The sequence below is a fragment of the Massilia sp. YIM B02443 genome (assembly GCF_030411955.1).
In the GTDB taxonomy this organism is placed as follows: domain Bacteria; phylum Pseudomonadota; class Gammaproteobacteria; order Burkholderiales; family Burkholderiaceae_D; genus Telluria.
Genome location: NZ_JASNRA010000001.1, coordinates 514502 through 560316, shown reverse-complemented (window position 1 = coordinate 560316; position 45815 = coordinate 514502). Strand labels below are relative to the sequence as shown.

Sequence of the window (45815 nt, the reverse complement as noted above, 5' to 3'; positions counted from 1 at the left end):
CAAGATACAAGGGTTGGCGGCTCCGCCGCCGACGCGTTCAACCAGCGTGTGAACGGACGACCGGGCGCCTCAGTTCGCCCCGCGTCCCCCGCTCATATGCAGATCGACCACCTTCATGATCTCCAGCGTGAGATCGAGGTCGAACTCCCCCGACGCCAGCGCCGCAGCCAGTTGCTGTTGCGGCACGCCGACCGCCGCCGCCAGCGCCGGCAAGCCAGGCGCCTGCGCCACCGCGCTCAAGGCCGCGGCAACGACGTCGCCCTCGCCATCTTCGAAGGCATCGGCCAGGCAATCGGCGATCGCATCGAGCGAATCCAGGCTGGCAGGGTCGATCGAGGAATTCGGTTGGGTCATGGGATAACTCTTTCTAAACGCGCGCTCAGTGCTGCGCCGCGCCTTCCTTCTTCGGCGCCTTCACCGGCGGCACGGTCATCGATTCGACCGGCTGCTCGTCCTTGCGCAGCACCTGCACGAAGATTTCATTCTGCTTGATCATGCCCAGCTCGTAGCGGGCGCGCTCCTCGACCGCGCCGGTGCCTTCCTTCAGGTCGCGCACTTCGGAGTCGAGCTTGCCGTTGCGGGCAGTGAGCTGTTCGGTCTTGAGGCGGGTGGCCTCGACCTGGTCGCGCATGTCGGCCACGTTCAGCCAACCGCCCTTGCCGAGCCAGAGCGGATACTGGATCAGGACGAGCAGGAAAGCGAGGGCGATCGTGATGAGGCGCATGGCGTAACGGATAACGTCGACAAGCCGGCGGGCGGCGACGGAAACGGCCTGGCCGTCCGCCCCCGCCCGCCGGCCGGGTGATTACTTCAGGTTGTAGAAGGCGTCGCGGCCCGGGTAGCTGGCGATGTCGCCCAGGTCTTCCTCGATGCGCAGCAGCTGGTTGTACTTGGCCATGCGGTCCGAACGCGACATCGAGCCAGTCTTGATCTGCAGGGCGTTCAGGCCCACCGCGATGTCGGCGATGGTCGAGTCCTCGGTCTCGCCGGAACGGTGCGAGATGACGGCGGTGTAGCCGGCGCGCTTGGCCATCTCGATGGCGGCGAAGGTCTCGGTCAGGGTGCCGATCTGGTTGATCTTGATGAGGATCGAGTTGGCGATGTCCTTCTGGATGCCCTCTTTCAGGATCTTGGTGTTGGTGACGAACAGGTCGTCGCCGACCAGCTGCACTTTCTTGCCCAGCACCGAGGTCAGGTGCGCCCAGCCGGCCCAGTCGCCTTCGTGCATCGCGTCCTCGATCGAAATGATCGGGTACTTGTCGCACCAGGTGGCGAGCATGTTGGTGAAGTCTTCTGCGGACAGACGCAGGCCGCCCTCGCCTTCCAGCACGTAGGCGCCTTCCTTGTAGAACTCGCTCGCGGCACAGTCCAGGCCCAGGGCGATGTCCTGGCCCGGCACGTAGCCGGCCTGCTCGATCGCCTGCATGATCAGCTTGATCGCTTCTTCATGGTTCGCGACCGACGGAGCGAAGCCGCCTTCGTCGCCGACGGCGGTGTTCAGGCCCTTCGAATGCAGGATCTTTTTCAGGGTGTGGAACACCTCGGCGCCGTAGCGCATCGCTTCCTTGAACGACGGGGCGCCGATCGGGATGATCATGAATTCCTGGATGTCCAGGTTGTTGTCGGCGTGCGCGCCGCCGTTGATGACGTTCATCATCGGCACCGGCATCTGCATCGCGCCCGAACCGCCGAAGTAGCGGTACAGCGGCAGGCCGGCCTCTTCGGCGGCGGCCTTGGCCACGGCCATGGAGACTGCCAGCATGGCATTGGCGCCCAGGCGGCTCTTGTTTTCGGTGCCGTCGAGATCGATCAGGGTGCGGTCGAGGAAGGCTTGCTCATTGGCGTCCAGGCCCATGATCGCTTCGGAGATCTCGGTGTTGATATTCTCGCAGGCTTGCAGCACGCCCTTGCCGAAGTAACGCTTCGGGTCGCCGTCGCGCAGTTCGATCGCTTCGCGCGAACCGGTCGAGGCGCCCGACGGCACCGCGGCGCGGCCCATCACGCCCGATTCCAGCAGCACGTCGCATTCGACGGTCGGGTTACCGCGCGAGTCAATGATTTCGCGGCCGATGATATCAACGATAGCACTCATGTTTCTCAGTCTCCAGAAGGTGGGAAATCTTAAGCAGTTACGCTTATTTACGTGCGACGGGAGCGCCCAGCCGCAGGGCTGCTCCCGCAAATACTGATTACTTGAACTTGGTTTCCATGAAACCGGTCTTCTTGACGATGCGGTCGAGTTCGACCAGCGTCGTCAGGAGTTCCTTCATGTGACCCAGCGGCACCGCGTTCGGGCCGTCCGACATCGCATTCGCCGGATCCGGGTGGGTTTCCATGAACAGGCCGGCAATGCCCGCCGCCACGGCCGCGCGCGACAGCACCGGCACGTGTTCGCGCTGGCCGCCCGACGAGGTGCCCTGGCCGCCCGGCAGCTGCACCGAGTGGGTGGCGTCGAACACCACCGGGCAGTTCGATTCGCGCATGATGGCCAGGCCGCGCATGTCCGACACCAGGTTGTTGTAGCCGAACGAGGCGCCGCGTTCGCAGGCCATGAAGTTGTCCTCTTCCAGGCCCGCTTCGCGCGCGGCGGCGCGGGCCTTGTCGATCACGTTCTTCATGTCGCCAGGGGCCAGGAACTGGCCCTTCTTGATGTTGACCGGCTTGCCCGAACGCGCGCAGGCGTTGATGAAGTCGGTCTGGCGGCACAGGAAGGCCGGGGTCTGCAGCACGTCGACCACGCTGGCGACTTCCGGGATCATCTCTTCGTCATGCACGTCGGTCAGGACCGGCACGCCGATCTCGCGGCGCACGTCGGCCAGGATCTCCAGGCCCTTCTCGCGGCCCGGGCCGCGGAACGACTTGCCCGACGAGCGATTGGCCTTGTCGAACGACGATTTATAGATGAACGGGATGCCCAGCGCCGACGTGATTTCCTTCAGCGTGCCGGCGGTGTCCATCGCCATCTGGCGCGATTCGATCACGCAGGTGCCGGCGATCAGGAAGATCGGGTGCTCGAGGCCGACGTCGAATCCGGCGAGTTTCATGCTGCGTCTCCTTGGACGGCCACTGCATTAGCGGCGGTGTTGGTGTTCGATGCCTGGTGCGCCAGCGCTGCCCGGATGAACGAGGTGAACAGCGGGTGGCCGTTGCGCGGCGTCGACTTGAATTCCGGGTGGAACTGCACGCCCATGTACCACGGGTGCACGTCGCGTGGCAGCTCCATGATCTCGCACAGGTCTTCGTTCGGGGTACGCGCCGACACGGTCAGGCCTGCTGCTTCGACCTTCGGCAGGTAGTAATTGTTGCCTTCATAGCGGTGACGATGGCGCTCGGTCACGACGTTGCCGTAGATCTCGGCCGCCAGCGTGCCCGGATTCACGGCGCAGGTCTGGGCGCCCAGGCGCATGGTGCCGCCCAGGTCCGAGCTGACGTCGCGCTTCTCGACCTTGCCGTCGTGGTTCTGCCACTCGGTGATCAGGGCAACGACCGGCTGGTCGGTTTCCGGATCGAACTCGGTCGAATTGGCGTTCGGCAGGCCGGCCATATTGCGCGCGTATTCGATCAGCGCCACCTGCATGCCCAAGCAGATGCCCAGGTAGGGGATCTTGTTTTCGCGGGCGTAGCGCGCCGCTTGAATCTTGCCTTCCACGCCGCGCTTGCCGAAGCCGCCCGGCACCAGGATCGCGTCGTACTTGGCCAAGTGATCGCACCCTTTGGTTTCGATCTCCTCCGAATCCAGGTACTCGATGTTGACGCGGCTCTCGGTGTGGATGCCGGCGTGGCGCAACGCCTCGGTCAGCGATTTGTACGACTCGATCAGGTCGACGTACTTGCCGACCATGCCGATCGTCACTTCGTTCTTCGGGTTTTCCAGGGTGTGGATCAGGCGGGTCCACATCGACAGGTCGGCTTTCGGCGCTTCCAGGCCGAGGGCTTCCAGGATGATGTCGTCCAGGCCCTGGTCGCACAGCACTTGCGGCACTTTATAGATCGTGTCGACGTCCCACACCGAGATCACAGCCTGCTCTTCGACGTTGGCGAACAGCGAGATCTTGGCGCGTTCGTCGTCCGGGATGCGGCGGTCGGCGCGGCACAGCAGCGCGTTCGGCGAGATGCCGATCTCGCGCAGCTTCTGCACGCTGTGCTGGGTCGGCTTGGTTTTGAGTTCGCCGGCCGACGAGATGTAGGGCACCAGGGTCAGGTGCACGAAGGCGGCGCCCTTGCGGCCCTGGCGCAGCGACAGCTGGCGCGCGGCTTCCAGGAACGGCAGCGACTCGATGTCGCCCACCGTGCCGCCGATCTCGACCAGCGCCACGTCGACGCCTTCGGCGCCGCGGCGGATGTAGTCCTGGATCTCGTTGGTGATGTGCGGGATCACCTGCACGGTCTTGCCCAGGTACTCGCCGCGGCGTTCCTTGCGGATCACCGATTCATAGATCTGGCCGGTGGTGAAGTTGTTCACCTTCTTCATGCGGGTGCTGATGAAGCGCTCGTAGTGGCCCAGGTCGAGGTCGGTCTCGGCGCCATCGTCGGTGACGAACACTTCGCCGTGCTGCGTCGGGCTCATGGTGCCCGGATCGACGTTGATGTACGGGTCGAGCTTGAGCATGGTGACTTTGAGGCCGCGGCTTTCGAGGATTGCGGCGAGGGAAGCGGCCGCGATCCCTTTGCCCAGGGAAGACACGACGCCGCCAGTGACGAATACGAATTTGGTCATTGTGCTGATGGTGCCGAACGGCACGCGCGGGAAATAGAAATTATACCCTAATCCTGCAAATACTTCCTCATACCAAGCTGATAACACCCGGCCCCACAGTGTCGTCAACCGATCACAAACGCACTATTTCAGGTGCATTTTTGTTTCAGCTAGGCAATAATTGTGACCGTTCGCGTAGCTCTACGTGTAACTAAATCACCACGGCGGGGACAGTTTTAGTGTCGAGGCATTGAAACGCCGTGCATTCCCACTTCTACCAAATAATTCATGGGTAACTTCATCAAACTCAACATCGGGATGCGCCTGGCCGCCGGCTTTGCGCTGACTCTCCTGATGACCGTCATCATCGCTGCGGTCGGTACCTGGCGCCTCAACCAGGTTGCGCAGGAAACGCACGACATCCTGGCAGCACCGCTGGCCAAGGAGCGCATGATTGCCGAGTGGTACACGCAGATCTTCGCCGCGGTGCGCCGCACCGCCGCCATCGTCAAGAGCAGCGACGGTTCGCTGACCGCCTACTTCAAGGAAGATTCGGCGGCCACCGGCAAGCTGTCGGCCGACCTGCTCAAGCAGATCGAGCCCCTGATCAGCGGCGCCGATGAAGAAGCCCTGTTCAAGTCGGTGATGGAACACCGCAAGGCCTACAGCGCCGGCCGCGACAATGCGGTCAAGGCCAAGGCCGAAGGCAATACCGAGCTGGCCGACGAGATCCTCGAAAAGCAGTTCACCCCGGCCGCCAAGGCCTACCAGGAACGCGTCAAGGAACTGCTCGACCTGCAGCACAAGCGCATCGACGCCAGCGCCGCCGCCATCGACGCCGCCGCCAGCCGCGGCAACACCATGATCGGCCTGCTGGCCGCCGGCGCCCTGCTGCTGGGCGCGGCCTTCGCCTGGCTGCTGACGCGCTCGATCACCCACCCGCTGCGCCAGGCCGTGCAGGCCGCCGAGCAGGTCGCCGCCGGCGACCTGACGGTGCGCGTCGACAGCAAAGCGACGGACGAAACCGGCGCCCTGCTGCGCGCGCTGGGCAATATGAACGACAGCCTGGCCCGCATCGTCAACGAAGTGCGCAGCGGCACCCAGACCATCACCGGCGCCTCGGGCGAGATCGCGGCCGGCAGTTTCGATCTGTCCAGCCGCACCGAGCAGCAAGCGGCGGCGCTGGAAGAAACCGCGGCCTCGATGGAAGAACTGACCGGCACCGTGCGCCAGAACGCCGACAACGCGCGCCAGGCCAACCAGCTGGCCATCGCCGCCTCGAGCGTCGCCAGCCAGGCCGGCAGCGCGGTCGACCAGGTGGTCGCCACCATGGGTTCGATCAACGAATCGTCGCGCAAGATCGTGNGCCTCGAGCGTCGCCAGCCAGGCCGGCAGCGCGGTCGACCAGGTGGTCGCCACCATGGGTTCGATCAACGAATCGTCGCGCAAGATCGTGGACATCATCAGCGTCATCGACGGCATCGCCTTCCAGACCAACATCCTGGCGCTGAACGCCGCCGTGGAAGCGGCGCGCGCCGGCGAACAGGGCCGCGGCTTCGCGGTCGTCGCTTCCGAAGTGCGCACCCTGGCCCAGCGCTCGGCCGGCGCGGCCAAGGAAAGCAAGCAGCTGATCGGCGACTCGGTCGACAAGGTCGACGCCGGCACCAGGCTGGTCGACCACACCGGCGCCACCATGCGCGAAGTGGTCGATTCGATCCAGCGCGTGACCGACATCATGGGCGAGATCTCGTCGGCCAGCCAGGAACAGATCACCGGCATCGACCAGGTCAACCAGGCCATGGGCTCGATGGACAACGCCACCCAGCAGAACGCCGCGCTGGTCGAGGAAGCCACTGCCGCCACCGCCGCGCTGCAAGAGCAAGCGCAGCGCCTGGCGCAGGTGGTCGATGTGTTCAAGCTCGATGCGCGCCATGCGGGCGCGGCGGCCGCAGTCAAGGCGCCGCCGCTGGCCAAGGCTGCGCCTGCTCCGGTGCGCAAGGCACTGGCCGCCAGCGCCAGGCCGGCTGCGAAAGCGGCGCCGGGCGCCGCCGTCAAGCCGGCTGCCGCTGCCAGCACCAAGCCGGCCGCATCGGCGAAGGTCTCCGAAACGGAGTGGGAAGAGTTCTGATGTTCCGACCGGGGCGCACGCCCCGGCTTGACGGATCAAGCGCCGCCGCCCCGGATACCGGGCACGGCGGCGTTTTTCATTCCTTATTTTTGTTTTCGGCAATTCAAATTTAATCGTCTATTTTGGCTCTCACCTGTCTGGGCATCATGATCACGAATAATAGAAAAAAACGAAACTTCATTATCGAAAAATTCCGTGGAACGATCGAGCAACGTGCGTCGTGGTTATGGCTCTTGTGTGATGAGGCTGAAAAGAAAGGCCTGGCGTGGGAAGATTTTGCGCCGGCGGCAGTCAGACGCTATGGCGAAAGGCAGGGCCACGAGCTGGTCAAGCAGGCGTGGAATTCGAAAAGTCTTCTGGGATTACGATTTTTGCTCTTCACACTCCCGGCCCGTATGATTTTTGATATCAAAATCAAAAAGACTAGCAGCAAGGAATTCAACCTGGAATTCAGCTATTGCCCTTTGGTGAATGCTTGGCAAAAAGAGGGTTGCAGCGACAGCCAAATCGCACGTCTGTGCGACATCGCCATGTGCGGCGATCATGGCATTGCCAAAGCCTATGATGCCGAACTGATCATCACCGAGCGGATTTCGCGCGGCGATGGTGTATGCAAAATGCATTACATCAAGAAAATAAACTGAAGATGCATTTCGCGTCTCGCACGTTCGATGCGGACGCTGATCCCACCGACCGTCGCAGCCGGCAGCATGCCCGCGGCGGAAGGTGCTGATCGCCACCAGAAGCCGGCATTTTCAAAGTCCGACGGCGCATCGCCAGGAAGTCGACCGCCAGGCGGCCGTGCCGGATGATCTGCACGAAGCATCACCACCACCTTGCACTGCACCCATCGGTTACGATTCCTCGGTCGTAGCCTGAGCATCGGAAACTCAACCGGAAAGCGCGCCGTCGACGCCGCTGTCCGCTGTTGACATTCGCCCTTGCCACTCGCATACTTGACGCCGATGTTAGCGTTATCATACAAGGCCGGATGACATCGATCCCTGCCGCCACATAAAAAATATTTTGGAGACAAGCCATGCTCAAGCGCGCGCCTGAAGCCCTGGTTCCCGAAGCAAGCGCGAACGAACGCCTGGGCCTGCGCGAAAAGCTCAGCTATGGCGTGGCCGACATGGGCTTCAATTTTTATTGGGCCAACATCGCCACCTTCCTGCTGATCTTCTACACCGACACCTTCGGCATCACGGCCGCGCAGGCGGCCACCCTGCTCGCGTCGATCAAGCTGATCAACGCCTTCACCGACCCGCTGATCGGCGCCGCCGCCGACCGCACCAACACCCGCTTCGGCAAATTCCGCCCCTACCTGGTGTGGATGTCGATCCCGCTCGGCGCCGCCGCCGTGCTCACCTACACCACGCCCGACCTCGACGCCGACGGCAGGCTGATCTGGGCCTATGGCAGCTACCTGGCGATGATGGTGTGCTACACCTGCGTCAACATCCCCTACAACGCCCTGTCCGGCGTGATGTCGTCCGACCCGCAGGAGCGCTCCACCATCAACGGCCTGCGCTTCATCTTCGCCTTCGGCGGCAGCACCCTGGTCACGGCCGCCACGCCGGCAATGGTGACCTGGCTCGGCGCCGGCAACGAGGCGCGCGGCTGGCAGCTGACCATGCTGGCCTGGAGCGTGGCGGCCTCGCTGATGTTCCTGGTCACCTTCTTCAATACGCGCGAACGGGTGGCGCCGCCGTCGGGCCAGAAGAGCGACGTGCTGCGCGACGTGCGCGACCTGGCCGCGAACCGCCCGTGGGTGGTGCTGTTCGTGCTGGCGCTGGTGATCATGGTGACCATCACCCTGCGCACCACGACGTCGGCCTACTATTTCAAGTACGTGGTCGAACGGCCCGACCTGATGGCGAGCTTCGTGCCGACCTATATGGTGTTCGCCGCCATCGGCGCCGCCTGCACGCCGCTGCTGACGCGCTTCGTCGACAAGAAGCTGCTCATGATGATCCTGATGAGCGCCACCGCCCTGCTCTCCAGCGCCTTCTTCCTGATTCCGCCCGAGCGCATCGACCTGATGTTCGTGCTGCAGGCCGGCCTCGGCCTGGTGCTGGGACCGAAGTCGCCGCTGGCGTTCTCGATGTACGCCGACACCGCCGACTACAACGAATGGACCACCGGCCGCCGCGCCACCGCCATGACCTTCGCCGCCGCCACCTTCTCGCAAAAGCTCGGCACCGCGGTCGCGGTGAGCGTGATCGGCGCGGTCTTTACCTCGCTCGGCTACGTGCCCAACGCCGCGCAGACCACGGGTTCGCAGGCCGGCATCGTGTGGCTGATGTCGTTCGTGCCGGCCGCGTTTGCGCTGCTGGCGGTGCTGGTCATGTTCTTCTATAACCTCGACGCCAGGCTGCTGGCGCGCATCCAGCTCGACCTCACGGCGCGCAAGGCGGCGCCATGACATCAACAACGGAGACACCTTCCATGCTGCACCCGCAAGACGACCGCTATGTGCTGACCAGCCCCACCGCCATGCCGCAGGCCGGCGGCTTCCTGTGGAACCGCCACATGATGATCCAGGTGACCTGCCGCGGCTACGCCACCGCCCAGTTCATGCAGCCGGAGCCGGCCAAGTATTCGCACGCGCCGAACCTGGAAGCCAAGTCCTTCATGCAGCCGGAGCAGGCGTATTACGCGCACCACCCGGGCCGCTTCTTCTACGTCAAGGACGAAGAAACGGGCGAACTGTTCTCGGCGCCGTACGAGCCGGTGCGCGGCGGGGTCGAGCGCTTCGAGTTCTCGGTCGGCCATCAAGACCTGCGCTGGACGGTGGAGAAGTTCGGCGTGCGCATCGAACTCACGCTCACGTTGCCGCTGGAGGACGTGGCCGAGCTGTGGACGTTCAACGTCACCAACCTGTCGGATCGCCCGCGCAAGATCAGCGTCTACCCCTACTTCACGATCGGCTACATGTCGTGGATGAACCAGTCGGCCGAGTACCGCCACGACCTCGGCGGCATCGTGGCGTCGAGCGTGACGCCCTACCAGAAGCTGGAAGACTATTTCAAGAACCGCCTGTTCAAGGACCGCACGGTGCTGCTGTGCGAGACCGCGCCGGACGCCTGGGAAGTCAACCAGGCCGCGTTCGAAGGCGAAGGCGGCCTGCATGCGCCCTCGGCCGTGGATGGAGAACGCCTGGCCTGCGGCGATGCGCGCTACGAAACGCCGGTCGGCGTGGTGCAGTACCGCGTCAAACTGGCGCCAGGCGCGAACGAGCAGCGCCGCCTGCTGTTCGGCCCCGCCTTCGACGACGCCAAGATCGCGCAGCTGCGCGCGCGCCACCTGAGCGAATCGGGTTTCGTGCTTGCAGCGCGCGACCAAGAGGCCTACCAGCGGGAAGGCGCCGGCGTGCTGTCGATCGCCACGCCGGACCAGGAACTCGACAACTTCGTCAACCGCTGGCTGGCGCGCCAGGTCTATTACCACGGCGACGTCAACCGCCTCTCGACCGACCCGCAGACCCGCAACTACCTGCAGGACAATATGGGCATGGCCTACGTCAAGCCGGCGTCGAGCCGCGCGGCCTTCCTGCACGCACTGACGCAGCAGGAAGCGAGCGGCGCGATGCCGGACGGGATCCTGCTGTTCGAAGGCGCGCAACTGAAGTACATCAACCAGATCCCGCACACCGACCACTGCGTGTGGCTGCCGGTATGCCTGCGCGCCTACCTCGACGAAACCGGCGACGACGCGATTCTCGACGAGCCGGTCACGAGCCACGACGGCAGCGTGAAAAGCGCCTTCGAGCGCATCACGCTGGCGATGGACTGGCTGCTGCACAAGCGCGACGCGCGTGGCCTGAGCTACATCGAGCAGGGCGACTGGTGCGACCCGATGAACATGGTCGGCTACAAGGGCCGCGGCGTGTCGGGCTGGCTGACGGTGGCCGCCGGCTATGCGCTGGCGCTGTGGGCCGAGGTCTGCGAGCGGCGCGGCGACGCGGCGCTGGCGGCGCGCATGCGCGCCGGCGTGGAAGACCTGAACCGCGCCGCCAACACCCACTTGTGGGACGGCAACTGGTACGCGCGCGGCATCACCGACGACGACGTCAAGTTCGGCGTCGCGCAGGACGTCGAAGGCCGCATCTACCTCAATCCGCAAAGCTGGAGCTTCCTGTCCGGCGCGGCGAACAGCGAGCAGCGCTCCCGGATGCTGGCCCAGATCGACGCGCAGCTGGCGACGCCCTACGGCGTGCAGATGTTCGCCCCGCCCTACAGCAAGATGCGCGAGGACGTCGGCCGCGTGACGCAAAAGCATCCGGGGTCGGCCGAGAACGGCGCCGTGTACAACCACGCGGCCGTGTTCTACATCTACAGCCTGTACGCGATCGGCGAATCGGGCCGCGCCTTTGACGCCCTGCGCAAGATGATTCCCGGTCCGGACACCGACGACTACCTGCGCCGCGGCCAGCTGCCGGTGTTCATCCCCAACTACTACCGCGGCGCGTACAAGGAATATCCGCGCACGGCGGGCCGTTCGAGCCAGCTGTTCAACACCGGCACCGTGGCCTGGGTCTACCGCTGCGTGATCGAAGGCCTGTGCGGCTTGAAGGGCGACGGCAACGGCCTGGCGGTGAACCCGCAGTTGCCGCCGCACTGGCCGGGCATGTCCGCTACGCGCCGCTTCCGCGGCGCCGTGTTCGAGGTCGAGATCAAGCGCGGGCCGGTCGACCAGGTCACGGTGCGCTGCAATGGCACGATGCTGTCGGCGGCCCGCATCGATAATATCGAAGCGGGCCGCACTTACCGGCTCGAGGTCACGATACCGTAGGATTACTGCATCGTATAGGTCTGCTGCGTCGTGTCCACCGCGAAGTTACGCTGCGCGTCCCAGTAGGTGAACCAGTAGCGCACCACGTCGCCACTCTTCAAGCCGCCCGCCGTGTACGTGTTGGTGCTGCCATTGAGCTGCATCCGCACGTTCTGCTGGGCCCCGTTGTTGACCGTGTAGTGCACGTCGGCCCAGCCGCCGGTGGTGGTCGCAAACTGCAGCATGGTGCTCGAGGTCTGCGTCGCCGAGGTCGGGCCTGAGGTCACCGGCGGCGGCGTGGTGGTGCCGCCACCGCCCGATTCCCACACGATGTCGTCGATCGCGAACTGGAAGGCGCTGCCCGGCAGACTGCCGTCGATGCTCGAGATCATGAAGATGTCGCTCAGCGACTGCGCCGCCACCAGCGGTCCGAGCAGGGTCGACACCGGGATCGAGGCCTGCGCCCACTGCCCGTTGCGGCTCAAGCCATAGGCGGTGGTATTGGCCGGGAAGTTGACCCAGTTCTGGTTGGTGTAGGTGTCGCCCACGCCGATGCGGAAGCCCACGTTGGCCGGGATCTTGATGCGGAACCTGACCGTGCCGTTGGCGCGGTAGTTGCTCAGGTCACGCGCCTGGCGCGCCTGGATGCCGCCGCCGAACCACTGGCCGGGGGTGTTGTAGCTCCACGCGATCACATTCGATCCTTCGTACGGCGCGGTGTTGCCGGCGCCGCTGGACGCGGTATTCCACAGGAAGATGTCGGAACTGGTGCCGGCCACCAGCTTCGCGTTGACGGCGGTGTTATCGGTGAACACGCCGAACTTGCCGCTTACCTCGGGCACGGTCTGGTTGCCCAGCTTGACCTGGCCCTTGCCGTCGAGCTGATAGACGCGCACGTAGTCGACGTACATGGTGCCCGGCAGCGGCGCCGTCACCTGGCCCGGGCTGGCGGCGTCGGTGAAGTTGCCGCCCACCGCCATGTTCAGCAGCAGGTAGAACGGCGCCTGCAGCGCGCTCGAGTTCACCGGCAGCGGCGCATCGTACATATTGCGCTCGACGCCGTTGTCCACGGTGGTAAAGCGCATCTGGCTCTCGTCCCAATAGAAGCGGTAGGTGACGAAGCGGTTGGCCAGCGAGTTGGCGGGCACGTACCAGTTCTTGGTCTGCCACGCGGTCGACGCGGCGCAGCTCTCGTTGCCCGGCACGCAGGCGGCCTGCTGCCAGGTGATCACGTTGGAGCCGACGAAGTGGTTCGACGACGGCGCATTGCCCTTGGCCCGTTCGACCGCCTTGTGGCCCATCTCCATCACGTCGATCTCGCCGTTGCGCGGCCAGGTCTGCGAACTGGTGCCGAGCAGCCAGGCCGCCGGCCACAAGCCGGTGCCCAGGTTCGGCGTGGCGATGCGGAACTCGATCATCCCGTACTGCACCTGCACCTTGCCGCGCGTGTCCAGCCGCGCCGAGGTGAACACGTTGCTGCCGACGCTCTGGCTGCGCGCCTGGATCGCCAGCGCGCGCGTGCCCGACTCGAACGGCACGTTGACGATCGAGGCGTTGTTCGGGCTGTAGTACTGCAGCTCGGCGTTGCCATAGCCGCACAGGCCGATCTGGCAGCCGTTGCCGTCCTGCAGGTTCCAGGTGCCGGTGTTGACGCCGTTGCCGTTGAATTCCTCGGACCACAGCAGCTGGCCGATCTGCGGGTTGGTGACGCTGGCCGGGGCCTGCGCGCTGGCGGCGAGCAGCAGGCCGGCGGCCAGCAGTTGGATCGGTGTGCGCTTCGAGCGCTGCGTCGAATGATGGTGGTTCACTTTGGCTCCTCTTTTTCTCACTTCAAAGAAATGTGGCAAATGCCACGTTGCGCCAACTTGGCGGTTGGTCTCGAATGAATCGTGCGAAAACTGGAGTTGGAAACCTTTCCAATCATTGATGAAAAATATAGTCCGATTTGACGAAGGCGTCAAACGGACGAGAACGGCGTGTGGCGTTACCCCACCTGCATGAATCCGGCAAAAGCAGGCGTGCCGGCGCCTTGCAGCGCAAATGAACCGGTCAGCGCGTCGCGGCCAGGATGCGTTCGACCAGTTGCTCCGGCGTCTCGCGGATATCGAGCGTCACGCCCGCCTCGTCCGCCTCCAGCGGCTCGAGCGTGGCCAGCTGGCTGTCGAGCAGCGACACCGGCATGTAGTGGCCGGGCCGGTTGTGCATGCGCTCGGCCAGCAGCGCGCGGCTGCCGGCCAGGTGGGCGAAGCGCACCTCGCCGCCGCCGCTGCGCAGAACGTCGCGATAGGCGCGCTTGAGCGACGAGCAGCCCAGCACCACGCCGCCCGCCGCATGCGCCGCGATCTGGTCGCGCAGCGCCAGCAGCCAGTCGCGCCGGTCATCGTCGGTGAGCGGGATCCCGGCCGCCATCTTGTCGACATTCGCCGCACTGTGAAAGGCGTCGCCTTCGATGAAGGGCACCCCGAGCCGGGCCGCCAGGCGCGCGCCGATCTGGCTCTTGCCGCAACCGCTGACGCCCATCACCACCCAGGTGACGGCGGCATGTGAATCGTGCTGATCCGTTGCCATGATGTATTCCTGCCTGATAGCGCTAACAAAACCATCGATTGTAGCGCCTTGGGCGTGAATGTAAAGCGCAAGCGGACGTGTTCCCGGGGGCAGGAACGGGAGGGAGGGCGAAGAAACGCCGCTCAGGCGCTCTCGCGCTCCTGCAGCGAGAAGCCGAGGTCGATGCGGCGCTGTTCCGGCTCCTTGCCCTTGATCAGCTGCAGCAGCAGCGAGGCCGCTTCGAAGCCGATCCGGTAGCGCGGCGTGCCGATCGTGGTCAGCGAGGGCATCATCCAGGCCGACGCCGGCAAGTCGTTGAAGCCGCACACGGCCACGTCCTGCGGGATGCGGATGGCGTGGCGCTGGCAGTGATAGACCGCGCCGTGCGCCAGGTCGTCGTTGCAGCAGAATACGGCGTCGCAGTCGGGCGCCTGCTCCATCATGCGTTTCATGAGGTCGGCGCCGAGGGCGATGGTCGACGGATCGGGCACCATCAGTTCCAGCGCGGCGTCGTACAGGCCGGCCTCGCGCATCGCCTGGCGGTAGCCGTCGGCGCGGCGCAGCGTGCGTTCGTCGAGCTGGGCGCCGATGAAACCGATGCGGCGGTAGCCGCGCTTGACCAGGTGGCGCGTCATGGCCATGCCGGCGTCGAGCTGCGAGAAGCCGACCGACAGCACGCCGGGGTCGTCCGACAGGTCCATCATCGACACCGCCGGCACGTTCGACGCCGCCAGCATCGCCGTCACGGCCGGGCTGTGCGCCAGGCTCGAGAGCAGGATGCCGTCCGGGTTCGATTGCAGGTAGGTGCGCAGCAGCTTTTCTTCTTCGGCTTCCGAATAATGGGTGTTGCCGATCAGGAGCTGGTACTGGCCCGGCCCCACCGCATCGTGGATGCCCTCCAGCACCGCGGTGAACACGGCGTTCGACAGCGACGGCACCAGCACCGCGATCACGTGCGACTGGCTCGAGGCCAGCGCGCGCGCCGCGCGGTTCGGCACGTAACCCAGCTGCGCCACGGCCTGCTCGACCTTGGCGCGGGTGGCGTCCGACACCATCTGCGGCTGGCTCAGCGCGCGCGATGCGGTCATGATCGACACGCCGGCCAGTCCCGCCACTTCCTCGAGCGTCGCGCGTCCCGTTCCCCTGCCCCTGCTTCTGCCCCCGCTATTGCCCTGGCCCCGGCTGCCCTTGTCCATCATTCTCCTGTTCCGATCGATTACCCTGCGCTTGCCGTTGCGGCAAGCCGATGCACAGCATACCACCGGCCGCGCCGCCGCTGAAGGCGCGCTTGGGCTTCGGCTGCGCGACGCCGTGCACCGCGGCGGTGCGCTATGCTTGACGCGTAACGGGCCCTGCGGCAGAGTGCCGTCATTACCTTTAGTCAACGCGTCCATGTTCGTCGATTTCCAGCAGCCTCCCGCCAGCACCACTGTGCAGCAAGCCGACGCCGGCATCTCGTTCGACGCCGCCTATGCGCGCGCGCGCGAACACGCCAACGGCGGCCAGCCCGAACTGGCGCTGGCCGAATACGGCGCGCTGCTGGCGCGCTCGCCCGGCAATGCCGACGTGCTGCTGGGACGCGGCGTCGTGTTCTCGCGCCTGGAACGCTGGCCCGAGGCCGAAGCCGACCTGACTGCGGCGGCGCGGGCCGCGCCCGACTATCCGGACGTCTGGGCCGCGCTGGCGGACCTGTATCGCTGGAGCGGACGTCCGGAGCAGGCGCTCGCCGCCTACGACCGCCTGATCGCGCTGCAGCCGGACGAACCGGCGCATCGCGCGGCGCGGGCCGCCGTGCAAGGCGAGAAAACAGACGACGCGCCACTGATAGAGCCAACGCCGGCGCCGCGCGCCGCCAGCCCGGACGCCACCATCGCCGCCGGCTACAGCTGGCTGGCCAGCCTGTCTTCGAACTGGCTCGACGTCGGCGACACCCCGCGCTGGAACGAGCAAACGCTCGCCGTGCGCCACTACATGCGCGGCGGCTCGCTCGCCTTCGAGACCCTGCGCGCGCACCGCTTCGAGCGCACCGGCCACGCCTGGGCGCTGGACGCCTACGTCGACCTGTGGCGCGGCGCCTACGCCAACCTGCGCTACCAGAAGGCGCCCGGCGCGCGCCTGTTCCCGGCCAATGCCGGCCGCGTCGATCTGTACCAGGCGCTGGGACGCGGCTGGGAACTCTCGCTCAGCGACGACGTGCTCGGCTTCGACGGGCGCGTGAACATCTACGGCGTCGGCCTGGCGCGCTACGTCGGCAACTTCTACGTGCAGCTGCGCCACCAGAACATCGTGTCCGAGGGTTCGCACGCCTCGGGCGACCGGCTGCTGGGCCGCTGGTACTACCGCGGCGACGCCGACAGCTACGCCGAGCTGCGCATCAACCGCGGCCGCAGCGACGACGCGCTGTCGCTGAGCGGCGGACGCACCCGCTCGGGCGGCGGCGGCATCGAGGTGCAGCACTACTTCACGCGCGACTGGGGCGCGCGCCTTGGCGCCAGCTTCACGCGCGAAGGCAGCGCTGGAGCACGCGAACGCGGCGTGTCGTTGGCGCTGTATCGCCGGTGGTGAAGGGCGTCATGCGCCGTGTCGGCGACGCAATGGCACATGCCCTGGCGGCGCTGCCGGCGCTGGTCGCCGCCTGGCTATGCCTGCGCGGCGCCGAAAGCCTGCACGCCGCCGACATCGGCCTGCCGCAATCGACGCTGTTCGGCGCCGCCATCGGCAACGATGCGCTGGCGCTGCTGCGCTACGCCTTCCTGATCCTGCTGACGGCGCTGCCGCTGGCCTTGACCACGTCGCGCCGCGTGCGCACCGTGCTGCTCGGCCTGTGCTGGAGCGCGCTGCTGTGCGCGCACGCGGCGCTGCTGCACTACCACTGGAGCGCCGGCGTGCCGCTCGGCGCCGACCTGTTCGCGTATTCGTTCGCCGAGATCGACACCACGGTGGCCGGCGCCACGGCGCCCGGATTCCTGCTCGCGGGCGCACTGGTGCTGGCCCTGATCGTGCTGTGGACCCTGCTGCTGCTGATCGAACGTCTCGGCTGGCCGCGCGCCGGCCGGCGCGGCGTGCTGGCGGCGCTGCCGGCCAGCGTGCTCGCCTTCGCCCTGCTGCCGGGGCACTTCGCGCCAGCCGTGGTGCGCAGCGACGCCGAGCGCGACTTCATCGTCAACAAGAGCGCCTGGTTCGCCGACCGCAGTGCGCACTGGCTGGCCGGCGCCGGGGTCAACGCCACGCAGGCGGCGCAGGCCTCGGGCCGCGCGCCGTGGCAAGGCCGCGATCCACGCTACCCTTTCCTGCGCCCCGAGCGCACGCCCGACACGCTCGGTCCACTGTTCCAGCCCGGCGCCGGCACGCGTCCGAAGCTGGTGTTCATCATCGTCGAAGGCCTGGGCCGCACCTTCTCCGGTCCCGGCGCGCGCCTGGGCAGCTTCACGCCCTTCCTCGACGAGCTGGCCGGACGCAGCCTGTACTTCGAGAACTTCCTGGCGCCGCAAGGGCGCACCTTCGGCGTGCTGACTTCGGTGTTCGGCTCGCTGCCGTTCGGAGAAAACGGCCTGGCCGCGCTGGGCGAGCGCATTCCGCGCCACGCCGCGCTGCCCTCGGTATTGAAGGCGCAGGGCTACGCCACGCGTTTCTACAGCGGCTCGAACGTGGAGTTCGACAACGAAGCCCAGGCGCTGCGCGCGATGGGCGTGGACAGCATCGTCGGCGAGCGCGATTTCGGCGCGCCGTACGAACGCGCCAATGAGTGGGGCTACGGCGACCGCGACCTGATGCGCCTGGTGCTCGAACGCGAACGCGGGCTTGGCGCCGGCCCATCGCTCACCATCGTGCAGACCAGCGGCATGCACAATCCGTTCACCTTCCCCGGCCTGCCCGCCTACCGCGCGCGGGTCGAGCGGCGCGCGGCCGAACTGGGACTGGGGCTGGGACTGGGACTGGCGCCGGTCTACCGCGAGCAGCGCGACATCTTCGCCAGCATCCTGTACCTGGACGACGCCCTGCGCATGTTCTTCGAGCAGGCCAGCTCGCTGCCCGGCTACGCCGACACCATCTTCGTCATCACGGGCGACCACCGCCTGCCCGAGCTGCCGATGCAGACCCGCCTCGAGCGTTATCACGTGCCGCTGATCATGTACTCGCCGCGCCTGAAGGCGCCGCGCGCGATCAAGTCGGTGTCGTCGCAGTTCGACCTGGCGCCGTCGCTGCTGGCCTACCTGGCCAACCATCACGGCGTCAAGACCCCGGCCCAGGTGACCTGGCTCGGCGCCGGCCTGGATACCGAGCCGTCGTTCCGCAACCTGCACGCGCTGCCGCTCAAGCAGACCAAGACGGAGCTGAGCGACTTCGTGTCCGGCACCGCCTACCTGGCCCAGGACCGGCTGTACACGATCGGCGACGGCATGGCGGTCGACCGCATGCAGGATGATGATGGCGCGCTGCTGGACAAGACGCGCGCCCAGTTCGCGTCCTTCCTGCGCGCCAACGCGCAGGCGGCAACGGCGCCGGCGTTGACGCCGGACGGCATCGCGCTGGCGCCGTACGGCGGCGAACGCACACTACGCGGCGCGCAGCTGGTGGCCGAAGTCGGCGCCGTCGCCGTCAACGGCGTGCGCGTGCGCCCGGGCACGGGACGGCTGACGATCGAGGCCACGCTGACCAACCATGCAGCGGCAACCTCGCGTCCCGTTGCGCCGCTGCTGGTGATCAGCGACGAACGCGGCGCGGAGCTCGGCGAAACCGTCCTGCCGGCGCGCGTCCTCGGCGCCGGCGAGTCGGCATCCATCGCACTGCAGCCGGCCGCGCCGCTCGCAGCGGGCGTCTACTACGTGTCGGTGATTCCCTCGCATCCCGAGAGCGGACGCGCGGCCGGCGCCGGCCAGTATCACGTGCGGATACGGCTGGACTGACGATCCCCGGCCTTATCACCTTGGCAAGCTTGCGTTGTATTTCTGCTGAGTTTGCCGAGTTATCGGGTCAAAATCGTTTCCTGTTCGCAACACTGTCGTTATACTGCGCCAGAACCTGTTCCGGTTCCTTTCGTACGCCTGGCGCCGCTGTCGGTCCTGGCGTGCCGCCCCGCCTGCAACCCTGTTCGTCCGCGACGAAAGGAACCCGATGCGCCTCAACACTCCCGTCACCGCCAACGAAGTCCTGCTCGCCGAGGGCAAGACCATCGTTTCGACCACCGATTTGCAGGGCAATATCCGCTACGCGAATCCCTACTTCGTGCAGATCAGCGGCTTCAGCGAAGAAGAACTGCGCGGCGCGCCGCAGAACATCGTGCGCCATCCGGACATGCCGGTGGAGGCCTTCGCCGACATGTGGCAGTCGATCCGCGCCGGCTTGCCGTGGAGCGGCATGGTCAAGAACCGCTGCAAGAACGGCGACCATTACTGGGTGTACGCCAACGTCACGCCGGTGATCGAGGACGGGCGCCCGGCCGGCTTCATGTCGGTGCGCACGCGGCCGACGCGCGAGCAGGTGCGCGAGGCGGCGGCGCTGTACGCCGAATTCAAGGCCGGCAATCCGCGCGGCCTGGTGTTGCGCAACGGCCGCGTCGAGCGTGGCGGCCTGGCCGGGCGCGTGGCCGCGCTGCGGCGCCTGCCGCTGCGGGCACAAATCAATGGCGGCATGGGCGCGACCAGCGCGCTGCTGGCGGCGGTGACGCTGGCCTGCTGGCAGGCCGGCCTGCCAGCATGGACCCAGCTGTCGCTGCTCGCCTGTCTGGCGCTGGTGCTGGCCTTGTGGTCCAGCCTGCGCCGCAACGTGCTGGCGCCACTCGCCGAAGCGAGTGTGTTCGCGCGCCGCCTGGCCGGCGGCGACCTGACCTGCCGCATCGTGCCGCGGCGCGACGACGAGATGGGCCAGCTGGTGGCCGCGCTGCGCCAGTCGGCGGTGAACCTGTTCAGCGTGATCGGCGACGTGCGCGCCAATTTCGACGAGATCCGCCACGCCACCGGCGAGATCGCAAGCGGCAACCTGGACCTGTCGGGCCGCACCGAGTCCCAGGCGTCCAGCCTGCAGGAGACTGCGGCCAGCATGGAGCAGCTCACCCGCAACGTCGGCCATAGTGCCGACAGCGTCGGCTCGGCCAGTGCGCTGGCGGCGCGCGCGGCGACGGTGGCCGGCAGCGGCCAGCGCCGGGTAGCGGAAGTGGTGAGCACGATGGACGCGATCAGCGCCTCGTCGCACAAGGTGCTCGACATCGTCGGCATGATCGACGGCATCGCCTTCCAGACCAATATCCTGGCCCTGAACGCGGCGGTGGAAGCGGCGCGCGCCGGCGAACAGGGACGCGGCTTCGCGGTGGTGGCGGGCGAGGTGCGCACCCTGGCCCAGCGCAGCGCGGCGGCGGCGAAAGAGATCAAGACCCTGATCGACGCCTCGATCGCCAACGTCGACAGCGGCAGCCGCCTGAGCGCCGCCGCCGGCGCCGCGATCGGCGAAGTGGTGGGCGCGGTGGGCGACGTCACCCGCGTGATGGGCGAGATCGCGACCGCCACGCGCGAGCAGTCGGGCGGCCTGGGCCAGGTCAACGGCGCCGTGAACCAGCTCGACGCGATCACCCAGCAGAACGCGGCGCTGGTCGAAGAAGCCGCCGCGGCGGCCGCCACGCTGGCGCGCCAGGCCGACGACGTGGCGCAGGCGCTGGCGGTGTTCCAGCTCGAAGCGCGCACCGTGCGTAGCGACGCGATGCGGCTGGCCGCGTAGGGTGGACGGCAGAGCCGTCCACCCTACTTTCAGCAAAAATCGCGGCTGCGCGCATCCAGCCCACCCAGCAGGTGCGACAGATCGACCAGCCGCTTGGCCACCAGGTGCCGCACCTCGCCCTCCTTCTGCCACACCCCGTACACCCCGAGCAGCGGCGCATTGAGCACCTCGCGCCGCTGCTGCTCCACCAGCGTCGGCCATACGATCACGTTGACGTTGCCGGTCTCGTCTTCCAGCGTCATGAACAGCACGCCCTTGGCGGTGCCGGGCCGCTGGCGCACGGTGACCAGGCCGCAGGCGCGCGCCAGCTGGCCGTTCTGGAAGGTCATCAGGTCGGATGCCGGAATGAAGCGCTGTTTGTGCAGCCGTTCGCGCAGCAGCGCCAGCGGATGGCGGCCCAGCGTCAGCCCTTGCGCGCGATAGTCGCCCACGATCTCCTCGCCCTCGCTCGGCGCCGCCAGGCTTGGCGTCTCTTCGCGCGGCACGGTCGGCCGCAGCAGGTCCTTGTCGGGCGCCGCGCCGGAGGCCTGCCACAGCGCTTCGCGCCGGTGCCCGGCCAGTGAATGCAAGGCGTTGGCCGCGGCCAGCACCTGCAGGTCGCCCCGATCCAGCCCCGCGCGGCGCGCCAGGTCGGCCACGCTGTCGAACGGCCGCACCGCGCGCGCCTGCTCGATGCGTTCGGCCGCCTGCGCGTTCATGCCGCGCTGCAGCGACAGGCCGAGGCGCACCGCCGGCTGGCGCGAACGGTCCACGGGATCGAATTCTTCCAGCGTCGAATCCCAGCCGCTGATGGTCACGTCCACCGGCCGCACCTCGATGCCGTGGCGGCGCGCGTCCTGCACCAGCTGCGAGGGACTATAAAAACCCATCGGCTGGCTGTTGAGCAGCGCGCACAAAAACGCCGCCGGCTCGTGGCACTTGAGCCAGGAGCTGGCATACGCCAGCAGCGCAAAGCTGGCCGCGTGCGATTCGGGGAAACCGTATTCGCCGAATCCCTGGATCTGGCTGAAGATGGCCTCGGCGAATTCCTGGGTATAGCCACGTTCGAGCATGCCGCCGACGATGCGGTTGTAATACTGTTCCAGCCCGCCCTTGCGCTTCCAGGCCGCCATCGCGCGCCGCAGCTGGTCGGCCTCGCCCGGCGTGAAGCCGGCGCCCAGGATCGCCACCTGCATCACCTGCTCCTGGAAGATCGGCACGCCCAGCGTGCGCTCGAGCGCGATGCGCATCTCGTCGCTCGGGTAATGGATCGGCTCCAGTCCCTGCCGCCGGCGCAAATAAGGATGGACCATGCCGCCCTGGATCGGGCCGGGGCGCACCACCGCCACCTCGATCACCAGGTCGTAGAACTGGCGCGGCCGCATGCGCGGCAACATGCTCATCTGCGCGCGCGACTCGATCTGGAACACGCCCACCGTGTCGGCATGGCAGATCATGTCGTAGGTGGCTGTATCGTCGGCCGGGATGTCCTGCATCTCGAACACCTCGCCGTGGCGCTGGCCGACCAGTTCCAGGCCGCGCCGCATCATCGACAGCATGCCCAGCGCCAGCACGTCGACCTTCATCAGGCCCAGCTCTTCGAGGTCGTTCTTGTCCCACTGGATCACGCTGCGCTCCGCCATCGCCGCGTTCTCGATCGGCACCAGGCGCGAGAGTTTTCCGCGCGCGATCACGAAGCCGCCCGGGTGCTGCGACAGGTGGCGCGGAAAGTTCAGCAGTGATTGCGCCAGGGTCGCCCACTGGCGCGACAGCGGCGCCTCGGGATCGAGCCCGCTCTCGGCCAGGCGTCCCAGCAGGTCGGCGCGGCTGTCGAACCAGTGGTGGGTCTTGGCCACCTTCTCGACGATGGCGAGGTCGATGCCGAGCGCGCGCCCACTGTCGCGCAAGGCGCTCTTGGGCCGGTAGCTGATCACCACCGCCGCCAGCGCCGCGCGCTCGCGCCCGTACTTGCGGTAGATGTACTGGATGACTTCTTCGCGCCGCTGGTGCTCGAAGTCGACGTCGATGTCGGGCGGCTCGTTACGCTCCTTCGAGATGAAGCGCTCGAACAGCAGGCTGGCGCGCGCCGGATCGACCTCGGTGATGCCAAGGCAGTAGCACACTGCCGAGTTGGCGGCCGAGCCGCGGCCCTGGCACAGGATGTCCTGCGAACGGGCGAAGCGCACGATGTCGTACACGGTCAAAAAGTAGTGCTCGTAGCGCATCTCGCCGATCAGCGCCAGCTCGTGCTCGATCTGGGCCTGCACCTTGGCCGGGATGCCTTCGCTGAACCGGCGGTGCGCGCCGATCCAGGTTTCGCTGCGCAGATAGCTGCTGGCGTCGTGCCCGGGCGGCACCACCTCGTCGGGATATTCGTAACGCAGCTCGTCGAGCGAGAAGGTGCACAGGCGCGCGATGCGCACCGTCTCTTCCAGCGCCTCGCGCGAATAGATATTGGCCAGGCGCAGGCGCGCGCGCAGGTGCTGTTCGGCGTTCTGCGCCAGGCCGTAGCCGCACTGCGCCACCGGCTTGCCCAGGCGCGTGGCGCTGAGTGTGTCCTGCAAGGGTTTGCGCGACCTGACGTGCATGCACACGTGGCCGAGCGCCACGATCGGCAGGCCGTGCTGCCAGCCCACCTCTTCCACCGTGGCCCGATGGGCGTCGTCGAAGGCGCGGTGCAGCAGGTTCAGGCCGATCCAGGCGCGCCCCGGAAAGGTGGAGGCGATCCACGCGGCCTGCGCGTGCAGGCGGTCGACGTCCTTCGCCTCGTGGCCCGGGTACGGCGGTAGCAGGATCGCCAGGCAATCGGGCAAGTGCTGCAGGTGGCGGTTGGCCGGTGCCGGGTCGGCCAGGTCGCTTGGCGTCAGGTAATACGTGCCCTTCTCGCTGCGGGTGCGCCCGAGCGTGATCAGTTCGGACAGGTTGCCGTAGCCGTTGCGGTTCTGCGCCAGCAGGATCAGGGACGGCGCCGGGCCGCCGCCCGAGTCCTTGAGGTGGAAGTGGGCGCCGATGATCAGGGGCAGCCCGGTCTTTTTGGCCTCGGCATGGGCGCGCACCACGCCGGCCAGCGAGCATTCGTCGGTGAGCGCCAGCGCGAAGTAGCCCAGCTGCGCCGCGCGCGCCACCAGTTCCTCGGCATGCGAGGCGCCCTGCAGGAAGGAGAAGTTCGACAGGCAGAACAACTCGGCATACGGCGGCAGTATTTGCGGTGACTGCGGCGGCGCTGGCGGCTGGAATTCAGGCATGGGCTACAATGCTGATAGAACAGCAAATACTGTATAAAAACACAGTATAACGTACTGGCCAACCTGACAAGGATTCTCATGCGTATTCACGCCCGGCGCTGTTTTGGCGTCCACCCTGGGGACGGCAATCCGGCCCTCGTGATCGAAGACGATGCGTCGGATTCGCAAACCCGCCAGGCCTTTGCACGCGAACACGATATCACCTGCGTGTGGATCGATCCGGTGCGTAGCGATGGCAGCGCCGCCACGCTCGACTTTTGGTATCCGCACACCCGCAGTCCGCTGTGCCTGCACGCGACGCTGGCGGCAGCGCAGATGCTGTTCGCGCGTCTCGGCGACGGTGCGCCGCTGACGGTGCGCACGGCGATGGAGGGGCAGCAACTGGCTTTGCTGCGTGATGGCGATGCGCTGTTCGTGCGCCTGGCGCCGCAGGCAGTGGCGCAACCGCTGCTGGAGCCAAGCCTCGTGACGCGTCTGCTACGGCTGCCCGATGCGGCGTTGGCCGGCACGCCGCGAGTGGTGTCGGTCGGCAGTGCCAAGCTGCTGGTCGAGGTGGCCGATGCGGCAACGCTGCATGGCTTGACGCCTGACCTGGGGGCAATCGCCGAATGGGCCAAACAGGCGGGCGTGAATGGGCTGTATGTCTACAGCCGGCGCACCGATGGCGTTTTCGAGGGCCGCAATTTCAACCACCTCGATCCATGGCTCGAAGACAGCGCCACCGGGGTGGCGGCCGGTGCGCTAAGTGTCTTGCTGGGGCATGACTTGAGTCTGCTGCAGGGCCAGGCGACAGGCCGTGCCTGCGTGATTCATGCCCGGCCAGACGATGGCATGGTGCTGGTCGGTGGCCGGGTCGAAGCAGCATGAGCGCAATCGATGTGTTCGTTGAGTGAGCATTTGGAAGCTTCAAAGCCTGTCTGGCAATGTGGTCGCCGGCGTCAATTTCGGTTCGTCAAGCAGCTTGGTTTTATAGTCCAGTAGTTCGCTCTCTTCGATATCGAAACGTTTGAGCCATTGATCCGCAGCCCAGCCAACCAGACGCGGTTCACCATCCTTCGAGCCGTAGTGGAAGCCGCCGATCTCGGTCATGCGGATATCTTTTAGCGCCATATTCGGCAACACATAGATAGCGGGGCGCGAGTCAAGTTCAACTGGGACGATCTCCGGCTTTGGACCGGATTGGATGACAATGCCAGTACCATAGTCATACTTTGCAAACCAGTTCATTGGGAGCTCGGAATTCAACGTTGCAAGACCGCCTACCTTTTCAATCATTTTATGGTTAATCGCGGTCAACCATCCGACTGTCTTGATTTTATCCAGTATGCCGTACTTTACCCTTCCACCAATTATTACCGGGCTGCCAACATCTATCCCGTTCATCTTCCCGGCCATTAAAGCTTCACTCGCCTCATTCGGCTCTCTCCGCACCAATGAAAGATTGAAAGCAAATCCACCAAATCCATGAACTGCCTTTAGATTTTTAGCAAATTCGACGAACAAATTCTGGAACACCAAAGGATTTTCCTCGACAAACAACGCTGGAAAAGAAAATGTCAAAGTTGCGAGACCCCATGTCCCCATCTTTGCTTGCCATTCTCGCAAACCCGAAACTTGAAACGTCCACGGACTGGCATCCTCTGGTTTTTTACCGCCGGTATACGCAAAAGCTGCTACATCGTTCGGCCTTAAACTTTCGATCATGCTTCTCATTGGCTTTGTTTTGGCATAAGCGAGCAGATCAGGGCCAGAAGGTGGTTCATCGCGCCATAACCATGCAAGGTGATCTTTAGCGATTGACTCATAGGACTCGAAACAGGTGCATATTCTTGAACGCACTTCTGCGGTATGCGAACCATCGAAGTAAAGCGTCCCGCGAACACAAAATGCTCCGCCTACGTAATCCTCGGGACCATACTTCATCAGCATTGCGCCGGGCAGAAAGAGGGCTTCTGGATTGGCCCGCAGGAGCGTCACCGTATTATCGACATCTTTTTCCATATCTTTTCCTAAAATGTAGGTACTGCAGGCGGGCCAGGCAAGCCTGGCAGTCCTCCTAATGACCTACCGCGTAATAATAAACGCATGAGGATCTCACCTATTTTGCCAGCGGCTTCAATTTTTTCTACAGGGATCTTCGTCTCATCCGGCTTGGATTTCTCGCAATCGCAATCCTTCGGCTCCAAAGAAGTTAGTTTTCGAGGGTCGCCCGCAATTACTTCGTACGCTCTTTCCTGACTCTCTGACAACCTGTCAGGCGGGAACTTCATCTCTACAATTTGCTTAATATTATCCTGCGTTGGCGGTTTCGTAGGATCATGCACAATGACGATATCCGGACGCCTGATTTGCCCAGTTCCAGGGACAAAATAATCGCTCATGTGTTTCTTTATGTGACCATAGAGGAATTTGTGACCTAAAGTACGAACAGTACTATCCATGATCGGTTCAGGCGGAGATTTGGTCATGTTATAGTTGATCTCCTGTTTGTAAGGGCTATTCCCAAGGACTCCATTTAATGCCTTAAAAGATGCAGCGACACAGCTTTGTTTCAACCGCCTTCCATCAGCCCCAATTTTTGGCGCCTTGTCGCACTTGCACATGGCACTACAAAGGATTTTCTTATCGACAGGATCGACTGGCGGTTTATTAATATTGACGATCGTGGTCGTGCCTTCAGGCGACATCCCGCCCTTGCTAAGCGGTGGCGTTGGTCCCGTCATGGCTTTTGCTGAACCAAATCAAAGGCCAATGCTTCCATGGCATCGCGTTCTATCCATTCTGTGAACCCATCGGGATCCGTAACCCCAGTATGATACTGACCACCAGTGGACCGTATGCGGGTTTCGATACCGCTCACCGGCTCGCCCGTTGCCTGATCGACGACTTGAAAGCGCCCCCCGAAAACGCCGAGTATCAGGCAATGCTTCATCATGATATCCAGCGCTTAACCCAGAGCCGATAGCACCAATTGCTCGCCCCATCGTTCCATTCGCAGCGTCTGGCGCTGCACCACTTGATGGCACTGTGGTGGTAAAAATCTGGCTGGATATAAGCGTCGCACCGCATGCTACTTTACATCCATGATAAGCCACTGGCTTGCCATCATCAATCAAGCTCGGGTCTCCTTGACTAATTGGAAAAACACCTTTACAGAGCGGACAAGACACCATGTCGCCTCTACGTGCCCATCCTTTTCCATGGGTGTCAGAGAAAGATGAAGCACTGATGACGACTCCGCCATGGCTGGTTTTATCGCCTAGAACAATAACAGGGTAACCCATATAACCGTCTCCTATGCGTATGGTGAATACACGTAAATGTTGAAGACTACGGCAGTGTTGGTCTTGAACATGTCTAGAGTTCAGCATTCACCATTTCACTAAATTAGACCTCAACGTTCAATTCATGGCATACGCATGACCATGTTGCATTAATGCTACAGTGCGATGGTTATCGAAGGATCAAGCGATTAAACTCCGAATTTCCTTCGGAGAAAATTGTGCCCAACCTGAAAATAATGTCTCGCTCGCTGCTACTCGCCCTGTACGGCAGCACCGCTCTCGCCGCCCTGCCGACCGCCGCGCTGGCCCAGAACACCCTTGCCACCCCTGCCGCCGGCAATGCCGACGTCGTCCCGAGCGTCAGCGTGGTCGGCTCGCGCCGCGTCGGCGTCGCTTCCGCCACCGACACCCCGGTCGCGGTCGACTTCATCCCGATGACCAAGGCGGCCGAGCAAGGCGGCCAGTTCGACCTGGCCCAGGCCCTGGCCACGCTATCTCCATCGTTCAACTCGACCCGCCAGACCGGCGCCGACGGCGCCGACCTGATCGACTCGGCCGCGCTGCGCGGCCTGGGTTCGGACCAGACCCTGGTGCTGGTCAACGGCAAGCGCCGCCACACGGTGGCGCTGGTGAACCTGTTCGGCGCGCGCAACCGCGGCAATACCGGCACCGACATGAACGCGATCCCGCTGATGGCGATCCGCGAAGTGCAGGTGCTGCGCGACGGCGCCGCCGCCCAATACGGCTCGGACGCGATCGCCGGCGTGATCAACATCGACCTCAAGAAAAACCTGGGCTGCGAATCGGTGGTCGGCTACGGCCAGTACACCGCCGGCGACGGCGAAAACTGGCTGGCCTCGGCCTACTGCGGCGTGGCCGTGGCGGGCGGCGTGGTCGGCATCACCGGCGAATACTACGACCGCGGGCGCTCCAACCGCGCCGACGCCGACAGCCTGCGCATCATCGGCGACACCAAGTCCGAAAACCAAACCGTCTACCTGAACGGCGACTTCCCGGCCGGCGCCGGCAACAAGTTCTACTTCACCGCCGGCGTGCAGCGCCGCGACGCCTCGTCGGCCGCCTTCGGGCGCGAAGGCCTGGGTTCCGAAGACATCCCGTCGCGCAACTCGGCGGCGATGTATCCGAACGGCTTCGTCCCCTTCATCAACGGCGACGTCGACGACCGCTGGGGCACCGTCGGCTACCGCTGGGCGATGGGCGAATGGAATGCCGACCTGTCGCAGACCTACGGCTACAACCGCCTGAAGTACGACATCGCCAACACCCTGAACGCGTCGATCGCGAACCTCGACCTGACCAATGGCGGCGCCGGCGTCAGCGCCAGCAACTTCAACGCCGGCGGCTTCTCGTTCCGCCAGGCCACCACCAACCTCGACGTCAGCCGCTTCTACAGCAGCGTGGCGCAGGGCATGAACGTCGCCTTCGGCCTCGAACACCGCCGCGAGAACTACCAGATCTTCGCCGGCGAAGCGGGTTCCTACATCGACGCCGACGGCGTGGGCGTGGGCGGCAACGCCGGCAGCCAGGGCTTCCCGGGTTTCCAGCCGGGCGACGAGACCGATGCCGACCGCCATAGCAGCGCCGCCTACATCGACGTCGAAACCGACCTCACCGACCGTTTTAAACTGCAGACCGCGCTGCGCTACGAGCGCTATTCGGACTTCGGCTCGACCACCACCGGCAAGATCGCCGGCGCATACCGCATCAATCCGCAGGTGCTGCTGCGTGGCTCGGCCAGCACCGGCTTCCGCGCGCCGTCGCTGCAGCAGATGTACTTCTCGTCGACCTTCACCGACTTCGTCAGCGGCCAGCCGCTGGACGTGGTGCTGGCGCCGAACGGCGGCCGCGTCGCCAACGCCGCCGGCATCCCGTCGCTCAAGGAAGAAGAATCGAAGAGCTATACGCTGGGCCTGACCTGGGCCCCGACCCAGTCGACCTCGCTCACGGCCGACCTGTACCGCATCGACATCGACGACCGCATCGTGCTGTCGGGCCGCTTCGACGCCGACAACTACCCGGCGCTGGGCGCGACGCTGCAACAACTGGGCGTGGGCCAGGCCCAGTTCTTCGTCAATTCGGTCGACACCAAGACGCAAGGCCTGGACCTGACCGTGTCGAACCGCGCCACCGTCGGCATCGGCCGCCTGAACACCTACCTGGCCCTGAACTTCAGCAAGACCGAAGTGCAGCGCGTGAAGGCCCCTTCGAGCCTGGCAGGGTTCGAGGACGTGCTGCTGTCCGAGCGCGAGCGCCTGTTCATCGAGGAAGGCGCGCCGCGCCGCAAGGCCACGCTGGGCCTGGACTGGACCCAGGGCCAGCTCGAGACCTCGCTGCGCGTGATCCACTTCGGTCCGCAGACGCTGGGCACCTTCTCGGGTTCGCCGGTGCCGAACCAGCACTACGAAGCGAAGACCTCGGCCGACCTGTCGTTCACCTGGGCCTTCAGCGACAAGACCCGCCTGACGGTGGGCGGCACCAACATCTTCGACGTCAAGCCGACCCGCCAGGATGAGAACGAGACCGACAACGGCTTCAAGTACGAAAGCGTGCAGTTCGGCCTGAACGGCGCGGCGATGTTCGCGCGCCTGGCGCACAAGTTCTAATTCGATCAGACGCTTGAAATACTGCGGCCCGTGAACTTCGCGGGCCGTTTTCATTTGTGCGCCTGTCTTGCACGTGCGGCTTGTGCAAGAATGGCGCCCTCTGACACTGTCGTAGCCGAACACCATGGACAAACTGATTGCAGAACTGATGAGGCTTTACCTGCCGGCCGGCGCGCTCGCACCCGAACTGCTGGCGCAGCACCTGCAGGGCGAACAGAATGTGCCGGTCAGCCTGACCGGCAACGACGGCCTGACGCGCGCCATGATGATCCCGTTCCGCAAGGCCAAGGGCGCGCAGGACGACGCCCACTGGAACCAGCTGTGCGAGGTCGCCAACGCGCTGCAGGAGCGCCTGGGCTTCCCCGCGCCGGCGGTCAGCATCTCGGGCGGCGACGCTTATTACCTGTGGCTGTCGCTGGCCACGCCGGTGCCGTCCGAGCAGGCCCAGGCCTTCCTCGAACGCCTGCGCGACGTCTACTTTCCCGACACCGAACTGGCGCCCGACCATGTGCTGGCGCCGGTCGCGCTGCCGCCCTGCCTGCACGCGCGCACCGGGCGCTGGGCCGCATTCATCCATCCGGGCATGGGCGTCTCGTTCGCCGACGAGCCGGGGCTGGAGATGATGCCGCCGTCAGGCGGGCAAGCCGGCTTCCTGGAGGGACTGGAAAGCATCGACGAAGCGCAGTTCGCGAATGCGCTGGCGCTGCTGCAGCCGGAGGGCGACGGGCCGCAGGCCAGCCTAGCGCTGGTGTCGGCGCTGCACACGCCGGAGGTCGAGTTCGCGCCTGCTCATCCGCCGGTTTCTCGTACATCGCCTGCCCCGGCGGAAGGCTTGCTGCTCAAGGATGCGACGCTGGAGGACATCGTGCGCCATCTGCATTCGCTGGGCGTCGAGCCGACCTTCCGCCACGTGCTGCCGCCCGCCCGGCGCTAACCGGCGCTAACGTTCTGGACGCCGCTCGCAGCGGCTCTGTGCCACACTGGCCTTCATCGACATTCGTTTCATGGAGGGCAGCATGAGCACTGAACAGCAAGCAAAGGAACAGGAAAAGGACGCGGCGCAGCAACCGGGCGCAGAAGCGCAGCACCCCGACACTGATGGGCTGAAGGACAAGAAGCCGGAAGAATTGACGCCGGATGAGTTGCGCCTGATGGCCGACACGATGCCGGGCGAAGGGCCGGGAGATTGAACTGCCGCGTGACGCTTTCGTTCACGCAAGCGCTGCTGCCGGCGCAGCCGGCAGCAGCTTCACGTCTTACTTGACGTCTTACTTGGTGACGGTAATGACCGACCGCTTGCCGCCCTTGAAACCGTACAGCGTCACGGTGCCATCGCACACATCGCCGCGCTGATCGAACGCGATCGGCCCGGTCACGCCCTTGTACTGGATCTTGGCCAGCACCGGCAGATACTTCGCAGGCGCCGACGACCCGGCCTTCACCATCGCCTCGGCCATGGTCATCACCGCATCGTAGGCATACGGCGCGTTGATCTGCACGTCGATCCCGAAGCGCTTCTTGTAATCGGCGCGGAACTTGTCCATGCCGGCCTTGGCCTCGCCCTGCACGCCGCCCGCTTCCGCGCACACCACCTGGCCGTCCGCCATGGTGCCGCCCGACAGCTTGAAGATCTCGTCCGAGCAGATGCCGTCGCCGCCCATCATGCGCACGTTCATGCCCAGCTGCTTCATCTGGCGCAGCATCGGGCCGGCGGTGGCGCTCATGCCGCCGAAGAACACCATGTCCGGCTTGCTGGCGCGGATGCGGGTGATGATGGTGCTGAAGTCGGTCGCTTTCTCATGCGTGAATTCGCGCGCCACCACGCTGCCGCCCTGCTTCTGCAGGCTGCGCGAGAACTCGGTCACCAGGCCCTGGCCGTAGGCGGTGCGGTCGTCCACCACGGCGACGCGGCGCACCTTCATCGTGCCGGTCGCGTAGCGGCCCAGCGCCTGGCCCAGCTGCACGTCGTTGGCCACCACGCGGAAGGTGGTGTTGTAGCCTTGCTGGGTGTATTTCGGGCTGGTGGTCGACGGCGAGATCTGCGGGATGCCGGCGTTGTAGTAGATCTTCGAGGCCGGGATGGTGGTGCCCGAGGTCTCGTGGCCAACCATGCCGTTGATCTTCGCGTCGACCAGCTTCTGCGCCACGCTGGTGGCCTGCTTCGGATCGCCGCCGTCGTCCTCGGCCATCAGCTGGAAGGTCACCTTCTTGCCGCCGATCGCCACGCCGCGCGCGTTGAGCGCCTCGATCGCCATGCGCGCGCCATTCTCGGTGTCCTTGCCGAAGTAGGCCACCGGGCCGGTCACCGCCGCCGCGTGGCCGATCTTGACCACTTCTTGCGCATTTGCTGTACCCGCCGCCATCAGCGCGGCAACCACCACCATCTTTTTCTTCATCGCTTCCTCGTCAACTTGCACGACGGCGCCCGTGCGCCGCCCAACCGGGCATTCTACCGCGCGCCCGCGCACGCTGCACGGCACGCGATATTAACGTAGTGACAATTGACTAGATTTTTATGCAACAGATACGGTATGCTGCTGCGCTTGTCCGTACGAAGATGACCGCCTCAGGGCGACAACAATGACAGCAACGGAGACCATCATCGTCACCCCATTCCCTTTCCGACTGGCGGCCGCCGGCGCCATGCTGCTGTCGCTCGCCCTGCCCGTCCAGGCGACCGGGCAGGCGCCGCGTCATCATGCTGCGCATCCGGCACGCATTGCCTGCGACGGCGCCCAGCCCTGCGACCAGGAAAAGCAGGCCGCGCCGCGCCGCAAGCCGCTCAAGGCCTCTGTAAAACGCGAATGCACACGCCTCGACGCCGCGATCCGCGACAACGAAGAAACCGAGCAGCGCGCCGGCGCGCGCGGGGTGATGGAGTCGCTCCAGCAGGACGCGCAGAGCCTGCGCAAGCGCTACCGCGAACTCGGTTGCTGAAGCGGCGCCTGGGCTTCGAAGGTCACGCTGGCCTTCAGGCCACCGAGCCGCTCTGACTTGTCCAGCGCCAGTGTGGCGCCGTGGCGTTCGGCGATCGCCTTGATGATGGCCAGGCCCAGGCCGCTGCCGGCCGCTTCGCTGCCGGCCACGCGGTAGAAGCGGTCGAACACGCGCTCGCGTTCCTCCGGCGGGATGCCGGGGCCACTGTCCTCGACCAGCACCACGATCCGCCCGCCCTCGGCATGCACCGCGATGTCGACGGTGCCGCCGCCCGGCGTGTACTTGACGGCGTTGTCGACCAGGTTGCGCAGCAGGATCTGCAGCGCGTCCGGCTGGCCGTCGATGGTGGCGGGATCGGCCTGCTGCACGCCCAGGTCGACGCCCTTGTTGGCGGCCACGCCGGCCAGGTCGGCCACGGTGCGGCGCGCCAGGTCGGACAGGTCGACCGGCCGCGGCGCCGCCCCACCCTGGGCGCTGGCCTCGTGGCGCGCCAGCACCAGCAATTGCTCGACCAGGCGCGTGGCGCGGTCGATGCCGGCGGTCAGGCGCCCCACCGCCACCCGGCGCGCTTCCGGATTGTCGGCGCGGTCCAGGCTTTGCGCCTGCAGGCGCAGCGCGGCCAGCGGCGTGCGCAGCTCGTGCGCGGCGTCGGCCACGAAATGCTGCTGGGCGTCGAAGGCGGCCTGCACCCGGCCGAACAGCAGGTTCAATTCCTGCACCACCGGCCGCACTTCGTCGGGCAAGCCGTTGTCGGACACCGGTGACAGGTCGTCGGCCTGGCGCGAAGCCAGTTGCGAGCGCACCCGCGCCACGGGTTTCAATGAGCCGCTCACCACCCACCACACCACCAGCATCAGGATCGGCATCATGACCGCGATCGGTCCCAGGGTGCGCAGGGCCAGGTTGCCGGCCATGTTGCGGCGCACGGCCAGGTCCTGCGCCACCTGCACCGTCTGGTTCGCGGTCTGGATCGAGAACACGCGGTAGGTGGTGCCGTTGGCGCGCACGTTGGAAAAGCCCAGCACCGCGCGCTGCGGCAGGCGCGCGCGCGAGACGCTGTGGAACATCTGCACGCCGTCGGGTGACCACATCTGCACCACCATGTCGTCGTTGCCGCTGGCGCTGTCGGCTTCGGCGCGCGCGCGTCCTTCGTTGTTCGACAGCGGGGTGCCGGAGCGCAGCGACAGCGCCATCTGCTGCATGTGGTAGTCGAAGATCTGGTCGGCGTCGTGCAGCGCGGTGCGGTAGGCGATGGTGGCCTGGGCCAGCGCGGCCAGGGTGATCGCGGCGAGCAGGAACCAGAGCAGGCGCCCGCGCAGCGAGTGCGTCATTTTCATACCTTGGGAACCATATAGCCCACGCCGCGCACGTTCTGGATCAAGTCGCTGCCGAGCTTCTTGCGCAGGCCGTGGATGTAGACCTCGACTGCGTTGCTGGAGACTTCATCGCGCCAGCTGTACAGCTTTTCTTCGAGCTGGGCGCGCGACAGCACGGCGCCGGGACGCGCCACCAATGCCTCGAGCACCGCCCATTCGCGCGCCGACAGCGAGACGTTGGCGCCATCGACCATCACCTCGCGGGTGGCGGGATTGACGCTGATGTTGCGGTATTCGAAGACCGGTTCGGCGCGGCCGGCGGCGCGCCGCAGCAGCGCGCGGATGCGCGCCAGCAGTTCGTCGAGGTCGTAGGGTTTGAGTACGTAATCGTCGGCGCCGGCGTCCAGGCCGGCGATGCGCTGGGCCACCGAATCGCGCGCGGTGGCGACCAGCACCGGGGTGCGGTCCTTGCGCGTGCGCATCGAGCGCAGCACGTCGAGGCCGTCCTTGCGCGGCAGCCCCAGGTCGAGCAGCACCAGGTCGTAGTTCTGGTTCTGCATCAGGGCCGTGTCGGCCATCTCGCCGTCCTTGACCCAGTCGACGGCGTAGTGCTCGGCCCTGAGCAGGTCGAGCACCACTTCGCCGATCATCGTGTCGTCTTCCACCAGCAGCAGTCGCATGTCTGTTTCCGTGTCGAGCCGATGCGCTGGAAGGACGCCGAGCTTCCTTAACCGATCCGCACCGGAATGAAGATTTTGTCACTCCCGCGCTGGATCAGCAAGGCCACCGACTTGCTGGCCTTGGACATCACCTCGCGCACCTGCTCGACCGAGTTAACCGGACGGCCGTTGACCGAGATGAGCACGTCGCCCGGTTCAATCCCGGCCATCGCGGCGGCGCCCGAAGCGTCTTCGATCACCAGCCCAGCGGCGATGCCGCTCTGGCGCCGCTCGACCGGCTCCAGCGTGCGCAGGCTCAGGCCCAGCTTGGCGCTGTTGTCGAGCGAGGCGACTTCTTCGCGCTCGCCACGCTTGGGCTTTTCGCTGGCGTCGGCCAGGGTGGCGTCGATGCGCACCAGCTTGCCGTCGCGCCAGACGTCCAGCGCCACGCGCTCGCCCGGCTTGGACAGGGCCAGCATGCCCGGCAGGTCGCCCGAGCCGATGATGGCCTGGCCGTTGGCGCGGCGGATCACGTCGCCCGACTTCAGGCCTGCCTTCTCGGCGGCGCTGCCGCGTTCCACACTCGAAATCAGGGCGCCCTCGGGCGACTCGAGCTTGAACGAATCGGCGAAGCTCTGGCCGACTTCCTGCACGCTCACACCCAGCTTGGCATGCTGCACCTTGCCGGTGGCGACGATCTGGTCCTTGATGCGCACCGCGAGGTCGATCGGGATCGAGAACGACAGGCCCTGGTAGCCGCCGGTCTGGCTGTAGATCTGCGAATTGATGCCGACCACTTCGCCACGGGTGTTGAACAGCGGGCCGCCCGAGTTGCCGGGGTTGACCGCGACGTCGGTCTGGATGAACGGCACCGTGCTGTCCGGCAGCGAGCGGCCGGTGGTGCTGACCACGCCGGCGGTGACGGTGCTCTCCAGGCCGAACGGCGAACCGATCGCCAGCACCCACTCGCCCACCTGCACCGACTTCGATTTGCCGATCGGCGCCACCGGCAGGTTCCTGGCGTCGATCTTGAGCACGGCCACGTCGGTACGCGGGTCGGAGCCCAGGACCTTGGCGCGGAATTCGCGGCGGTCCTGTAGCTTGACGGTGACTTCGTCGGCGTTCTGCACGACGTGGGCGTTGGTAAGGATGACGCCGTCCGGGCTTACGATAAAGCCCGATCCGGCGCCGAAAACGGGAGCTTCACGACCGCCGCGGCCACCACCGTAGCGCGGGTCCTGAAACTGCTTGAAGAATTCATAGAACGGGTGGCTCGGGTCGAGCGCCGGCACGCCGCCGCCACGATTGGCGACCTTGGTCGAGCCGACCACGCGGATGTTGACCACCGCCTTGCCGTTCTGCGCGGCGATGCGCGTGAAATCGGGAAGTGCGACCGGGCTGGAAGGCGCGCCGACGGCGGCAGCCGGTGCGGGCGCGGGGGCCGGCGCAGGGGCGGCTGCGGCAACGGCGGGAGCGGCTTGGGCCGCGACGTTATTGTGATTGACTGCGATTGCGCCGACCGCGCCGCCAACGATACCCGCGGCACACAGGGCCAGCGTGAGGCGTTTGGCAGTGATGGCAGTAACGGCACCTTGGTTCGACATGGTTGTGCTCCTGATGAAGGTGGTTGAATCGACGATGTGGACTATCGATGAAACGTATCTTCCCGCATGAGCCTTAGACAATACTTAAGTTATTGAAGGGCTGTCTTAAAGCCCACTTAAGTAGGGTTGGCGGCCGCGGAAAACACATAGCTCCAGACGTGCAAAGGGCGCCCTCGCGAGCGCCCTTCTTTCAAACGACTACCGTGGCATCACGCCAGGGCGTCCGGTCCATACGACACTGCCTCAAGCGGCTTCGCGCTGTTCCAGGGTCTTGACGTTGCCGGTGTTGCCCAGCGCGTCGGCAATCGCGATCTTGCGCGGCTTGAGCGCTTCCGGCACTTCGCGCACCAGTTCGATGGTGAGCATGCCGTTGTCGAACGACGCGGTGGTGACCTTCACGTGATTGGCCAGCTGGAAGCGCTGCTCGAAATCACGGGCCGCGATGCCGCGGTGCAGGAAGGTGCGCTGGGTGGTGTCCTTCACCTTGCGGCCGGTAACCACCAGGCTGTCACGCTCGGTGACGATTTCGACTTCGTCGCGCGAGAAGCCGGCCAGCGCCATCACGATGCGGTATTCGTCTTCGCTCACCAGCTCGATGTTGTACGGCGGGTAGCTCGGCTGTGCTTCGGCGCGTTGCTCGAGCAGGTTGGCCAGGCGATCGAAACCGATGGCGGAACGGTACAGGGGAGTCAGGTCAAAAGTACGCATGATATTCATATCCTCGTTAAGTTAAGCGATAAGTGACGGACCTCGTTGAGCATCCGTTGAGTCCAATCTAATGCCACCCTAATGCGTTTTCAAGGCATACGAAATACGAATTTTTAGGCCACTTTTCGAATTTTATTTGCATCATGTTTCAGTGGAAATTACAAGGAAATTTGCGTTTCGACGCGTGCTACACTCATTTTCTTGTGCCTTGTTTTCCTGTCCCTACCATGACCGCATCCCGCAGTTTCCTCGCCCGCGCCGCCCGTCCGGCCGGCGCCCTCGCCGTTGCCCTTGCCTTCGCCTTCCCCGCCGTTGCCGCGACCGCCACCGTCCCAGCCGTCCCTGCCATCGGCAAGGCGGCGTATCCGGGCACCATCGCGCTGCACGTCGACGCGTCGAACCTGTCGCAGCAGGTGTTCCGCATGCGCCTGTCGATGCCGGCGCGTCCGGGTCCGATGACGCTGCTGTATCCGCAGTGGGCGCCGGGCAACCACGGCCCGAACATTCCGCTGACCCAGCTCGCGGGCCTGAAGTTCAGCGCCGGCGGTAAACCGGTCGAGTGGACGCGCGATCCGGTCAACGTGTATGCCTTCCACGTCACCGTGCCGCAGGGCGCGACCACGCTGGAAGCCGAGTACCAGTTCCTGTCGCCGCTCGACACCTCGCAGGGCCGCATCACCATGACCGACGACATCCTCGGCGTGCAATGGCAATCGGTGGCGCTGTACCCGGCCGGCTACGACGCCCGCCGCATCACGGTGCAGCCGACCCTCACGCTGCCGAAGGACTGGCAGTTCGCCAGCGCGCTGGAAGTCGAGGGCCGCACCGGCGACGAAGTGCGCTTCAAGCCGCACGACCTCGACACCCTGGTCGATTCGCCCCTGTTCGCCGGCCGCCACTTCAAGCGCATCGACCTGGCGCCGGGCGCCAAGACGCCAGTGATGCTGAATGTGGTCGCCGACAACGCCGAGAACCTGGAAGCCAAGCCGGAACAGATCGCGCTGCACCGCGCGATGGTCGACCAGGCCATCAAGCTGTTCGGCTCGACCCACTACAAGCACTACGACTTCCTGTTCGCGATCTCGGACGAATTCGGCGGCATCGGCCGCGAGCACCACCAGTCGAGCGAGAACGGCGTCAAGCTCGGCTACTTCACCGAGTGGAACCGCAACGAAGCCGGACGCGAACTGCTGCCGCACGAATTCGTGCACTCGTGGAACGGCAAGTTCCGCCGCCCGGCCGGCCAGGAAGTCCCGAACTTCAACACCCCGCTGCAGAACGAACTGCTGTGGGTTTACGAAGGCCAGACCCAGTTCTGGGGCAAGGTGCTGGCCGCGCGTTCGGGCCTGGTGTCGCAGAACCATGCGCGCGAGGCGCTGGCGATCGACGCCGCACGCTACGACAACACGCAGGGCCGCGACTGGCGCGCGATGCAGGACACGGTCAATGATCCGATCATCAACGGCCGCCGTCCGATCGGCTGGGGTAACTGGCAGCGCAGCGAAGACTACTACACCGAAGGCATGCTGATCTGGCTCGACGTCGACACCAGGATCCGTGAGATGTCGGGCGACAAGCGCAGCCTGGAAGACTTCGCGCGCGCCTTCTTCGGCGTCGAGAACGGCCGCGTCGATGCGCTGTACTACGCGTTCGACGACGTGGTGGCGGCGCTGAACAAGATCCAGAAATTCGACTGGGCGCCGTTCCTGCGCAAGCGCCTCGATGGCCACGGCCCGGGCGCCCCGCTCGACGGCCTGGCGCGCGCCGGCTGGAAGCTGGTCTACAGCGACACCCCGAGCGACGCCGGCCGCGCCGCGGAAGAGCGCAGCAAGAGCACCGACTTCACCTATTCGCTCGGCTTCTCGGTGCGCCAGGACGGCGGCGTGACCGGCGTGATCTGGGACGGCGTGGGCTTCCGCGCCGGACTGGCCGCCAACACCACCATCGTCGCGGTCAACAACCGCGTGTACAAGGGCGAGGTGCTGAAGGCCGTGGTGCGCGACGCCAAGGCCGGCAAGGGTCCGATCGAGCTGCTGGTGAAGAAGGGGAACAACCTGCGCACCATCTCGCTCGATTACAAGGACGGCCTGCGCTATCCGCGCCTGGAGCGCATCGCGGGCACCAGGGATCGCCTGGAGGCGCTGTTCAAGGCCAAGTAAGCGGGCCTTCAACCTTCGCTCAGCCGATATCGTTCGCGTCCTGAGTTGAAAGTAATACGTCGTTCCCGCGCAGGCGGGAACCCAAGTTCTGCATGCGTTATCGTGACGCCGGCAACCTTGGGTTCCCGCCTCCGCGGGAACGACGGTTTTGGGCCAACACATTTCTCAGGTGGCGCGACGCTTGACCACCCGTTGAACGCGTGGACGGCAAGCCGTCCACCCTACTTGACCAATGCGCGATGCGGCGGCTAACATGGTCCCATGCCTTTCATCGTGATCATCCTGGCCAGCGCCATCGCTGCCTATTATTCCTACCGCACCACACGGCGGTAGGGGCGATCACGCAACCCGGTCCGCCTGATGCGGACATCACACGGGCAAACCGGTCTTCCTTGGGCGTTCCACACGTTCCACACTCCGGAGACCTCATGTCCATCAATTCCGATCTGCTCGACCTGCTGCAAGAACGCGGCTTCATCCACCAGTGCACCGACGCCGCCGGCCTGCGCCACGCCATGGGCAAGCAGCCCGTGACCGCCTACCTCGGCTTCGACGCCACCGCCGACAGCCTGCACGTGGGCCATCTGCAAGGCCTGATGCTGATGCGCTGGCTGCAGCGCGCCGGCCACAAGCCGATGCTGCTGATCGGCGGCGCCACCACCCGCATCGGCGACCCGAGCTTTCGCGACACTTCGCGCCCGCTGCTGGACGACGCCAGCATCGCCGCCAACATCGAAGGCATCCGCAGCGCTTTCACGCACTACCTCGGCGCAGACGTGGCGGTGGTCGACAACGCCGAATGGCTGAACGGCCTGGGCTACCTCGACTTCCTGGGCCAGGTCGGGCGCCACTTCAGCGTCAACCGCATGCTGACGTTCGATGCGATCCGCTCGCGCCTGGAACACTCGCTGTCCTTCCTCGAATTCGGCTACACCCTGCTGCAGGCCTACGACTTCGTCGAGCTGGCGCGCCGCCACGGCTGCACGCTGCAGATCGGCGGCGCCGACCAGTGGGCCAACATCATCAACGGCATCGACCTCGGACGGCGCCAGTCGTCGCTCGACCTGTACGGCCTGACCATGCCGCTGCTGGCCACCAGCGACGGCAAGAACATGAGCAAGTCGGCCGGCGGCGCCGTGTGGCTCAACGCCGACCGCCTGCCGCCCTACGATTTCTGGCAGTTCTGGCGCAACGTCGACGACCGCGACGTGGGCCGCTTCCTGGCGCTGTTCACCGAGCTGCCGATGAGCGAGGTGCGGCGCTTGGGCGCGCTGCAGGGCGCGGAACTGAACGCGGCCAAGATCGTGCTGGCGGACCAGGCGACGCTGCTGGCGCACGGGCCGGACGCGCTGGCGGCGGCGCAGCGCGCGGCGGCCGGCGCGTTCGGATCCGGTGCGTGCGCCGACCTGCCGGCCTGGCCGCTCGCTGCAGCGCGTCTGGCGGCCGGCGTGACGCTGGCCGAGCTGGCGGTGGACGCCGGCCTGGCTGCCTCGCGCGGCGCGGCGCGCCGGCTGGCGGCGGGCGGCGGCCTGCGGCTCGATGGCGTGACGGTGCTTGACGCCGATGCGGTGCTGGCCGGCGGCGCCGGCGAATGGGTATTGTCGGCCGGTCGCAAGCAGCATGTGCGCATTGTCGTGAGCGACGACATGGCGTGAGCGGCGGCCGGCTGCCGGCAGGACGTGTTGTGGCACACTGACGCCATCCATCGCCACCTGTCAGCGCCCATGAACAAGTTTGCAGCCAAGCCCTACCTCCAGCGGATCTGGCCCGAGTTCGGGAACGACGTCGACCTGAGCGAATTCCCGTTCAACGTCCCGGCGGTGCGCGACTTGCAGCAGATCGAGTTCCACGCCGACGTCACCTTCTTCGTCGGCGAGAACGGCAGCGGCAAGTCGACCATCCTGGAAGCGATCGCGCTGGCGCTGGGCTTCGGGGTCGAGGGCGGACCGATGAGCATCCAGCTGCTCGACACGCTGGGCGAGCGCTCGGCGCTGGCGCGCCACATCCGCATGTCGCGCAGCTTCAAGCGTCCGAAGTACGGCTACTTCATGCGCGCGGAGAGTTTCTTCAATGTGGCGACCTATATGGACAAGGAAATCGGCGCTTCGTGGTCGTACGGCGTCCCGGCGCTGCATGCGCGCTCGCATGGCGAAGCCTTCATGAGTGTCCTGCTCAACAAATTCAGGAGCGATGGCCTGTACCTGCTGGACGAACCCGAGGCGGCGCTGTCGCCGAACCGCCAGCTGGCGGCGCTGCGCGCGATCGACCAGCTGGTGCAGCAGCGCTCGCAGTTCATCATCGTCACCCATTCGCCGATCCTGCTGGCCTACCCCAACGCCAAAATCCTGGCGTTCGACGGCAGTGGCATCAGCGAGATCGCCTACGAGGACACCGAGCACTTAGCGGTGACGCGCGACTTTTTGAACCACTATCCGCGCCGGCTCGAGCAGTTGCTGGCGCCGGACCTGGACTCCGACTGATTCATTCTGCGGCGACGATGGCGCGCGTCCTTCAGGCGTAATGCCCGGCGTCCGGCGGCGGCACCACCCAGGAGTGCATGCGCGATTCATACACCGACACGGTCGGCGCAGGAAAACCGGGATCCGCGAAGACGCCGACCGGGATCGTCAGGTAATCGGCGAATGCGTCGGCCGCGTAATAGACCGTGACGCCGCAGCGCGGGCAGAAATGAAACGTGGCGCACGTCCCTTCGCCGCCCTTGCGCACGTACTGGGTCGAGTTCGCGGCAATCGCGACGTTCTCGCGCGCGAACCGCGCCTGTTCGCTGAACGGGCCACCGGTACGACGCTGGCAGGCCAGGCAATGGCAGATCGAGATGCGCACCGGTTCGCCGGTGACGTGCGCCGTGAGCTGGCCGCAGCTGCATGAAGCGAATCGGGTTGCCATGGGGTCTCCTGTCGGTCTCGGGTTGGATCGGCGTGGGTCGGCATTTCAGGCACTGTCCGTCGTCGATATTCTTCCTTTGCCGCATGGCCGTCAAGCGCCCTGCGCCGGCCAGTCGGAAGGCGATCTGGCGCGCGCGCCGCCTTGCTCTTCTATCGGGCGTAAGCCAATAAAAGTGCATGCTATGCTCGATGCATGCTGGCGCCGAAGCGCGTTCGGCGAACGACAACATGTTTTGAGGCGACGCTATGAAAGACGTAAAAGTTGATGTCCGTGTCAATGTCGGCGTAGATGCTGCAAGCACGATCTTGCTGCTTGCGTCGGCGGCGATGGCCTTGTTCTTCTACAAGCAGAACAAGCAGGAGAAATTGAAAGCTTCTTGACGGCTGTTGTCGTCGATGGCCTGCGCATTGTCGACACGCTGCGCAGGATCGACCGGCGCGGCGATACGTGCCATGCTCCTGGATCCGGGTCTCAGACCTGCGTCGCATCTTCCACCGGCACCAGCCGCTGCAGCGTTTCGGCGACGTGGCGGCCGAACATGCGGGCGCTCTTGACGTCGCCCGGCGGGAAGGCGTCGGCCGGCATGCCATGTCCGGCCTGGGCCATCAGACCGGTCCACGAGCCGAGCCGGTTGGCCGCTTCGCGTTCCGGTACGCCGGCATGCTGCTCCGGCAGGAAGGGATTGCCGACCCAGAGCATTCCGTGCTGCATGCAGAAGGTCAGCATCGCCTGCAGCGTGGACTGCTTGTCGCCGGCCGGCAGCGACGACACGGTGAAGCCGGCCGCCAGCCGGCCTTCCAGCGCACGCGCGCGCCACAGCGGGCCGGTGGCATCCATGAACAGCTTGAACGGTCCCGAGACGCCGCCGAGATAGGTCGGCGAACCGAGGATACAGCCGTCGTAGGCGGCCAGGCCGGCGGGGTCGCGCGCCGCCTGCTCTGCCTCCAGCAGCGTCACGCGCGTATGTGCCACGGCGTCGGCGCCGGCCGCCACGTGATGGGCGATGTGGGCGGTGTGGCCATGGGCGCTGTGATAGATGATGACCAGCGTCTTGGCGCGCGGACCGGCTGTTGCATCGGTGAGTGAACCGCGCGGCGGCATGGTGTGCGCGTTCATCCGACCAGCTCCGCGCCGAGACGGGCGCACAGGTACAGCGCACAGCCGAACACGATGTGGTTGGCCACGCTGCGCAGGCAGTTGCGCAGCGGCGCCGGCGTCTTCGATGCGGCAAAGCCCGCCCCCATCGCGGGCTGCATCACGAACAGCGGCGCCGCCACCGTCGCCAGGCCAAACGCCACGGCCGGCGCCAGACGGGGGCTGCGCAGCCAGTCGATGCCGGCCAGCGCGACCAGCATGGCGGCGAACACGATGCCGATGGCGTAGTGCAGCAGCCATCCGAGCGCCGTTTCGTGGCGCACCGGCGGCGCCTTGCCGATCGGCGCGTGGCGCAGGCGGCCGCGCCGCAGATGGCCGGCCCAGCGTCCCAGCATGGCCAGGTCGAGCGTCGGCACGCCGAGGCGCCGCAGCAGCATCAGCCATGCATCGAGCAGCGCGGTGGCGCCGCAGCCGATCAGGGCAATCAAAACGATCTCGGTGGTTCCCATGGTTTCCTCCTTGTTGACGGGACTGGCGATGCAGCCCACTATAGAAGTTGAAGTCAACTTCAAGTCAAGGGGTGATGGATGGATATCGCGGAAGTCGCGAAGAAGACCGGCGTGCCGGCGTCGACGCTGCGCTACTACGAGAAGCGCGGCCTGATCGCCTCGAGCGGGCGCCACGGGCTGCGCCGGCGCTTCACGGACGATGTGCTGGAGCGGCTGGCGCTGATCGCGCTGGGACAGGCGGCGGGGTTGTCGCTGGAGGAGATCCAGGCCATGCTGGCGCAGGGAGGCGATCCGGCGATCGACCGCGCGATGCTGGCGGCGAAGGCGGACGAGATCGACGCGCTGGTGCTGCGCTTGCGAACGATGAGCAAGGGGCTGCGCCATGCCGCCGCGTGCCGGGCGCCGAGCCATATGGCGTGTCCGACGTTCAGGAAGCTGATGGCGTCGGCGGGATCGGGGGCGTTGGAGCGGCGCTGGCGCGGGACGGAGTTGCCGAAACCGGTCGCCGGCAAGCTGTAAAGCCTCGCCTGTGTCATCGACGCACCTATGTGCTGCGCTGTTCAAGAAGATTATTGCCACGCGTTGCAGCGATGCATGCGGCCGATCTATGCGGCATGTGCCAGTCAGTGATGCCTGTCTCGACATGATTCACGCAAGTGGCGGCCAGCAGCTCGTGGGGCGGATCCTCGGGCAGAACTGCACAGTTCACCGGCGTTTGTAGTGGAGCGCGCGATCTGAATGATTCCGCAGCGCCGGTCGAAGCCGGCGACACGACGATTATCTCAGTCGATGTCGTCATTGGCGACTGCACTGATGCTGCCATCCCATGTGGCCGTGTCGCAAGTCTACAGATTCTTTCCAGCGCATACCCTGGTCATGCTACCCCTCGTACCGGGAAAGCCTGTAACAGGCGCAAGCAGTGTGACGAGAGCGTCGCCAAATAGTTTTGATCAATCATGAGTGTGAATCTGTGCTCTTGGGTCAACTGATTTGGCGTGATCCGGAGCTCCATGTCGACTGCACCAAGCGATTCTTGAACCGGCAATGCTGATGTGAGGTCCTCCCAATTCTCTAACTGGAGTCTCATGGGATGGATTTTATTTGACGCGATAAAGCGCACATAACTTGTTGCCGTCGGGATCACGCACATAGGCCAAGTTCAGCGTGCCCATATTGCTCTCGCGCAGGCCCGGCGGCTCTTCGATCGAAGTGCCGCCATGCGCAACGGCGATGTCATGGAACTGCTGTACTTGCTCGGGTGAGGTGCATTTGAAGCCGATGGTGGCGCCATTGGCGGCACTTGCCTGTTCACCGTTGATCGGCTCGCTCACGCAGAGACTGTTGCCTTCGTGCCGGTAGGAAAAACGGGGGGGGGTGACCGGTGCAGGGCACGTACAGCACCTGCAACAGCTGACGGTCAGGAAGGCAAAAGACGGCGCGCGGCTGGCGACGCTATGAGAGTTGATTAGCCTTCAGCGCGAATAGCAAGGTAGCATCCTGAGACAGTATGAGTTTTTCATCACACACTCCGGAGCTCGCCATGAATCTCACCCGCCTCGTCGCTGCTGCAGCGCTGCTCTTTGCGTCCACCGCTTATGCGGCCCCTGGCTCAGCACCAGCACCGATGACTGTGACAGATCACACGGTTCAGCCAGTTCACGTGCCACGTCACGCTTCCCTAGAAACGGAAAACAGCGTGCAGCAAAGGCGAGTATTTAAACTTGTAAAAGATTTACAAGCTCTGGCGCTTGATCCGCCATCCATTACCTCTGAAAAAATCAAAAGTACATTTCCTGGTAATTATGAGACCTATAGATGTAATCCCCACGGCTTCTGCAGTTTCAGCAACTCGGATCATAATGCCGCGGCTAAGCTGAACAGCTTTCATGCATCTTCGACACGCTCGACAAGATTCCGCAATGCCACAATGGTTT

General features: G+C 65.4%; 39 protein-coding genes and 2 pseudogenes (1 of these 41 cut by a window edge). 19 read left to right on the top strand and 22 right to left on the bottom strand.

Annotated features, from left to right (window positions below):
• Window positions 1-69 precede the first annotated feature (69 nt).
• The 5 genes from QPK27_RS02420 to QPK27_RS02400 form a co-directional block, all read right to left on the bottom strand.
• Window positions 70-354, bottom strand: a complete 285-nt coding sequence (locus QPK27_RS02420) for a hypothetical protein (protein WP_290416593.1) — start codon at window positions 352-354, stop codon at window positions 70-72.
• A gap of 25 nt (window positions 355-379) precedes the next feature.
• Window positions 380-724, bottom strand: coding sequence for a cell division protein FtsB (gene ftsB, locus QPK27_RS02415; protein WP_290416592.1), 345 nt, complete (start codon window positions 722-724; stop codon window positions 380-382).
• Between the two features lie 81 nt (window positions 725-805).
• On the bottom strand, window positions 806-2092 hold the full coding sequence (gene eno, locus QPK27_RS02410) for a phosphopyruvate hydratase (RefSeq protein ID WP_290416591.1): 1287 nt from the start codon (window positions 2090-2092) through the stop codon (window positions 806-808).
• Window positions 2093-2189: 97 nt separating this feature from the next.
• Window positions 2190-3044 carry a 3-deoxy-8-phosphooctulonate synthase gene (gene kdsA, locus QPK27_RS02405; RefSeq protein WP_290416590.1) on the bottom strand — a complete coding sequence of 285 codons (855 nt, stop codon included), beginning with the start codon at window positions 3042-3044 and terminating at the stop codon, window positions 2190-2192.
• Window positions 3041-4717 carry a CTP synthase gene (locus tag QPK27_RS02400; protein WP_290416589.1) on the bottom strand — a complete coding sequence of 559 codons (1677 nt, stop codon included), beginning with the start codon at window positions 4715-4717 and terminating at the stop codon, window positions 3041-3043. Before QPK27_RS02400 ends, kdsA begins: the two co-directional genes overlap by 4 nt.
• Before the next feature lie 267 nt (window positions 4718-4984).
• On the opposite strand from QPK27_RS02400, the pseudogene QPK27_RS25405 reads away from it, so the two are divergent.
• The 5 genes and pseudogenes from QPK27_RS25405 to QPK27_RS02380 all read left to right on the top strand — a co-directional run.
• A pseudogene (locus tag QPK27_RS25405) lies at window positions 4985-5698 on the top strand (MCP four helix bundle domain-containing protein); the annotation flags it as partial.
• Window positions 5699-6116: 418 nt separating this feature from the next.
• A complete protein-coding gene (locus QPK27_RS25400; protein WP_374046996.1) occupies window positions 6117-6824 on the top strand; it encodes a methyl-accepting chemotaxis protein in 708 nt (235 codons plus the stop codon).
• 146 nt (window positions 6825-6970) lie between these two features.
• A complete protein-coding gene (locus QPK27_RS02390) occupies window positions 6971-7468 on the top strand; it encodes an L-2-amino-thiazoline-4-carboxylic acid hydrolase (protein WP_290416588.1) in 498 nt (165 codons plus the stop codon).
• Window positions 7469-7863: 395 nt separating this feature from the next.
• Window positions 7864-9249: an MFS transporter gene (locus QPK27_RS02385; protein ID WP_290416587.1), complete on the top strand. Its 1386-nt coding sequence runs from the start codon at window positions 7864-7866 to the stop codon at window positions 9247-9249.
• Window positions 9250-9272: 23 nt separating this feature from the next.
• A complete protein-coding gene (locus tag QPK27_RS02380) occupies window positions 9273-11618 on the top strand; it encodes a GH36-type glycosyl hydrolase domain-containing protein (protein WP_290416586.1) in 2346 nt (781 codons plus the stop codon).
• Window positions 11619-11620: 2 nt separating this feature from the next.
• On the opposite strand, the gene QPK27_RS02375 is transcribed toward QPK27_RS02380, so the two are convergent.
• From QPK27_RS02375 to QPK27_RS02365, 3 genes are all read right to left on the bottom strand, one after another.
• Window positions 11621-13405 (bottom strand): glycoside hydrolase family 16 protein, encoded by a 1785-nt coding sequence (locus QPK27_RS02375; RefSeq protein WP_290416585.1) that lies wholly within the window; start codon window positions 13403-13405, stop codon window positions 11621-11623.
• 241 nt (window positions 13406-13646) lie between these two features.
• A complete protein-coding gene (locus QPK27_RS02370) occupies window positions 13647-14165 on the bottom strand; it encodes a gluconokinase (protein WP_290416584.1) in 519 nt (172 codons plus the stop codon).
• Between the two features lie 122 nt (window positions 14166-14287).
• The gene (locus tag QPK27_RS02365) at window positions 14288-15343 is read right to left on the bottom strand and encodes a LacI family DNA-binding transcriptional regulator (RefSeq protein WP_374046995.1); all 1056 of its coding nucleotides are present in this window, start codon (window positions 15341-15343) and stop codon (window positions 14288-14290) included.
• 193 nt (window positions 15344-15536) lie between these two features.
• Here QPK27_RS02365 and QPK27_RS02360 point away from each other — a divergent pair, with 193 nt between their 5' ends.
• The 3 genes from QPK27_RS02360 (at window position 15537) to QPK27_RS02350 (ending at window position 20855) form a co-directional block, all read left to right on the top strand.
• Window positions 15537-16709: a YaiO family outer membrane beta-barrel protein gene (locus tag QPK27_RS02360; RefSeq protein WP_290416583.1), complete on the top strand. Its 1173-nt coding sequence runs from the start codon at window positions 15537-15539 to the stop codon at window positions 16707-16709.
• Between the two features lie 29 nt (window positions 16710-16738).
• The gene (locus tag QPK27_RS02355) at window positions 16739-19051 is read left to right on the top strand and encodes an LTA synthase family protein (protein ID WP_290416582.1); all 2313 of its coding nucleotides are present in this window, start codon (window positions 16739-16741) and stop codon (window positions 19049-19051) included.
• Between the two features lie 208 nt (window positions 19052-19259).
• Window positions 19260-20855 (top strand): PAS domain-containing methyl-accepting chemotaxis protein, encoded by a 1596-nt coding sequence (locus tag QPK27_RS02350; RefSeq protein ID WP_290416581.1) that lies wholly within the window; start codon window positions 19260-19262, stop codon window positions 20853-20855.
• Window positions 20856-20884: 29 nt separating this feature from the next.
• Here QPK27_RS02350 and QPK27_RS02345 read toward each other — a convergent pair whose 3' ends face one another.
• Complete coding sequence (locus QPK27_RS02345) at window positions 20885-24079, bottom strand: error-prone DNA polymerase (RefSeq protein WP_290416580.1); 3195 nt, start codon at window positions 24077-24079, stop codon at window positions 20885-20887.
• A 78-nt stretch (window positions 24080-24157) separates the two neighbouring features.
• On the opposite strand from QPK27_RS02345, the gene QPK27_RS02340 reads away from it, so the two are divergent.
• The gene (locus tag QPK27_RS02340) at window positions 24158-24946 is read left to right on the top strand and encodes a PhzF family phenazine biosynthesis protein (protein ID WP_290416579.1); all 789 of its coding nucleotides are present in this window, start codon (window positions 24158-24160) and stop codon (window positions 24944-24946) included.
• A gap of 39 nt (window positions 24947-24985) precedes the next feature.
• On the opposite strand, the gene QPK27_RS02335 is transcribed toward QPK27_RS02340, so the two are convergent.
• From QPK27_RS02335 to QPK27_RS02320, 4 genes and pseudogenes are all read right to left on the bottom strand, one after another.
• The gene (locus QPK27_RS02335; RefSeq protein ID WP_290416578.1) at window positions 24986-26080 is read right to left on the bottom strand and encodes a type VI immunity family protein; all 1095 of its coding nucleotides are present in this window, start codon (window positions 26078-26080) and stop codon (window positions 24986-24988) included.
• 8 nt (window positions 26081-26088) lie between these two features.
• Window positions 26089-26802, bottom strand: coding sequence for a VRR-NUC domain-containing protein (locus QPK27_RS02330; RefSeq protein WP_290416577.1), 714 nt, complete (start codon window positions 26800-26802; stop codon window positions 26089-26091).
• Window positions 26799-27014 (bottom strand): hypothetical protein, encoded by a 216-nt coding sequence (locus tag QPK27_RS02325; protein WP_290416612.1) that lies wholly within the window; start codon window positions 27012-27014, stop codon window positions 26799-26801. Before QPK27_RS02325 ends, QPK27_RS02330 begins: the two co-directional genes overlap by 4 nt.
• A gap of 172 nt (window positions 27015-27186) precedes the next feature.
• A pseudogene (locus QPK27_RS02320) lies at window positions 27187-27363 on the bottom strand (PAAR domain-containing protein); the annotation flags it as partial.
• Between the two features lie 236 nt (window positions 27364-27599).
• Between QPK27_RS02320 and QPK27_RS02315 the strand changes: the two are divergent.
• The 3 genes from QPK27_RS02315 (at window position 27600) to QPK27_RS02305 (ending at window position 31177) form a co-directional block, all read left to right on the top strand.
• Window positions 27600-29987 carry a TonB-dependent siderophore receptor gene (locus tag QPK27_RS02315; RefSeq protein ID WP_290416576.1) on the top strand — a complete coding sequence of 796 codons (2388 nt, stop codon included), beginning with the start codon at window positions 27600-27602 and terminating at the stop codon, window positions 29985-29987.
• 124 nt (window positions 29988-30111) lie between these two features.
• Window positions 30112-30921, top strand: a complete 810-nt coding sequence (locus QPK27_RS02310; protein WP_290416575.1) for a hypothetical protein — start codon at window positions 30112-30114, stop codon at window positions 30919-30921.
• 82 nt (window positions 30922-31003) lie between these two features.
• Window positions 31004-31177: a hypothetical protein gene (locus QPK27_RS02305; protein ID WP_290416574.1), complete on the top strand. Its 174-nt coding sequence runs from the start codon at window positions 31004-31006 to the stop codon at window positions 31175-31177.
• A gap of 78 nt (window positions 31178-31255) precedes the next feature.
• Here the strand turns inward: QPK27_RS02305 and QPK27_RS02300 are convergent, their stop codons facing one another.
• A complete protein-coding gene (locus tag QPK27_RS02300) occupies window positions 31256-32383 on the bottom strand; it encodes a branched-chain amino acid ABC transporter substrate-binding protein (RefSeq protein WP_290416573.1) in 1128 nt (375 codons plus the stop codon).
• A gap of 184 nt (window positions 32384-32567) precedes the next feature.
• Here QPK27_RS02300 and QPK27_RS02295 point away from each other — a divergent pair, with 184 nt between their 5' ends.
• Window positions 32568-32924 (top strand): hypothetical protein, encoded by a 357-nt coding sequence (locus tag QPK27_RS02295; RefSeq protein WP_290416572.1) that lies wholly within the window; start codon window positions 32568-32570, stop codon window positions 32922-32924.
• On the opposite strand, the gene QPK27_RS02290 is transcribed toward QPK27_RS02295, so the two are convergent.
• From QPK27_RS02290 to QPK27_RS02275, 4 genes are all read right to left on the bottom strand, one after another.
• A complete protein-coding gene (locus QPK27_RS02290; protein WP_290416571.1) occupies window positions 32903-34261 on the bottom strand; it encodes an ATP-binding protein in 1359 nt (452 codons plus the stop codon). The genes QPK27_RS02295 and QPK27_RS02290 overlap by 22 nt on opposite strands.
• The gene (locus QPK27_RS02285; protein ID WP_290416570.1) at window positions 34258-34920 is read right to left on the bottom strand and encodes a response regulator transcription factor; all 663 of its coding nucleotides are present in this window, start codon (window positions 34918-34920) and stop codon (window positions 34258-34260) included. Before QPK27_RS02285 ends, QPK27_RS02290 begins: the two co-directional genes overlap by 4 nt.
• 47 nt (window positions 34921-34967) lie before the next feature.
• Window positions 34968-36503 carry a Do family serine endopeptidase gene (locus QPK27_RS02280; RefSeq protein ID WP_290416569.1) on the bottom strand — a complete coding sequence of 512 codons (1536 nt, stop codon included), beginning with the start codon at window positions 36501-36503 and terminating at the stop codon, window positions 34968-34970.
• 243 nt (window positions 36504-36746) lie between these two features.
• Window positions 36747-37211: an Hsp20 family protein gene (locus tag QPK27_RS02275; RefSeq protein ID WP_290416568.1), complete on the bottom strand. Its 465-nt coding sequence runs from the start codon at window positions 37209-37211 to the stop codon at window positions 36747-36749.
• 227 nt (window positions 37212-37438) lie between these two features.
• Here QPK27_RS02275 and QPK27_RS02270 point away from each other — a divergent pair, with 227 nt between their 5' ends.
• The 3 genes from QPK27_RS02270 to QPK27_RS02260 all read left to right on the top strand — a co-directional run bounded on the left by QPK27_RS02270 (window position 37439) and on the right by QPK27_RS02260 (window position 41850).
• Window positions 37439-39370 carry a M61 family metallopeptidase gene (locus QPK27_RS02270; RefSeq protein WP_290416567.1) on the top strand — a complete coding sequence of 644 codons (1932 nt, stop codon included), beginning with the start codon at window positions 37439-37441 and terminating at the stop codon, window positions 39368-39370.
• A 428-nt stretch (window positions 39371-39798) separates the two neighbouring features.
• Window positions 39799-41025: a tyrosine--tRNA ligase gene (gene tyrS / locus QPK27_RS02265; protein WP_290416566.1), complete on the top strand. Its 1227-nt coding sequence runs from the start codon at window positions 39799-39801 to the stop codon at window positions 41023-41025.
• Window positions 41026-41094: 69 nt separating this feature from the next.
• On the top strand, window positions 41095-41850 hold the full coding sequence (locus tag QPK27_RS02260; protein WP_290416565.1) for an AAA family ATPase: 756 nt from the start codon (window positions 41095-41097) through the stop codon (window positions 41848-41850).
• A gap of 31 nt (window positions 41851-41881) precedes the next feature.
• Here QPK27_RS02260 and QPK27_RS02255 read toward each other — a convergent pair whose 3' ends face one another.
• Window positions 41882-42277 (bottom strand): GFA family protein, encoded by a 396-nt coding sequence (locus tag QPK27_RS02255; RefSeq protein ID WP_290416564.1) that lies wholly within the window; start codon window positions 42275-42277, stop codon window positions 41882-41884.
• A 245-nt stretch (window positions 42278-42522) separates the two neighbouring features.
• On the opposite strand from QPK27_RS02255, the gene QPK27_RS02250 reads away from it, so the two are divergent.
• On the top strand, window positions 42523-42657 hold the full coding sequence (locus QPK27_RS02250; protein ID WP_290416563.1) for a hypothetical protein: 135 nt from the start codon (window positions 42523-42525) through the stop codon (window positions 42655-42657).
• Between the two features lie 91 nt (window positions 42658-42748).
• Here the strand turns inward: QPK27_RS02250 and QPK27_RS02245 are convergent, their stop codons facing one another.
• Both QPK27_RS02245 and QPK27_RS02240 read right to left on the bottom strand, forming a co-directional pair.
• Window positions 42749-43393 (bottom strand): flavodoxin family protein, encoded by a 645-nt coding sequence (locus tag QPK27_RS02245; protein WP_290416562.1) that lies wholly within the window; start codon window positions 43391-43393, stop codon window positions 42749-42751.
• Window positions 43390-43881, bottom strand: a complete 492-nt coding sequence (locus QPK27_RS02240; RefSeq protein ID WP_290416561.1) for a DUF2938 domain-containing protein — start codon at window positions 43879-43881, stop codon at window positions 43390-43392. The genes QPK27_RS02245 and QPK27_RS02240 overlap by 4 nt, the downstream gene beginning before the upstream one ends.
• 78 nt (window positions 43882-43959) lie before the next feature.
• On the opposite strand from QPK27_RS02240, the gene QPK27_RS02235 reads away from it, so the two are divergent.
• Window positions 43960-44400, top strand: coding sequence for a helix-turn-helix domain-containing protein (locus QPK27_RS02235; protein WP_290416560.1), 441 nt, complete (start codon window positions 43960-43962; stop codon window positions 44398-44400).
• Between the two features lie 578 nt (window positions 44401-44978).
• On the opposite strand, the gene QPK27_RS02230 is transcribed toward QPK27_RS02235, so the two are convergent.
• Window positions 44979-45212 (bottom strand): VOC family protein, encoded by a 234-nt coding sequence (locus QPK27_RS02230; RefSeq protein ID WP_374046994.1) that lies wholly within the window; start codon window positions 45210-45212, stop codon window positions 44979-44981.
• Window positions 45213-45421: 209 nt separating this feature from the next.
• On the opposite strand from QPK27_RS02230, the gene QPK27_RS02225 reads away from it, so the two are divergent.
• Window positions 45422-45815 carry the 5' portion of a hypothetical protein gene (locus QPK27_RS02225; RefSeq protein ID WP_290416559.1) on the top strand. Its footprint extends 248 nt past the window's final position, so 394 of the gene's 642 nt are visible here — the first part of the coding sequence; the start codon lies at window positions 45422-45424; its stop codon lies beyond the right edge, outside the window.

Excerpts from the sequence above, each read along its gene's own strand:
- QPK27_RS02255 (WP_290416564.1), bottom strand. The coding sequence starts at position 42,277 with ATGGCAACCCGATTCGCTTCATGCAGCTGCGGCCAGCTCACGGCGCAC.
- QPK27_RS02335 (WP_290416578.1), bottom strand. The coding sequence starts at position 26,080 with ATGGAAAAAGATGTCGATAATACGGTGACGCTCCTGCGGGCCAATCCA.
- QPK27_RS02330 (WP_290416577.1), bottom strand. The coding sequence starts at position 26,802 with ATGACGGGACCAACGCCACCGCTTAGCAAGGGCGGGATGTCGCCTGAA.
- eno (WP_290416591.1), bottom strand. The coding sequence starts at position 2,092 with ATGAGTGCTATCGTTGATATCATCGGCCGCGAAATCATTGACTCGCGC.
- QPK27_RS02340 (WP_290416579.1), top strand. The coding sequence starts at position 24,158 with ATGCGTATTCACGCCCGGCGCTGTTTTGGCGTCCACCCTGGGGACGGC.
- QPK27_RS02370 (WP_290416584.1), bottom strand. The coding sequence starts at position 14,165 with ATGGCAACGGATCAGCACGATTCACATGCCGCCGTCACCTGGGTGGTG.
- QPK27_RS02295 (WP_290416572.1), top strand. The coding sequence starts at position 32,568 with ATGACAGCAACGGAGACCATCATCGTCACCCCATTCCCTTTCCGACTG.
- QPK27_RS02350 (WP_290416581.1), top strand. The coding sequence starts at position 19,260 with ATGCGCCTCAACACTCCCGTCACCGCCAACGAAGTCCTGCTCGCCGAG.
- QPK27_RS02235 (WP_290416560.1), top strand. The coding sequence starts at position 43,960 with ATGGATATCGCGGAAGTCGCGAAGAAGACCGGCGTGCCGGCGTCGACG.
- QPK27_RS02310 (WP_290416575.1), top strand. The coding sequence starts at position 30,112 with ATGGACAAACTGATTGCAGAACTGATGAGGCTTTACCTGCCGGCCGGC.
- tyrS (WP_290416566.1), top strand. The coding sequence starts at position 39,799 with ATGTCCATCAATTCCGATCTGCTCGACCTGCTGCAAGAACGCGGCTTC.
- QPK27_RS02275 (WP_290416568.1), bottom strand. The coding sequence starts at position 37,211 with ATGCGTACTTTTGACCTGACTCCCCTGTACCGTTCCGCCATCGGTTTC.
- QPK27_RS02380 (WP_290416586.1), top strand. The coding sequence starts at position 9,273 with ATGCTGCACCCGCAAGACGACCGCTATGTGCTGACCAGCCCCACCGCC.
- QPK27_RS25400 (WP_374046996.1), top strand. The coding sequence starts at position 6,117 with ATGGGTTCGATCAACGAATCGTCGCGCAAGATCGTGGACATCATCAGC.
- QPK27_RS02280 (WP_290416569.1), bottom strand. The coding sequence starts at position 36,503 with ATGTCGAACCAAGGTGCCGTTACTGCCATCACTGCCAAACGCCTCACG.
- QPK27_RS02315 (WP_290416576.1), top strand. The coding sequence starts at position 27,600 with ATGTCTCGCTCGCTGCTACTCGCCCTGTACGGCAGCACCGCTCTCGCC.
- QPK27_RS02270 (WP_290416567.1), top strand. The coding sequence starts at position 37,439 with ATGACCGCATCCCGCAGTTTCCTCGCCCGCGCCGCCCGTCCGGCCGGC.
- QPK27_RS02325 (WP_290416612.1), bottom strand. The coding sequence starts at position 27,014 with ATGATGAAGCATTGCCTGATACTCGGCGTTTTCGGGGGGCGCTTTCAA.
- QPK27_RS02250 (WP_290416563.1), top strand. The coding sequence starts at position 42,523 with ATGAAAGACGTAAAAGTTGATGTCCGTGTCAATGTCGGCGTAGATGCT.
- QPK27_RS02365 (WP_374046995.1), bottom strand. The coding sequence starts at position 15,343 with ATGATGGACAAGGGCAGCCGGGGCCAGGGCAATAGCGGGGGCAGAAGC.
- QPK27_RS02240 (WP_290416561.1), bottom strand. The coding sequence starts at position 43,881 with ATGGGAACCACCGAGATCGTTTTGATTGCCCTGATCGGCTGCGGCGCC.
- QPK27_RS02260 (WP_290416565.1), top strand. The coding sequence starts at position 41,095 with ATGAACAAGTTTGCAGCCAAGCCCTACCTCCAGCGGATCTGGCCCGAG.
- QPK27_RS02285 (WP_290416570.1), bottom strand. The coding sequence starts at position 34,920 with ATGCGACTGCTGCTGGTGGAAGACGACACGATGATCGGCGAAGTGGTG.
- QPK27_RS02245 (WP_290416562.1), bottom strand. The coding sequence starts at position 43,393 with ATGAACGCGCACACCATGCCGCCGCGCGGTTCACTCACCGATGCAACA.
- QPK27_RS02420 (WP_290416593.1), bottom strand. The coding sequence starts at position 354 with ATGACCCAACCGAATTCCTCGATCGACCCTGCCAGCCTGGATTCGCTC.
- QPK27_RS02355 (WP_290416582.1), top strand. The coding sequence starts at position 16,739 with ATGGCACATGCCCTGGCGGCGCTGCCGGCGCTGGTCGCCGCCTGGCTA.
- QPK27_RS02390 (WP_290416588.1), top strand. The coding sequence starts at position 6,971 with ATGATCACGAATAATAGAAAAAAACGAAACTTCATTATCGAAAAATTC.
- QPK27_RS02290 (WP_290416571.1), bottom strand. The coding sequence starts at position 34,261 with ATGAAAATGACGCACTCGCTGCGCGGGCGCCTGCTCTGGTTCCTGCTC.
- QPK27_RS02360 (WP_290416583.1), top strand. The coding sequence starts at position 15,537 with ATGTTCGTCGATTTCCAGCAGCCTCCCGCCAGCACCACTGTGCAGCAA.
- kdsA (WP_290416590.1), bottom strand. The coding sequence starts at position 3,044 with ATGAAACTCGCCGGATTCGACGTCGGCCTCGAGCACCCGATCTTCCTG.
- QPK27_RS02345 (WP_290416580.1), bottom strand. The coding sequence starts at position 24,079 with ATGCCTGAATTCCAGCCGCCAGCGCCGCCGCAGTCACCGCAAATACTG.
- QPK27_RS02300 (WP_290416573.1), bottom strand. The coding sequence starts at position 32,383 with ATGAAGAAAAAGATGGTGGTGGTTGCCGCGCTGATGGCGGCGGGTACA.
- ftsB (WP_290416592.1), bottom strand. The coding sequence starts at position 724 with ATGCGCCTCATCACGATCGCCCTCGCTTTCCTGCTCGTCCTGATCCAG.
- QPK27_RS02385 (WP_290416587.1), top strand. The coding sequence starts at position 7,864 with ATGCTCAAGCGCGCGCCTGAAGCCCTGGTTCCCGAAGCAAGCGCGAAC.
- QPK27_RS02400 (WP_290416589.1), bottom strand. The coding sequence starts at position 4,717 with ATGACCAAATTCGTATTCGTCACTGGCGGCGTCGTGTCTTCCCTGGGC.
- QPK27_RS02305 (WP_290416574.1), top strand. The coding sequence starts at position 31,004 with ATGAGCACTGAACAGCAAGCAAAGGAACAGGAAAAGGACGCGGCGCAG.